This is a genomic window from Haloarcula terrestris (genome assembly GCF_031624315.1).
Taxonomy (GTDB): domain Archaea; phylum Halobacteriota; class Halobacteria; order Halobacteriales; family Haloarculaceae; genus Haloarcula; species Haloarcula terrestris.
In genome coordinates, this window is record NZ_JAMQOM010000002.1 from 276,452 (window position 1) to 331,538 (window position 55,087).

Here is a 55,087-nt window from a genome sequence, read left to right on the forward strand (position 1 = left end):
TGTCGAGGTAGCCCTGCATACAGGGGTACAGCGCCGCGGCGATTTCCGCCTCGTGGCCCTCGTAGGCCGTCCGGACGAGGAAGTTCGTGTACGCCAGACAGGTCGGGGCTTTCTCGGTCGACTCCAACTCACGCTCCGAGATGCCGTAGTCCGCCGCGAACTCCCGGTGGAGGTCCATCTCGGTGTTGAGCACCTCGTGGGCGACCCCGATCAGGTGCGTCATCGTCGACTCCTCGCGGGCCGTCGCGCCGGCGAGCGCGAACAGCCGCGCGTAGTCCTGCAGGTACCGGTAGTCCTGTGTCACCCAGTGTTCGAACGCCGCCTCATCGAGCGCCCCATCGGCCAGTTCGCGGACGAACGGGTGCTCCTTCTGTGCTGTCCAGATGTCCTCGCCGATGTCGAGCAGGTGGTCGCTGAACGCCATTAGTAATCGAGACAACACAGCCCGCCGCATTATATTCTGCTAATATAACTGAGTTGTAGCGCGCGAAACGGGGAGAACTCGGCCGGCAGGGTACTTGAGGCTGGGGCGTTTCACTCCCGGCAATGACACTGCAGTTGCCGAGCGAAATCGTGGTCGAGCGGTTCCTCCCGACCGCCCGGGCGATGCTCGCCACGGAACTCGACGAGAAGGGGTGGACCCAGCAGGAGATCGCCGACCAGCTCGGGGTGACACAGGCCGCGGTGAGCAAGTACGCCAGCGGGTCGGTCACGGTCGAGGAGCGGTTCCGCGAGGACGCCCGGATGCAACAGACCATCGAGCGGATCGCCGACGGGCTAGCGGCGGGCGAGATGGACGAGTACGCAGTGCTGGGCGAACTGCTCGCCCTGGTCCGGGAGTTCGAGGACCGGGGGCCGATCTGTGCGGTCCACGAGGAGGAGATGCCGGCGCTCCAGGGGATGGGGTGTGATCTCTGCGTTCGGGGGACCGACACCGCGGTGTTAGAGGAGCGGGCCGTGCTGTCGTCGGTCCGGCGAGCGACCAGACTGTTAGCCGATAGCACCGCCGTCGTCGCCGCCATCCCGAACGTGGGAATGAACGTCGGCATGGCGCTGCCCGACGCCGCGGACGCCCTCGACGTGGCGGCGGTTCCCGGCCGGATTCACGACCTGCGGGGCCGGGTCAACGTTCCGTCGAATCCCGAGTTCGGCGCGTCGGAACACGTCGCGCGGACCATACTGGCCGCGATGACCGTCGACCCCTCGCGCCGGGCGGCGCTCAATCTGTCTACTGACGAGGCGGTCCTCGACGCCGCCCACGAACGGGGAATCGAACCACTGGAGTTCGACGCCGACTACGAGGACCGGGACGCGCGGCTCGAAGCGGCCTTCCGCGAACGCGGCGAAGTCCCCCGCGTCATCTACCACGGCGGCGCGTTCGGTGTCGAACCGATAACCTACGTCTTCGGCGAATCGGCGGTCGAAGCCGCCGAACTCGCGGTCGAACTCCTCGACGCAGCCGCTACGTAGATTTCTCCGACGTAGCCGCCACGTAGGCCCCCCTCGACTGCCGAACCGGTCAGAACCAGCCGGTCTCGGGATCGATGGGGTTCTCCGGCTCCTCGCCGCGCAGTACCCGGATGACATCTTCGGCCACGGTCTGTGTCAGTTCGGTTCGTGACTCCTCGGAGTACCACGCGACGTGGGGGCTACAGACGACGCTGTCGAGGTCGTGTAGCGACGATTCTCCGGGTGGCTCCGACTCGCGCACGTCCAGTCCAGCCCCGCCGAGGTCGCCGTTGACGAGCGCGTCGTACAGCGCCGTCTCGTCGACGAGCCCGCCCCTGGCCGTGTTCACGAGCAGCGCGTCGTCAGCCATTCGGTCGAGCGCGTCCGCGTCGATCATCCCGCGCGTCTCGTCGGTCAGCGGCGCGTGCAGCGAGACGATATCGGAATCGGCCAGCAGCGTCTCGAACGTGACCGACTCGACGCCGAGGTCGCCCATCCGGTACTCGGGCACGTAGGGGTCGTAGGCGATGACATCGACATCGAAGCCCCGGAGCTTCGCGGCGAACCGGCTGGCGAGTTTGCCGAAGGCGACGAGACCGACGGTGCTGCCGGCGAGGCGACGGATCGGCTGCCCGACCGACCACTCCCACTCGCCGCTCTTGACCGACCGGTTGAGCGTGGGTATTTTCCGCACGCAGGCGAGCAGCAGCGCGAACGCGTGAGTTGACACCTCATCGACGGAGTAGTCGGGGACGTTGACGACCGTCACGCCGGCCTCAACCGCCGCCCGCACGTCGATGTTGTCCACGCCGATGCCGGCCCGACCCACCACTGCCAGCGAGTCAGCGGCGTCGATGACCTCGGCCGTGACCTGCGTGCCGGCGTCGACGATCAGCGCGTCCGCGCCTGCCACTGCGCGTGCGACGGCCGCTGGCTCTTTCGCCCCCGTCGTTTCGACGGTCGCATCGATCGCGTTCAGTACCGCTGTCCGCGTCTCCTCGTCCATCACTTTGGTGTCGGAGACGACGATTCTGTATGACATACCCTGTCTTGCCGCGGACTCGAAATAAAATCACCCGTCAGACCGGGTTTCGACCATCGAAACCGTCTTAGAGGGACGCCGCTGCGACACGGCGACCACTCCGGACCTGACAAAATATTAGCAAACGTTTATGATACATTCGTGTCGATATGGCAACAGTATGTCGACCAGTAACACGGACGAGACGGTTCTCGAACGTATCGGCTACCGACTTTCCGCGTGGGTGGAACGGTGGATGCCCAGCCCCTTCCTGTTCGCGCTCATCCTCAGCTACGTCGTGTTCCTGGCCGGCGTCGGGCTGACCGGGTCCGGCCCGGTCGAGATGGTCGGGTTCTGGTACGACGGCTTCTGGGCCTTCCTGACGTTCTCGATGCAGATGGTCCTCATTCTGATGACCGGCTTCGTAGTGGCGTATCACCCGCGGATCAACGCCGGCATCCGCCGGCTGACGCAGCTCCCCAACACCGGGAAACAGGCAGTCGTCCTCGTCGGACTGCTGACGATGCTGCTTGGCTGGATTCACTGGGGACTGAGCCTCATTCTCGGCGCTATCTTCGCTCGTGAGATGGGCAAGACTGCCCACCAAAACGGTATCGATGTCCACTATCCGGTTCTCTGTGTGGCTGGCTATCTCGGCCTCGGCCTCACCTGGCACTGGGGGCTGTCCGGGTCTGCACCGCTCTTGCTTGCGACCGAGGGCAACGAGTTCATCCAGCAGGGCGTCATCGACGTTGTCGTCTCCGCCTCGGAGACCATTTTCCATCCCTACGGTCTCATTCTGACCGGCGTGTCGATAGCGTACGCCCTCGTCGTCCTCTACGTCATCACGCCGACCGGCGACCGTGCGAGGGGTATCACCAACTACGTTCCCGAAGACGAACTGTTCGAGTCCGCGGGCGACGGCGGCGTCGAAGCGACCGACGAACGGTCCTCGCAGGTCCCGGCCGAGCGCATCAACCACAGCCGCGTCCTCGGCGGGATTATCGGCCTGACCGGTATCGCGATGGTCGTCGCCCAGTTCGTCCAGTCCGGCATCGATGCGCTCGGGCTGAACATCGTCAACTTCGGCTTCCTGACGATTGGCATCTTCATCTACATGGACCCACAGACCTACCGGGAGAAGTTCGGCGAGGCGGCCACCGCCGCGTCGGGCATCGTGTTGCTGTTCCCCTTCTTCGCCGGCATCCAGGGCATGATGGCGGCCTCCGGGCTGGCGCAGTTGATGGCCGGCGCCCTCATCTCGGTCTCGACCCCACAGACCTTCCCGGTCATCGCCTGGCTTTCCGGCGCGACGGTCAACATCTTCGCGCCCTCCGGCGGCGGCGAGTGGATAATCCTCGGCCCGCCGATCCTCGAAGCCGCCCAGGACCTCGGCGTCCCGGTCGGGCAGGCGACGATGGCCTACGCCGTCGGCGACGCCCACACGAACCTGCTGAACCCCTTCTGGGCGCTCCCGCTGCTCGCCATTACCCAGATCAAGGCCCGGGAAATGTTCGGCTACGCGATTGCGATGATGCTCGCGCTCACGCCGTTCCTGGCGGTCGTCCTGTTCGTCCTGCCGTACTGAGCAGGGCACCGACGGGACAGCGATAGCTGATTGCCCCTTCTTCGAGGATTAAGACCCTGCGCGAACTGCCATCCGACAATGGCAACGGAGACGGGAGCCGAGGAGGACGTGGACCTCCTCGACTCCTTCCGGCAGTTCTTCGCGCTGGAGCGAGATGTGCTGGTCCTGTCGCTGTCGATGCTGGCCTTTAGCCTCGCGTTCCAGATGACCAGCCGGTACATCCCCGAATACATGCGTCTTCTGGGTGCAAGCGCCGGTGTCATCGGCCTCTATGGCAGCGTCGGGAACCTCATCAGCGCGGTGTACCCCTATCCCGGCGGGGCGGTGTCGGACCGTATCGGCTCGCGCCTGGCGCTGACCGCCTTTGCGACGCTGGCGACGGTCGGTTTCGGCATCTGGTATCTCGCCTCAGTCGTCGGCGACATCACGCTCGGGACGACGACGCTGCCGGCCTGGACGCTCGTGTTCGTCGGCCTCTTTCTCGCACAGGCCTGGAAGTCCTTCGGGCTTGGTGCGACCTTCGCCATCGTCAAACAGAGCGTCCCGCCCGAGCGGCTGGCGATGGGGTTTGCCAGCACGGAGATGTTCCGCCGCATCGGCTTCCTGCTCGGGCCGCTCGCCGCCGCGGCACTGCTTGCGACGACCGCGACGTTCGTCGACGGCTTCCAGCGCGTGCTGCTGGTCGCGCTGGCCTGTGGACTCGTCGCCACCGTCGCCCAGCACGTCCTCTACGACGCCAGCGAGGACACGCTGGGGAAGTCCTTCGAAGGCATCGATCAGATACTCGAGGATCTGCGAACGATGCCGGCGACGCTCCGCCCGCTTTTGATCGCCGATACGTTCGTCCGCTTCGCCAACGGCATGGTGTACGTCTTCTTCGTCATCGTCGTCACGGAATTCCTCTCCGTTGGGTTCACCGGCTTCGGCGTCCAGCTGCGCCCCGACGCCTTCTTCGGCGTTTTACTGGGCGTCGAGATGGTCGTCGCCATCCTCTCGATGGCCCCTGTCGCAAAGCTCACCGAATGGGCTGGTCTCAAACCCGCCGTCGCGCTGGGCTTTCTCGTCTACGCCGTGTTCCCGCTCCTGCTCATCTTCGCGCCGGACGACCAGTGGGTGCTGGTGCTGCTGTTCGCGTTTTCAGGACTACGGTTTGCCGGCCTGCCAGCACACAAGGCGCTCATCGTCGGCCCGGCGGAGCAAGACGCCGGCGGCCGCGTCACCGGGACCTACTACCTGATCCGCAACACGCTGGTCATCCCCAGCGCTGCGCTGGGCGGCTGGCTCTACGGCAGCGAGTGGGCCGCCACTGTCGCTGACAGGACGATTCAGGCCGGGCCGAGACTCGCCTTCGGCGTCGCTACCGCCGTCGGTCTCGCCGGGGTCGCCTACTTCGCTGTCTTCGGCCGGGAGTTCGAGGCCTACGAATAGAGTTGCCGCGCTGTGCCTACCACTCCTCGCGGGGCGGGAACTCGTCGCCACAGCGCGGACAGTACCGCATCGGTGCGCGGGCCTCCTGACCGTCCCTGTCGAACGTTATCTCTCGTCCACAGCTCTCACATGCTAGCTTTGGCATCGTACTCTCCGGTCGCCAACACCGCCACGACCTAGTCACAGATAGAATGTGTGCTGTGATAACACTAGGTGCTGGGTGCGATCCGGGCCGATGGCGAGTCCGCAAACGCCAACCCTAAGCGCCGACCCGCAAACATCCAGTCAATGCGAGACGCCCACCCAATCGAGCAGGCGGTCGGCATGGAGTACTACGTCAGCGACGCCGACGGGGTGGGCGGCCGCCTCCGCGCCTCGCCCGCGGACTTCCGCGTGCGGGAACTGGAGGCGTTCGGCACCGAGCCGGTCGACGCCGATACCGGCGCGTACCCGCATCTCGTCTTCCGGGCGGAGCTTCGCAACTGGGAGACCAACGACTTCGCTAGCAAGCTCTCGGACCGGCTGGGCATCTCCCGCGAGCGGGTGTCGTGGGCAGGGACGAAGGACAAGCGTGCGGTCACGACGCAGTTGTTCTCGGTGAAGGGCGTCGGGGCTGCGGACCTGCCGGAGATCGGCGGTACGGACATCGAGGTCATCGGCCGCGCCGGCCGCCCGATCCTGTTTGGCGATCTGGCGGGCAACGCCTTCGAAATCGTCGTCAGAGACACCGAAAACACCGACAACGCCGCCAGTGTCGTCGCGGACCTCCAGGCCTTCGCCAACGGGGACAAGACGCTATCGGGCGGCAACCAGTCCGGTGACTCCACACCACTGGACGGCGAAGCGACGCTACCGGACGGCGAAACCACGGTCGGCGTCCCCAACTACTTCGGCCAGCAGCGGTTCGGGTCGCGCCGGCCGGTCACCCACGAAGTCGGGCTAGCTATCGCCCGCGGTGAGTGGCAGGACGCCGTCCTCGCCTACGTCGGGAACCCAAACGAGCGCGAACCGGAGTCGACGCAGGAGGCTCGCGGGTACGTCGACGAAACCCACGACTGGGCCGGCGCGCTCGATAAGCTGCCCGGCGCGCTGGGCTACGAACGCTCAATCTGTCACCGGCTGGTCGAGAACGGGGCTGACGAGCTGGCTGACTTCCGCGAGGCGCTGGAGGCGCTGCCGTCGAACCTCCAGTCGCTGTTCGTCAACGCCGCCCAGTCCTACGTGTTCAACCGCATCCTCTCGGAGCGGCTGGAACGGGGGCTCCCGTTCGACCGACCCGTCGAGGGCGACGTGGTCTGTTTCCGGGACAGCGATGCACCGGAGGACTTCCCGATTCCGGACGCCGACCGCACCCAGCAGGTCACCGCCAAGCGGTTGTCGACCGTCGAGCGCCACTGCGAGCGCGGCCGGGCCTTCGTCACCGCGCCGCTGGTCGGGACCGACACCGAACTCGGTAGCGGTGAGCCGGGCGACATCGCCCGCGAAGTCCTCGACGACGTTGGCCTCGAACAGAGCGATTTCGACCTCCCCGGTGCCTTCGACAGCGACGGGACGCGGCGTGCGATCCTGCTCCGGACGGCCCTCGGCGTTGAACGAAACGACGCCGACCTGACGTTCTCCTTCTCGCTCCCGAAAGGGAGCTACGCGACGGTCCTCCTCCGGGAGTTCCGGAAGGGCGACCCGGACACGTAGGGGCCACCCCTGGCTCGGTAAATGACGCGGAATATGCAACGGTTAAGTCCGGCCACACACGCCATTTCGTATGGGCGAGCTACCGGACGAGTTTTCGTGTACCATCACCGACTGGGAGTACATTTACGGCCTCTGCCGGGACGTGGCCGACGACGTGAAAGCCGCCGAGTTCGAGCCCGACGTGGTCGTCGCGCTGGCACGGGGCGGCTGGTTCGGCGGGCGCTGCCTCTGTGACTTCCTCGGGCTGGACGACCTGGCGAGCCTGAAAGTCGAACACTACGTCGGCACCGCGGCGAAAGGCGAGGAGGCACAGATCAAGTACCCGCTGGCCGACGGCGCTGTCGAGGGGAAGGACGTGCTGGTCGTCGACGACATCGCTGACACCGGCCAGTCAATCGAGACGGCCGCCGAGTGCGTGCGTGACCGAAACCCCAGTAGCGTCCGGACAGCGACGCTCCAGTTGCTCCAGACCAGCGAGCACGAACCGGAGTTCGTCGGGGAGCGCCTCGACGAGTGGACCTGGGTCGTCTACCCCTGGAACTTCGTCGAGGATATGGTCGAACTCGTCGCGGGCGTAATGGAAAAGAGCGACCAGCAGGCCCACACTGAAGCCGACATCCGCCACCTACTCCGGGAGTACCACGGCGTCAGCCGCACGGACCTGGAGATCGCACAGCCCGACCGACTGGACGAGGTCACCACGGAGATGGAACGGCGCGGCGTCGTCAACCCTGTCAGCGGCGGCTGGCAACTCACCGACGACTGAGAGACGCTGTCGGACTGTTCTGCGGTCGGCCACCGGTGCCCCTCGAACCCGCTAGTCGCTCCGCTCACTGCCGCTAGCACCCAGCCAGCTCTTCGCTAGCCTGAATAAAAACCCGGTCAGCGACGGCCGCGACCGTCGTCCCGGACGTACTCTAACGCACTGACGAACAGCTCCTTGTCGACTCGGTCCTCTGACTCTTCGAGTCGTTCACGAATTTTCGTTGGTGTCATGTGTATTGATAACATGGTACTAAGAAAGTATAACTCTTTCTCACCGACCGACATCTTCGCTTCGTCACAGCGGTTCTGAAATGAAATTGGAGGGGCGTCCGAAATGGATTCGTACGCGCCAGAAGCGACCCAAACCGCTGGACCGGGACAACAACCCCCGTCGAGGGAATATATTTAATACCCTGCTAACTCTATAGAAACTATGGCCGCTTACGGCCGGCCGTCACTTCGAGACCTGTTCGATGAATCACCGACGCCGCACATCGCGCATCCCCCGCGGAGTCACCATCGAGACTTCTACATCGCTACAGACGGGTCGTTCAGACCCCACAGCGGCACGACACCGACCGACAGCGAGTCGGACAGCCCGACAGGCGGGCTGGGTGTCGTCGTCGAAACCCTCGACGGTGAGCGCGTCGTCAGGCTGTCGGTTCCCGACACCTGTCCCGACAACAACGTCGCGGAGTACCGGGCGCTCCACCTCGGACTCGACGTGCTTGCGAGACGGGCCCCGCCCGACGCCCGCGTCGGACTGCTCATCGACCACGATCAGCTCGCCGAAAACGTGAACGCGGAAGTGCTGGCCTCTCATGGCTCCGCCTACGACCCGCCACACTCCGTCTCGGTCCCGCCGGCGACAGGGCTGCACTGGCGGGGGATTCAGGCCCGCATCAACGGGTTCGATGAGATCCGCGCCGCGCGGATCTCCGGCGACCGTAACCCCGCCCATCCACTGGCGAACGCGCCAGACCAGTACGCCCACGTCAACACCGAACCGGACCGGTGTGTCCTCCCTGACGCGCCGACCGTAAACGAACGCGTCCCGCCGCCGTCACGCGCGGAGCGTGGCGGCGCGTCCGACTGACGAAACGTAGCCGGCCCTGGCCGGCTACACCTCGTTTCTCCGCCGTCTTACCGGTGTGACTGTTATTGCGCTCTGTTTTGAGAGTCGGTCACTTGCAGCTATGAACCACTACGGATAGTTACATACATCGGCGCTTCCGTGAGAAAATGCGTTCACCGGCAGAAAACACCGTAACGACCAGTTCCGTGTTGTTGTACCAGTAACCCATCACGGATTATATTTCTCATAACTTATAGCGATTATCTACGACGTTCTCACGTACGTTCGAAGAACGTCACACCGACCAAATTTTAAGTGGTAGAATTAGAATAGTATGCAGTGGGAGGTTAGTTTCGTTGAGTACCAGAACTGACGGACCAGACGGTTTCGGCGGACAGTTCTTCGAGCAGCTGGTGCCGCGTCAGTCGCCGACGCGGCACGACCTCGTCCTCGCCGTCATCCCGGCGGTGTTCCTGCTCACGCTCGTCACTGCCGCTGTTCTGGATTTGTCCTTCCGGACGGCAATCACCGGTGCATCACTTGTTGGGGCTGTGGCCGTTGTCGACGCGCTTTTCCTCCACCCACCGACCCGCGGTTGACGGCGAGGCGACACGTGACATTGCGTTCCGGCGACGGGCCTGAACGCTGTGTCTTTTAAAGGGGCCACTTTGCGTACCTCGATAGAAACGACCCGTAGTGTCGTACAACTCCTCACAGCGTGGTGTTTTCAGTCAGAATCGTCTGAATAGACTGCACAGTAGGACTGCGAATAGAACTGTTTCGGCGTATATAGGCTGGTTTGTCTGTCCCGTCGTACTCAAAGCCTAACGCGCCGACCACAATCACTCAGCGACAAAACCGACCTAACCGGGAATCTCGTCCAGGAAGGAATTAGTAGCTGTACTTCAGTTATATAGACTGGTTCAGGGCAGAAGAGGTACTAGTCCTCCAGTTCGATTCCGTCGCGATACTCCTCAAAGGCCTCGTTAAGCTCTCGCTTGATTGCCGTCCGTTCCTCTTCGGAGAGTTCTCGATTTTCCTGTGCCGCGAGGATTCCCCGTGCGATGAGTTCGTTCTCCATCCGCATCGACGGTCCTGCGAAATTCGTCGAGAGGTCCTTTCGATCCCGTGCCATTTGGTTCCAGACCCCACCTTCTGTATAGAGGTATGTGAATGCGAGCACACCACAACTTACGAAACCAATAAGCGGCCACGCGTATTCACCGTGACCGTACTGCCTGAGCGTCAAGGTAGCCGTCGAGAGCCCGGTCAATCCAAGCATTGCCAATCGGATCATCCCTGAGACACCGTCAACGCGTGCCAGCCATCGGGCCGCGAGTTTGACCCACCATCTGTTCGCGGTCATCGTTCCCCTAGCTGGCATGTACCACACTCGCTCTTGCGGACGCTACCGTCACGCTCGCCACCAAAGGGGACCACTGTTCTAGAGGGCATGCACTAATCCGAGCGGCTGATACCCCAAAGTACATTTTGATTTCGGCCCGAGGACATCGAAGATATTAAGGCTTTCAGTAGCTCTCTACGGTGTATCTATCATGCTGGTTCTGGCAGACACTGATTGGTCCCAATAATCAGGCTGGATACGGCCAAAGACCTGTTCAGTAAACACTGTGTACTGACCGTTTCAGCTTGGGTGTAACAACTGTTCCATGCCACCCTCACAAACGGTAAGGTCCTAAGAAAAGACAGGTGGTCGCTTATTCCTGCTGTGCGTCGACGACGGCGACGCCGGCGAGGTTCACGATGTCTTTGACCTCGTCGCCGCGCTGGAGGACGTGGACCGGCTTGTCCATGCCGACGAGCATTGGCCCGATAGCTTCAGCGCCGCCCAGTCGCTGGAGCAGTTTGTAGCCGATGTTTCCGGCTTCGAGGTTGGGGAACACGAGGACGTTTGCGGCGTCGTCGAGTTCGGCGAAGTCGTACGTGTCGGTGAGGATGTCCTCGACGACGGCGGTGTCGGCCTGCATCTCCCCGTCGACCGGGAAGTCTACGCGGTCGTCATCCTGTAGGCGGGACACCGCGCGACGGATCTTCTTCGTCCCGGGGTTGTCGACGCTGCCGAAGTTCGAGTACGACAGCATCGCCGCTCGCGGTTCGACGTTGAACCGGCGGGCCAGTTCCCCGGTGTGGCGGGTGACCTCCTCCAGTACGTCCGTGTTGGGGTCCTGATTGACCGTGGTGTCGGCACAGAAGATGACGCGGTTCTTGAACGTCAGCATGTACACACCGGCCGCGTAGTCAGCGTCGTCGGCCGTGCCGATGACCTGCAGCGGCGGGCGCAGGGCCGAGGGGTAGTGGTGGGTCAATCCGGTCAGCATCGCGTCGGCGTCGCCCATCTCGACCATCACGCTGCCGAGGTAGTTCCCGTCCCGAATGAGTTCCTCGGCCTCGCGGCGCGTGACGCCCTTGCGCTGGCGGAGTTCGTACAGCCGGTCGGCGTAGTCGGCCACGTCGGCCGTTTCCGGGTCGACGACGACGGGATCGAACTCAAGGCCGAACTTCCGGCGCGTGGACTCGATGCGGTCGGCGTCGCCGATGAGGATCGGCTCGGCGATGCCCTGCTCGACGAGCTGGTAGGCCGCGCGGATCATCTTCTCATCGTGGCCCTCCGCGAGCACGACCCGCTGAGGGTTGCTCTTGGCCTTGTTGAGCACGACGCGCATCATCTCGCGGGACTTGCCGAGCCGGGCTTCGAGCTTCTCGACGTAGGCGTCAGTGTCGATTTCCTTCCGTGCGGCACCGCTCTCGATGGCTGCCTCAGCGACTGCGGGGGTGACTTCGAACAGGACCCGCGGGTCCAGCGGTTTCGGGATGATGTAGTCCGGGCCGAACTGCAGCGGCTGGTCGCCGTAGGCCTTGACGACCTCGTCGGGCACGTCCTGCTTTGCGAGGTCGGCGAGCGCGCGGGCCGCCGCGACCTTCATCTCCTCGTTGATTTCGGTTGCCCGCACGTCCAAGGCCCCGCGGAAGATGAACGGGAACCCGAGCACGTTGTTGACCTGGTTCGGGTAGTCCGACCGGCCGGTCGCCATGATGACCGTGTCGTCGCGGGCGGCTTTGGCGTCCTCGTAGGCGATTTCCGGGTCCGGGTTCGCCATCGCGAAGATGATCGGATCGCTGGCCATCGACTGCACCATCTCCTGATCGACGATACCGCCGACGGAGAGCCCGACGAACACGTCGGCTCCCGCCATCGCGTCGGCGAGGTCGCCCTCGGGGATGTCGCGGGCGAACTCCTGCTTGAACCGATTGAGGTCCTCGTGGGTGGCCCGCTCCTCGGTGATGATGCCCGAGGAGTCACACATCGTGATGTTGTCCTTCGAGACGCCAAGCGAGACGTAGAACTTCGCCGACGCGATTGCGGAGGCCCCAGCACCCGAGAAGACGACCTCCAGGTCTTCGAGTTCCTTGTCGGCGATGTCGGCCGCGTTGACCATCGCCGCGCCGGAGATGATCGCAGTGCCGTGTTGGTCATCGTGGAAAACAGGGATGTCCAGTTTGTCGCTGAGTCGGCGCTCGACTTCGAAACACTCCGGGGCGGCGATGTCTTCGAGGTTGATGCCCCCGAAAGTCGGCTCCATCGCTTCCACGGTCTGTATCATCGCCTCGGCGTTGTCCGTGTCCAGTTCTATGTCGAACACGTCGATGTCAGCGAAGCGCTTGAACAGCACGCCCTTCCCCTCCATGACCGGCTTGCCGGCTTCCGGGCCGATGTCACCGAGGCCGAGCACGGCCGACCCGTCGGAGACGACGCCGACGAGGTTCCCCTTCGCGGTGTACTCGAAGGCCTTCTCGGGGTCTTTATCGATCTCGTTACACGGCGCGGCCACGCCGGGCGAGTACGCCAGCGAGAGGTCCCGCTGGGTGTTCGTCGGTTTCGTCGTCGCAATCTCTATCTTCCCCGGCGGCTCACTCCGGTGGTACTCCAGTGCGTCCTCGTCAAGTCCCATACACGGAGGTCGAACCCAACTGTAAAAAAGACAAGTTTACCGTCAACGGACGAGCGGTACAACGACAGCTGTCGAATACCGATGGATTGCGGCGGGTTTCGCCCCGTCTCCGTTCCACCAATTGGAAAATCGGCACTCCTCGACAGGATCGTGATAACCGCTGTCCTGTGCTCAACGGGCGTTCGTGAGTTCGCCGACGCGGTCGGTCAGTTCGGTGACTGCGTCCTCCTGTCGGTCGGTCGCTTCGACGATTTCCTTGGTCGCCGTTTCGGCCTCCTGGGCGTGGTTCTGTGCGTCTTCGACCATCGAGGTCACGTCCTCGATAGCGCTCGCCTGGTCGTCGTTTGCGTCGGCGACCTCCTGAATGCCCCTGGTCGCTTCCTCGACGGCGTCGGAAATCTCGTCCAGCGCATCCAGCGCGTCCGCGATCTCGGACTCCGCGTGCTCGACCTGCTCGTGGGACGTTTCGACCATCTGGGCCGTCTCAGTCGCCTGGTCCTGAATGGTGTTGATACTCGTCGATATCTCGGAGGCGTACTCGCTCGTTTCGTTGGCGAGTGTCTTCACCTCGTCGGCCACGACGGCGAACCCGCTCCCGCTCTCGCCGGCCCGGGCCGCTTCGATGTTTGCGTTCAGCGCCAGCATGTTCGTCTGCTCCGCCACGTCGGCGATGATCTCGACGATCTCGCTGACTTCGTCCATCTGGTTGTCGAGAGCAGTGACGGTGTCGACGAGGTCCTCGCTCGTCTCAGTGAGTCCGTCGGTGACCTCCATGACCGCCTCACCGGCGTCTGAGCCGTCTTCGGCGGCGTCTTTCGCTCGTTTTGCCGCCGACGCCACCTCGCTCGATGTCGCGGCGACTTCTTCCATCCCGGCCCCGATGTTCTGGATGTTGTCAGCGGCCGTCGACAGGGAGTCGGTCTGTTCGGCCACCCGGCTTTCGACGGTTTCGGCGGATGAGTTCGCCTGTTGGATGGTCACTGCGAGTTGCTGGGCCTGTTCGTCCACTTGGTCCGCCAACTGCTCGACCTGCTCGGCCATGTCGTTGAGCGAGTCGACGACCTCGTACAGCTGGTCGTCGACGTACTCGCCGCCGTCGGTCCGGTCGAACGACGCCCGGGCGTCGAGCTGGCCGTTCTTGAGCGCGGCCATGGTCGATTTGACCTCTTCGACTAGGCCCGTCACGGCCTCGTGACGGTTGGCCTCGTCGGTCCGATCCTGGACCATTTCGACCACCGCGATGAGTTCACCGGCGTCGTCGTAGATCGGGGCGGCACTGAACGAGATGTTGCGTTCGTTCCCGTGCTGGTCGGCCATCACGCTCGTGTCTCGGTACAGCGTGAAGTCTTCGTCATCGACTTTCGGCACGTCGTACTCGGTGTGGGTGTTTTCGGGCGCGTCAAGGACCTTGTCGGCGAGGGTCTTCCCCCGCCGGCCGTCGGGGTAGAAGGCCATGCTTGCCATCTCCATCTCCTGTGCCTCGGACTCGGAGACGCCGGTGAGGTTCTCCAGCGAACTGTTCCAGGTGAGAATGTCGCCGTTCGTATCCAGAATAAAGAGTGGCGTCCCGATGTGGTGTAACACGTCGTGATAGTTGAGACCGCCGTCGGCGTCGCTGTCCGACGACGTGTCGGTGTCCGATGACCCGTCAGTGAACGCCTCGACACCTGTTCGGGAGACGTACTGGGCCGTGTCCAGCCCTTCCTTGAGTTCGGCCTCGACGGAGTCGATAGCCGCCTGTGCGTCCGGGCCGAGTTCGTCCCGGAGCTGGTCGAATGCGCCCTGAACGAGCGATTCGGTGACGAATCCCTGGGTGGCGACGAACTCGCTTCGGCTGATGCCGGCGGCTTCGTACTCCTCGATCAGCGCCCGTAGCTCGTCGGGTCCGAGTTCGAACTGTTGGTCGACGTGCTGGGACCCGATTGCGGCGCTCTCGGGGTTGTCGAAGCGGTCGCTGAGTCGCGGCGAGTCGGAGTCGATGGCGTCAGCCAGAAATCGAGTCTGCCCGTCGCCCGCGACGAGACCTCCGTCCGCCCGCTGGGCCGCAACATCGCCAGATTGGGATCCCTGGCCGTAGATGTAGGTGCGGATCTGGTCGAGCATAGGGTAACTACGTTCGATTCCATGAGACCCGTAAATAAAGGTAACTCCGGAAATATCAGCAAAGATAATGGCATCCAGCGAGCGGGAACGAAAAGAGAGCATAAGTACGTGCAACCGAAGGTGTAGGTATGACCACCCGTTTCCGCCGACTGGTGGCGACGACGACAGTGCTGACGTTCGCACTCATCCTGCTCGGCGTGTACACCGGTGCCATCGGTGCCGGGCTGACCTGTGAGGCGCGCTGGCCGTTCTGTGACGGCTGGATGGGGCTGTTCCCGGCGAACTGGGCGAGCTTCGTCGAGTGGTTCCACCGGCTTGTCGCGATGATTACCGGCTTCGGCATCCTCGGTTCGACGGTCGCCGCGTGGCGTGGTGACTACAGCCGACGGATCAAGCTCGCAACCGCCGTCGCAACGGTCGTGCTCCCCGTTCAGGTCCTTCTGGGCGCAAACACCATCTTCAACTTCGGGGCCACGGCACAGGTGCTTCACCACGGAGCCGCACAGCTTATTTTCGGTGCGATGGTCGCCGCGACGGCGTGGGCATACACCGACACGGCTGAGTCACCATCAGTACAGTCGGCCGACAGCCAGCACACCGCGCGTGCCGACGATTGAACATGTGTACCACTCCCGTGGTTAACACGTAAGATATATTCCGGTCTGTCGTGTGGTCGGGATTATGTCAGACGACGGCCTTTCACGACGCCAGTATCTCTCCACGGTCGGTGGAACCGCAGTAACCGTCTCGCTCGCCGGCTGCTTCGGCGGCGGTGGCGGCAACGGCGGCGACGGCTCCACCGAAGTCACCGCGGGCACTGCACCCGGCTTCCCACCGTTCGAGATGAAACAGGACGGCGAACTCGTCGGGTTCGACATCGACCTGCTGGAGGCGGTCATCGACGAGACAGACTACACCCTGGCCGGCTGGGAGGAGTACGAGTTCAAGTCCCTGATTCCGGCGCTGACGAACAACAACATCGACGTGGTCGCGGCAGGCATGACGATTAACGACGAGCGCGACGAGACCATCGACTTCACTGACCCCTACTACAGTTCGAACCAGGCTATTGTCGTCCGCGAGGACGGCGACTTCTCGCCGTCATCGCTCTCGGACCTCTCCGGACGACCCATCGGCGCACAGAAGGGGACCACCGGCGAGAGCACGATTCAGGACGAACTCATCGAACCGGGCAACCTCGACGAGTCGAACTACAACTCCTATGGCAACTACGTGCTGGCCGTCGAGGACCTCCAGAACGGCAACATCGACGCGGTCGTCATCGACGAACCGGTCGCCCAGACCTTCGCCGCCCAGCGGCCGGTCACCATCGCCTTCACGTACGAGACTGGGGAGAACTTCGGCTTTGGCGTCCGGGAGGGCGACGACGAGTTCACGCAGGCGCTCAACGACGGGCTGGCGACGGTGCAGGACGGAAGCACGTACCAGGATCTGACGAACAAGTGGTTCGGCCAGCAGTAACCGATGCTACCCCTCCCGCTGCAGAGTGACTGGGCGTTCGTCGTCGAGAACCTTGACCTGCTGATCGCCGGCACTGGTGTCACGGTCGCCCTGACAGCGGCGAGCATCCTGCTGGGCTTTTTGCTCGGGTTCCCGGCGGGAGCCGTCGAGGTGTACGGCCGCGGGCCGCTCAAACGCGCCGTCGAGACGGCCGGCGTCGTGCTCCGCGGCACGCCGCTGCTCGTCATCATCATCCTGCTGTTCTTCGGGCTCTCGGTGTCACGCAGCGCCTTTGTGACGGCGACCATCGCACTCGGCCTCCGGAGCGCCGCCTATCAGTCACAGATCTTCCGCGGGGCGCTCCAGAGCGTCGATGAGGGGCAACTGGAAGCCGCTCGCGCTGTCGGCATGGGCCGACTTCAGGCGATCCGCAGCGTGGTCGTCCCGCAGGCGCTCCGCCGGAGCGTTCCCGGCTTCCAAAACGAGTTCACCATCGTCCTGAAAGACACGAGTATCGCCATCGTCATCGGCCTCGGCGAACTACTGACCGTCGGTCAGAACCTCTATCAGGGCGGTCAGAGCACCGCCGCACTCGAAATTTTCCTGACTGTGAGCCTCATCTACTTCGTCCTCACGTTCGTGACGAACCGCTCGCTCGACTACGCCGACGACCGCTTCAGCATTCCCGGAGGTGAGCGAACGTGAGCGATCCGCTGTTGGAACTCGACGACGTGTACAAATCCTACGGCGAGGAACAGGTCCTCTCCGGCGTCAGCTTCGAAATGGACGCCGGCGACGTGGACGTGGTCATCGGCCCCAGTGGCAGCGGCAAGTCGACCATGCTACGGTGTGTCAACCGCCTCACCGAGATCGACAGCGGCGACATCTACCTCGACGGCGACTGCGTTACCGACGCCGACACCGACGTGAACGAACTCCGGAAGCAGGTCGGGATGGTGTTTCAGGACTTCAACCTCTTTGCCCACCTCACGGCGCTCGGCAACGTCACGCTCGGCCTGCGGAAGGTCCGCGGGATGGACAAAGCAGCGGCCCGCGAGCGGGGCTACGAACATCTCGAACAGGTCGGCCTGTCGGACCAGGCGGACTCCTACCCCGCCGAACTCTCCGGCGGGCAGAAACAGCGGGTCGGCATCGCCCGCGCGCTCGCGATGGACCCGAAGCTCCTGCTGTTCGACGAGCCGACGAGCGCACTGGATCCGGAACTCGTCGGCGAAGTGGTCGAGGTGATGCGGGACCTTGCCGCCGAGGGCATCACGATGCTCGTCGTCAGCCACGAGATGGGCTTTGCCCGGTCGGCCGCCTCGGACATCATCTTCCTCGACGAGGGGCGGATCGTCGAACACGGCCCGCCGGAACAGCTGTTCGAGAACCCGCAGGCGGCCCGGACCGGCGAGTTCCTCAGCCGCCTGGAGACGACCCACGAGGGGGAGTGACCCATGGGAACGCCGGAGGCCACGTCGACCAGCGGACGGACGATACGCGCTCGCGCCGCCGGACTGACCGACCAGCCGCTGACGCTGCTTACCGTCGCCGTCTTCTGGACGTGGCTCGTCGTCCGGTGGACGAACGACTTCCTGCTGGACGGCGCGCTCATCGAGCGCGATACATCGTTTTTCCCGACGGCCCCGTTCGAGGCGGCCGCGTCGACACTCAGCGCTGTCGCAACGAGTCTCGGTCCGGTCGGGTTCCCCGTCGGCTGGGTCGCCGGCTTCTTCGAGTTCCTGGCGGCGTCGATCCCCTACCTGCCCCAACTGGCGACCGGCGTGTGGGCGACGATACTCCTGACAGTGTTGGGCATCGCGTTCGGGTTCGTCATCGCCGTCCCGCTCAGTGTCGCCCGGGTGTACGGCGGGACCATCACCCGGTTGGTTGCGCTGGGGTACACCGAACTGTTCCGCGGGACGCCGCTGCTCGCCCAGCTATTCGTCCTCTACTTCGCGACGCCGCTAACGACAGTCATCCGTGAACTGCCCGCCGTGGGGACCGGTTTCATCCCCGCCCAGGCGTTCTGGGTGGCCATCATCGCGTTCACCCTCAACAGCGCCGCCTACCAGTCCGAGTACATCCGGTCGGCGCTGAACTCCGTCCCGGAGGGCCAACTCACCGCTGCGCGCTCGATCGGCCTTTCGAAGGTTGAGGGGATACGCCACGTCGTCCTGCCCCAGGGCCTTCGGTATGCGATTCCCGGCTGGTCGAACGAGCTGGTGTATCTCATCAAGTACTCGTCGCTGGCGAGTTTTATCACCGTCCGCGAGCTGTTCGAGCGGACCGACGCCATCGCCAGCGAAACCTACCGGTACACGGAGCTGTTCGTCCTCGCCGGGCTGTTTTACCTGGCGCTGGTCATCTCGGCGTCGCTCCTGATGGAGTACGTCGAAGGGCGAGTCGCGATTCCCGGCCTGGGCACGTCCGGCCGGTGACTACATGAAATCCGAGAGGCCGGACTGCTGGTCGTCGTCTTCGGCGGCCTCGCTGGCTGATTCGGTGTCGCTGTCAGCCGCTTCGCTCGCGCCGGCGTCATCGGACCCCGATTCGTCGTCGGCCGCGAGCGTCACCTGCTGGTCGCCGCTCTCGTCGCCAGCCTCGGCATCAGTCTCGCTGTCGGCACCGCTGTCCGCCCCAGCCGCACCGTCACCGCCTTCGACACTTGCTCCCTCGAAGGCCCCGCCGGAGTGTTCGACGGCGGCTTCCTCTCGGAGCGCTTCGGCGTCGGCGACGATGTCCTGGACCTTGTTCGTGTCCTTGCCCGACCCGGTGACGAACGCGACGTGGTCGGACTCAAGCTCGTAGGTTGCCGCCATCGCCACCGTCAGGTCACGGTTCCGGCAGTGGTGGGTCATCGTCGCGAGGAACGGCATGATTTCGCGGCGAGCGGTCCGCATCGAGACGCCGTCGATGGCCGCGATCTGCTGGGCGACGTAGTCCCGGGTGTTGCGGGTCCCCTTCGACCGCCCGAGCTTCGACCAGTAGCTCGGCGGGCCGTAACGGGTCCAGCCGCCCTTGGTTCCGTCCCGCGCTGCGGCGACGCCGGCGGTCATGTTGTCGCCGGCGTAGCGCCAAAAGGAGTAGTTCTGCGTCTCGCGCACGCGACCCAGCCACTGGTCGGCGTTCGAGAGGAACCCGTAGGCCCGGACCAGTTCGGCCCCCTCGTAGTCCTTGGGCATGTTGTCCTCGATCCAGTTGATGAGGTCATCGGGCGTCTCGTCCACGTCGTAGCTGGCCTCCAGGGCCTCCTGTGCGCCGGCCTCCTTGAGTACTACGTCGAGGTATTCGAAGATGCCCTCGGTCGTATCGCGCTCGCCGGTAACCACATCGTCAGCGGTCAGCCGTTCCGTCGTCTCGGCGATGGCCTGGAGGTCCTTGACCGCGCCCCGCAGGTCACCGCTGTTTTGCTCGGCGAGTTCCTGCAGCGCGTCGGACTCGTACTCGACGCCCTCTTGGCGACAGAGGTCACGGAGGACCGGGACGATAGACCGGGGCGACACGTCCCGGAACTCGATGTCCTGGCAGTTGTTCCGCAGGCCGTTTGACATTTCGTAGTACTCGTTGGCGATGAGAACCATCGGCTGGCTGGCCTCCTTCACGAGGGCGGTGATGGCCCGCGCCCCGCCGCGGTCGGCGTTGCCGTGGATGTTGTCCGCCTCGTCCATGATGACGAGTCGCCGGCCGCCACCGCCGGCGGTCAGCGTCCCGGATTTGGCAGCCTCGCCGGCAACCCGATTGATAACGTCCTTGGTCCGGGAGTCGCTGGCGTTGAGTTCGATGGTCGGCCACCCCATGTCGTTTGCCAGCGCGTGGGCGGCCGAGGTCTTCCCGATGCCCGGGGACCCGTGGATGATGACCGCCTCGCGGTGGTCATCCCACGTCTCCGCCCACTTCTTGAGTGCGTCGCGGGCCTTGTCGTTGCCCCGCACCTCCGACAGCGTCGTCGGGCGGTACTTCTCCGTCCAATCCATTGAATCCTGGTTGGCGCGACCGGCGTTTAGTGGTTGCGGAGCGTTACTCCTCGTCCGCCGTCTTGAGGTCGAGATGCGGCGCGACAGATTCGTACGTCTCGTCGCTGGAGACAATTGTATCGCCGTCGGATTCGACGAGATGCAGCGCATCAAAGGGCGTGAATCCGTGGTCCTCGACGTACGTCGCTGCTGCTACCACTGTGTCCACGTCACCGCGCACCTCTACAAGCGTCGCAGCGTTCGTGACGACTCGCTCGGTGTCTCGCTCCTCCCGATAGGCGACCATGAGGAGTTCGATCAGTGTGAACTGTGAGGTCCACAGTTCGTCCCGGTGGTCCCGGTACACCGCTTCGGCAGCCTCACCCAACCAATCTTCGTCCTTGATGAGGGCGAGCAAAAAATCAGTCTCAACGTACATTCAACGTCCAGCCTCATCTAGTGCCGTGTCACGTGCCCCTTGACGGAGTTCATCCGCTGTCTTTTCGACATCTGCGAACTCGTCTCGGAGTGCATCGAGCGGGTCCTCTGCAACGGGAACCAGTTTGATTCCGTCGTGGAGTTCGACGATATGGTAGCGGTCACCGTAGCGTTCGCGCAACTCTTTGGGGAGCGTCAGGCGACCGCGGTCGTCGAGCGTCGCCTCAGACATACGTAGTTAGATGGTGGGTAGGATAAAGAAAGTTCCCGTAGAATAGATTTGTACCCACAATTTTCGCACTGTCTCCCCACACGGCTACAGTCGCTGACAGTGAGTGGTGCAGTTCCCTTCCCAGCCAGAAGACATATCCCCGTCACTGGCCGCGGCCTAACCGTCATGAGCGATACAGCCCGTCGGAGCTACGCCGTCGGCGCCCTCGCGGGTGCCGCGGCGTTCGTTCTGACGTACGTCCTCGTCTACGCACTGAGTATCTCCACCGTGCAGGACGCTCTGCTGACGAACATCGCCGAGTCGTTCGGCGACGACCGGGCGGCCTGGAAAATCGTCGGCTGGGTGTTTTTCAACGCCCAGTTCGTGACGACGACGATTACTGTCAATATCCCGTTCCTCGGGGGCACGTCGGCGGTCAACTTCATCGCCGAGAACGAGTCGCTGTCGTCAATTCTGTACCTGCTTCCGCCGGCAGTGCTGACGGTAGCGGGCATCGCGACGGCTCGTCTCGACGGGGCGGCCGACATCGGCCGCGCGGTTCGTGTCGGTCCCGCTGTTGTGTTGGGCTACCTCCCGCTGGCGGTGCTTGGGGCAGTGCTGTTTACCGTCAGCGCCGGCGAATCGGGACAGGGCGCGCCGACGCTGTTGACGGCAGTTGTCCTCGCCGGTATCGTCTACCCGGCTGTCTTCGGAACTGTCGGGGCCGCAATCGCTACCGCGCTGGGCGACTCGTAGCGGGAACCCGCTGCTGAGGTTTTTGACAGAAGGCAGGGCATAGAGAGCGACAGCCGTGGACTTCCCTGTCCCCAGTCGAGACCGTCGCGGCGTCAGCCCCGTCATCGGCGTAGTCCTCATGCTCGCGATCACCGTCCTCCTGGCCGCGACAGTCGGCGGGTTTGTGCTGAGCGAGACTGCTGCCCTGGACGACCCGACGCCCACCGTCGCCCGGTCGACGGGGAGCTTCACGACTGGCCCCTCGGGCGGTTGCGGTGAGAACACGGTTGCGATTCGACACGCCGGCGGTGATTCGGTCCCGGCCGACGAGATAGAGATCGCGGTCCGGCTTCCGGACACCGACACCCGCGCCCGTCTCGTCGACCTGCCGGTTTCGGGAACGGCGCTTTCAGCAGCGAACACCGACGACCCGGACAACGTTGTCTACGACTACTGCGTCGGTGGCGTCATCGCCGACGGCGGCCAGCCCTGGTCGGCCGGCCGCATGATCGCCTTCCAACTGAACGCTGGCGGCGGCACCGTCGAGCCGGGCGACACTATCGACGTGCGCGTCGTTCACGCTCCCTCGAACGGCGTACTGGCCGCGGTCGAACTGACTGCCCGCCGGTAAGGGCTCGTGGTTCCGATACCCTTTTATTCGCGTCCGCCCACCGTGTGAACTAATGGCAGGGGGCGCACGCGAGGACCTCGCGGAGAAAATGGCGGGTGAGGTGGCACTGAGTGACGAACCAGGGGCGACCTTGCGGAAGTGGCGCACTGATTTCGACGTTGCACAGACGGAACTCGCGGACGAACTCGACGTGTCCCCGTCCGTGGTCTCGGACTACGAGAGCGGCCGCCGTGACAACCCCGGTATCGGCGTCGTCAGGCGGCTCGTCGTCGCGCTACTGGACATCGACGAGGGCCGCGGCGGCGACCACATCCGGCAACACGCCCGGGTGCTCTCGGCCGGGTTCGATAGCGATGTGGTCCATGACCTCCGAGAGTACTCGGCCAACGTCGGTGTCGAACGCGTCTACGACGCTATTGACGCCGAAGAACTGTTCCGGGGCAGCCAGGACACGGTGGCGGGCCATACCGTGATTAACTCTATCGCTGCCATCACGCGGCTCTCCTCGGACGAGTTCTACCAGCTATACGGCCAGTCGACCAACCGCGCGCTCGTGTTCACGAACGTGACCCGCGGCGAATCCCCACTGGTCGCGCTCCGTGTCGTCTCGCCGACGCCTAACGCGGTTATCCTCCACGGCCTCGACGACGACGCCGTCTGGGAGCACGCCCAGGATCTCGCCCGCATCGATGACTTCTCGCTGGCCATCACCGATATCGATCTGGAAGACCTGCTGGACGGTCTGCGAGAGCTTCCCTGAGCCCGCCGATTTGGCAAACAACTGTTGCCCGGGTACGGATTGCGGTATTCGTCAAACAGGGTGACACATCCGCGCCGTAGGACTGGAATCCAATGCCGAAGGCGGCGTCAGTTCCGCCGGACACAACAGAACCGCCGTCGGCCCCCTGAATGACGCGCCTGTGTTCACAGGCGGATCTGCTCTCCGTCTTCGGGAACGTGGACAGCCTCCGTCGCCGACCGAAGCTCGTCGCGGGTGAGCAAGCAGTGGTTAATCGCTTCCATATGAACGACGACGACCATGGCATCGGTCGCGTCACGGACAGCGGCGATGTCCTCGATGCCCATCGTGATGGGGGCGCCCTGCTCGAACTGCGCTTCGCCGCCATTGAGGACGACCAGCTCCGGGGCAAATCGGTCAAGCGTTTCCTGGACCGGCTCGTACCAGATCGTATCGCCCGCGACGTACACCGTTTCATCGGCCTCGAAGACGAACCCGGAGACCGGCCCCATGTCCTCGGCTAACTCTCCATGGCCGTGGCGACCGGGTGTCCGGTGGATGGTGACGCCCGCAAACGAGACCTCGTCTTCGACTGGGCGCACATCGACAAAGCCCTCCTCAGTGAAGGCGTCTGCCTCCGAGGGCTGACAGAACAGCGGTACGTCGTCGGCAAGCTCCTCCTGTGCCGCCTCGTCCCAGTGATCCGGGTGGCGATGCGTGACGACCACGGCGTCGTAGGACAGGTCGACATCGGGCATCGGGACGAGCGGGTTTCGGCGGTCGTTCGGCGAATTCGACACGGGCGGGTTCGCACCGGCTGGCGAGAATATCGGATCGACGAGGAACGTCGTGTCACCAACGGTCACGAGAACTGTGGCGTTGCGAATCAACTGCACGCTGGCTCCGGTCGTCGTTGACATACGGGACTACCTACGGGTGCCATCGGGATGGGGTTTCCTTCTCGCTCCGACCCTCGCCTACTCTCGCGGCTACGCCGCTCGACGTGTACGAGACCCCTCGCTTCGCTCGGGCTCTCGCTATTCTCCACGGCTCCCTGCGGTCGCCGCTCCGATTCGAGGCCTCTCCCTCCGGTCGAGTCCTCGCTACTCCACGTACCGATACTTCCGCTCACCCATCCGCCCCCAGCCGTCGAATGCGAACTCGTCTTCGGGTGCGGTGAACTCCTCGACATCGCTTTCCGCCTCGTGGTTGTGCACGTCGTGGATCTGTTCGTACTCCGCGAAGGACAGCTCGTAGCGGTTCCGGATCTGCTCGTCGATGCTGAGCGCGCCGATTTCCTCCTCCCAGCCGGGAACGATGGTCTCGGCGTGGACCTCCGCCTGTGCGCCGGAGCCGTAGGAGGCGACTAACAATCGGGCCTCGTCCAGATCCAGCCCGTTCTCGCGGGCGTGTTTCAGGCCGGCGGCGCGGGCGATGTGGACGGAACCGGTGTACCAGTTGCCGACTTCGCGGGAGATCTGGAGCGTCGGCTCGATGGTGTTTGCGTACCAGTCCTGGTAGCGTTCGGTTTCGGTGAGTGCGTCAGTGTACTCCTTGATGGCGGCGTGGAACTCGTCGTCAGTTTCGAAGTCCGCGCGCATGGGCTGGTGGCCGATCTCTTCGGCCATCAGATCGCCCACGTCGGTGCCGCGGATGATGTGTCGGTATCCAAGCGCCGCGGCCTTTCGGACCATCCCCGGGAACGGCGTGTGGAACGGAATCATCTCGTAGTCGCCCGGGTGGATATCGCCGGCCACCTCGGCGAAGTCCTCAAGCGCTTCGCGCATCCTGGCGAGGTAGACGTTCACCGACCGTTTCCCGTCGACGGACGGGAACTGCTGATTTGGTTTGAGGAAGTCGGTTTCGTCGGCGCTGCCGTACCCCTGCTCAGTCGAGAGTTCGACCAGATTGGGGTCCTCGTCGACGAGCATCGCCACCGCGCCGGCACCCTGCGTGGCCTCCCCGGGGTCGTCGCGGGCATACAGTGCGGTGTCCGTTGCGATGACGAGCGCGGCCCGGTCGCGGTTGCGCCCGGCGCGGATCCAGTTGTACGCGTCGTCGAGGCTCTGTGTCCCGGAGATACAGGCGAACTTCCGCTCGCCCTTGTTGGCGTGGTGGAAGTTCTCGTCGTACACCTGTTCGAGACAGCCTGCGATGTACGTCGAGACGGGCTTCGAGTTGTCGAAGGCGCTCTCGGTCGCCACGTCGATGCGGCCGATGTCTTCAGGCGTCAGTCCCTTGCGGTCCATCAGCCGGTAGGCCGCGTTGGCCCCCATCGTGACGATGTCCTCGTACACGTCCGGGAACGATGACGCGCGCAGGCCGAGCCCCTTCGTGTACTTGCCCGGATCGTCCCCCTGGGCCGGCGCGAACGTCTCCGCGAGGTCGAGTTTGAGCTTCCCGGTCCAGATTTCCATGGCGTCGATACCGACAGCAGTCATGGGTTCAACGTCAGCGCGGATGTATATGGCTTTGTCGACTGGTGTTTCGACGATTGTCTAGTATTGTGCCGACAGGACGCGAGCCAGCAGCACGCGGCAGACGGCTACTCGTCGGTTGCCGGTTCCGTCCTGAAGGAGAAATCGACGATGCATTCGCCTTCGATAGCATCGTACGGTTCGTCGGGTGACGGAATGGCACGTGGCCAGTCCGTGTTGTTAACCACAAGTCGATACGTTCCCGGCGCAATAGTGATCCGGTTGTCGCGGATGTTCGTCCGGTGGAACCGCGACACCTCGCTGGCGTATCGGGCCCGATAGCGACGCTGGAACGCTCGGTACTCTTCCTCGGGGAACAGGATAACGTCGACAGCCGGACCACGCCGCACGATGAGGTCGTAGCGCAGCGTGGTCTGCCCGGTCGCCTCAATCGTGTAGTCCTCGTACTCGTTTTCTTCCAGACGAAACGTCGTATCGACCGACCGGCCGTTCGGTTCGGGCGTTGCCGTCGGGGTCTCGGTTTCGACCTGGAGGCGCGCCGAGGTCTCCGTCGAGGTGTTTGCCTGGCCCGTCCCAGAGCGCTGTGCTGTCGACGTATTTGCGGACGGAGCGGCACTGTTTGCCGCTGGCGTGGAAACAGTATCAGCACGATCAGTCGTGACGGCCCGCTGTGACGCTGTCGGCTCCGGGGCCGGCGTCGTCTCGGACGCCTCGTCAGAACGACTTCCGAGACAGCCGGCAGAGAGCGCGACGAGCAACGATGCTCCGAAGCCGCGCCGCGACAGGTCACCCATACCTCAGCACACGCATCCAACGTAAAGATGTTTACGGGCGGGTTTTCGTCACTGGTAATCGGAGCTGTGATGCTGTCCAAACATATTTGTAGAGAGAAAGCTGATTCTACGCCGTTCGAACCTATTTCGAGAGAATGGTCGCCCAAGTATCATTTCTCGGAACGCCACACGAACCTTTCACATGAACAGATCGGGTATTTCACTCGGACTCGTGGTCCTGGCGGCGATCAGCGTTTCGTTACTCGCGGGGATGGCAGTCGCAGGGACTGTCGGGACATCTCCGTCCGAACCAGCGCCGGCGGTGACGACTGACAGGCCACCAGCAGCGACCCCCAGTATGGATAGTGCGTCACCGGCAACACCCAGTGCTGAGAGTGCGTCGCCAGCGATGCCACGTAGCAAGGGGACTGAGACCGGAGCGACGCAGCCACAGTCGGCGAACCCCGTTTCGACACCGGAGCGGGGCCAGACCACGCCGGAGGACACAGAACCGCCGCTCGATACGGACCGCCTCGAAGGCGCGCTCGTGGCGGCAATCAACGACCGACGCGGCGACCCGCTTGCCAACGATGCGGTCGATGAAACTCTCTCGACTGAGACAACGACCGGACAGACACTCTCGGCCATGGCCGGTAACCACAGCGAACGAATGGCCGCGCAGAGACTTGCCTCTCCGATAGCCAACGGGTCAGACACGCGGGACCGGTACGCGGCCGCTGGGCTGTCCGACCGGTGTCGGCTCCGCCACGTGGAGAACACCTACATCCGCCCGGTGACCGACCTTGAACTGGTCACGAGCATCAACCCTAACGGCGCGAACGCGACCCGGACGGCCGATGCCGTCGCCGACCACTGGTTCGACCTCTCCGGCCCCCGCGATACGTTGTACATGCCGAATGCGAACCACATCGGCGTCGGTGCGGCAACCGCTGATGGCGTCGTCTACATCACCGTGAATCTCTGCTGAGGTTTGGTGAGAAAGGCCGTTACGGAACTTCTTTGCGGACAGTGTCGGCATTCCCTTCCGAGTCAACGACGCGGAGCGAGACCGTCGTGCCGGAGTCCACCTTTCTGTTTTGTACCGTCTGGCCGGTCGCATCGTCGAAGATGCCGTCTCCGTCGAAGTCCCATTCGTAGGTCGCGATATCTTCTTGCGGGTCGCTGGACGGGCTAGCATCGAAGTCCCACTTTCCGTTCGACTCCGGGCCGTTGGAGGTGATAGTGAAATCGGCATCCGGTTGCTCGTTCGTGTTTGCACCACCTGGAGTGACCGTAAACATCTTTGAATCGGTGCCGCCGCTCGATAGTTCGTACGTCACGGTTATCGTGACGCTCTCGCCGTTCATGTCCGTCTGGCCCCCGAACCGTTCGAACTCGAACAAGTGAAACGTCGCAATCGAGCCGTCGGACATGACTGGATTCGGCCCGGATATAGGACGATCTGGATTGTCGACATCGATGACTCGTGGAATGTCTGTCCCGCCACCGAAATCAGTGTAGCCATCGGTGTCCGCTTCGATGTACAACTCGTTTTCTTGGGGCGCCGGGTCGCGGTCATTGCGGTAACTGTCACTAAGATAGTCTATATATTCGTCTACGGCGTCGACCGCAACCGTTGTTATAGTGATAGTCTCACCTAACTCATTTGTGACGCTGAACTGCACGCCCCCATCAATCCTCCCGTCACTGTCAAGCGCAAAGGCGTCTTCGTTGTAGATGAGACCGCTGTTGCCGGACCCGCCACCGGATCCTTGATTTACTTCTGTCACCGTCACCGGCACTGAAACGTCTTCTGGAGACTTGCCTTCGAACGAATCATTAATCTCATCGAGGCTGAACTGGACGGTGGCTGTTCCAGTTGCCGTCGACTCGCTTGTCTTGTAGACGAACCTGACGCGACCGTCGCTGTCGGATGATTCTGTGCCCGTGGTAAGCGACCCTGCGTTACTCCCCTCGACTGAGCCGTTGACTGAGACATCATTGCTTACGGGGTTGTTGTACGCGTCCCGGACCTCTAGGACAATTTCCTCGCTGTCGCCCTGCTGGACGCTGATATCATCGTCACCGACAGTCGTGAGGTACGCCTCGCTCTCGTCAGTGGCGCCTGTGCCGACGCCGGCTTTCGCCATCTGCAGGTGGTATGTGGAGCCACGCTCGAAGATGATCGTGACGTTGTAGAGCGAGCCAGGCCCCTCGGTGTGAGTAACGTTTGCGATGTACCGTTCGTTGCTTTTATTCCCCGGATTCGGGTCGATTTCGTCACTGAGCGTCTCGTTCCACGTCGAGTTCGGAAGTCTGCTGAGAAACGAGATCGACACGTTCGAGGTTTCAGTCGCATTCGTAATACGGATGGTTCGGGATGACTGTGATTTCGGCTCTACGTCGACCGCAACCGAACCGCTCGTGGACCGACTCATCGACCCGTTGAGCGCGACGAGCGAAATTTTGCGGCCGTCGACCATTGCTTGATCCGAGAGCGTGAGGTTCCCCTCCCGAAACTGGTTGTAGACGACCGAGTGCTCGTAGACGGTTTCCGGGGCCGCTCCGTAGACGTTGTACTCCGGCTTGTAGGCGATGGCTCCAGTGTTGTAGTGTCTCGGCGTTCCGTTCCAGTAGTCTACCGTCTCAGGTTCGAGTGCTTCGGCGTTGCGAACCGTGAGGTTCTGCGACTCGTTGTCGGTCCCGTCCGTGTACAACAGCCCCGACGGCGGCCCGGGGTTGGTTGCCACGAGTCGGGACGGGTATTGGGTCCCCAGCTGAATCGAGACGGCCTGCCGGCTCGGCTGTCCCGGCACGGAGACGATAGCGTTCCGCAGGTCCTGCATCTGTGTCTGGACCTGCTGGTTGTGGTTGAACTCCACCTCCCGGTTTTGCTCCGGCACGGCAAAGGCCTGATACGAGGAGAAGGCGATGATAAGCACGCCGAACAGCAGTACAGCCCCAACCTGGACTGACTGTGCGCGCTCATCGCCCGTGAAAGTCATGGCGGTGAGTTGCGGAGACGGCGGTAAAAACCTGACTGCCGAATTATCAACTCTCGTCTTCTTCGACGACTTCCGGGTCGCTCATCGCGGTCTGGAGACTGTCGAGTCCGTTGACCCACTCGGAGACGAGCCCGTATTCGAGGTCTTCGGCGACCTCCATCGGGAGCTCCGACCCGCCGATGATCTGCGTGCCGGCCTGGACACAGTAGCCAAGCGCCGCATCGAGGTCCTCCTCGGCTTCCGCCTCCGCGGCGGCCTCGATGTAGTCGGTGATGGTCGCGTCGTTCGCAGCGCCTTCCGCGACGAACTCCTCGGCCGCGTAGAAGACGCACAAAAGCGAGGTCTGGACGCCGTCGATCAGCATCACGGTCTCCTCGTCGTCGATCTCGATATCGTCGAGAACGATCTCACGGACACCAGCAAGCTCGTCGATGGTCGTCTCCTCGTCGAGGTCGCCGTCCTCGTAGTCGGTGAGAATCTTCGCGACCGCGATCGCGGCGTCGTCCTGGAGGTTCAACAGGAGCCGCGCCGAATCCTCGTCTTCGGGGTCGACATCTTCTTCCTCGATACGGTCTAGCCAGTTCTGCCAGCGTTCTTCGGTGTAATACTCCCCCGGCGGAGTGCTCATACCACTCCGTTCGTCCCGTTGGGGATAGTAGTTTCGACCGGCGGCCACTCCGCTGTCTACTCTCCGGCAATCGGATCGAGCTGGAAACTGAGCTTGCAGGCCCGAATACGGCTATTTTGGCGGCTTCTCGGTCGGCCTATGGAGTTCAACCGCATGTCACGGCCGCCGTCAGGGGACGCACTTTTATGTCATTCAAACATGTTATGAAATACCATGGCACAGCAGCAGCCGACCGAGACTTACGACGGCCCGCTCGACATCGCTGCAGTCGCCACGCTGGCCGAACGTGTCGGTCTCGCGTTGGTTGCCCTGGCGCTGCCGGTCGCTGTCGGCGCGTTCGCCGGCATGGCCCTCGACGCCGGATCGCTGGTGGCCGCGGGTGACGCCGCGGCCGCCGCGATGAGCGGGCCGTTGACGGCGGGGCAGGGGCTGTCCTGGTTGTTTTACGTCAGCGCACTCGGGACCGTACTCGGGTGCTGGGTGCTCGGACTGGGACTCGTTCTCGACGGCCTCGACCTGTGAGTCAGCTGTCGCCGTCCGAACGCATTTCCACGCCGTGTTCTTGTGCCGCCCCTTCGGCGGCATCCGCGCGATTCGAGAGCGTTCGCTGTGGGAACGGGATCGAGATGTCCTCCTCGTCGAAGGTGGCCTTCACGCCTCGGACCACCGCCGAGATGGCGCGCCACTTCCGTGGCGGCGTCGGGTGGTCGATCCAGAACCGGAGTTCCATCCCCACGGCGGAGTCCCCGAAGTTCTTCGGGACCACGTCCGGCGTCGGCGAGTCGACGACGTGTTCGATGTCGGTCATCGCCTCGCGGGCGAGTTCCATCGCCCGATCCACGTCGGCGTCGTAGTCCACGCCCACGTCGACTGTGAGGCGCAACAGCCCCTTGCGACTGCGGTTCGTCACCGCGCGGTCGCTCACGCTGTCGTTGGGGATGATGACGAACTCGCCGTCGAAGTTCTCAAGGCGCGTGTTGAAGATGGTGATGTCCGTCACGATCCCCTCCTGGTCGCCGATGAGCACCCAGTCACCGATGGTGAACGGCCGGGAGAACATCAGGACGAAGCCCGCGATGAGCGACCCGAGCGTCTGTCTGGCGGCCAGACCGACGACGATACCGAGGAACCCCGCCCCGACGAGCAGGCCGCTGAGGTCGATCCCCCAGACGGCGAAGATCGTCGCGCCGATAGTGACGAAGACGGTGACCTGCCCCAGTCGGAGGAGGATCTCCTCCTGGTGTTCGGTGAAGCCGGTGACGGCCTGGCTGAACCGGGCGATCCACCGCTGCATCTGGTCGGAGAGGACGAATGCCAGCATGACGAGGACGACCGTCTGTATCGTCGCCAGCACGGACTGGTCGCTTCCGTCGAGGTACGGCCCGACCGTGCCGACGACATCGAGAACGCCCCAGACGATGAGAAACGAGATGACGACGAGGACGATCATCGAGAACTGGGCGATCCGGAGGAACACGCCCCGTATCGTCGTCGGCGTGTAGTCGGCCATGACCTGCAGCCAGTCGCCGGTTCGGTCGGCTGTCGCGGCCCGGAGCCGGGAGAGCGCGGCCGGAATCACGACGACGCTGAGAAGGAGGACAACGAGCAGGATGAGCGTCGCAACGAGTCGCCCCTGCGTCGCAGCCAGTTGTTCGAGCGACCGCTGTAACGCGGTAAAGAGTTCCAGAAGCCCCTCACCGGTCTCGTTAGCCGCTGGTGTGGGCGTAGCCGTCTGCACAGCCACCTATCGCCACCGTAGGAACTTGTGTCTTCGTCTTTGCTCGAGTAGGCTGTCGCTACCGCCTGACAGCGAACAGAAAAGCTCCGACGCGGGCTGGCCCGGTTAGACGCCGCGGCCCTGCAACTGCTCTTCCTCGTCTAAGTCCGCGTTCGCCTGTCCCTTCATTCCCTTGCCGGGGTTCTTCGCGATCTCCTTGAGCTGTTCGGGGTCGTCGTAGTTGTTGACCGCCGCGACGATGGACTCGCCCATCGCCTGGGGGTTCTCCGCGCCGAAGATGCCCGAACCGACGAAGATGCCGTCGCAGCCGTGTTGCATCATCAGGGCAGCGTCGGCGGGCGTCGCGATGCCGCCGGCCGCGAAGTTGACGACCGGCAGCCGACCGCGATCAGCCGTCTCGTGGACGAGTCGCCGGGGTGCGCCGTGTTCGCGTGCCCACTCGTCGCGCTCCTCGTGGGCCATTCCCTCAAGCATCCCGATGGAGCGCTGGATGTTGCGCTGGTGAGTCACGGCCTGGTTCACGTCGCCAGTCCCTGCCTCGCCCTTCGTGCGGATCATCGCTGCACCCTCGTCGATGCGACGGAGCGCCTCGGCGAGGTTGCGCGCGCCACAGACAAAGGGCGCGGTGAACTCGCGCTTGTCGATGTGGTAGCGGTCGTCGGCCTGGGTCAGTACCTCGGACTCGTCGACCATGTCCGCGCCCGCGGCTTCCAGAATCTGTGCCTCGGCGGTGTGGCCGATGCGGGCCTTGCCCATCACCGGAATCGACACTTCCTCGATGACCTCTTCGAGCATGCCGGGGTCGGCCATGCGGGCGACGCCGCCGCGCTTGCGGATGTCGGCCGGCACCGACTCCAGGTGCATCACGGCGACCGCGCCGGCGTCCTCGGCGATGCGGGCCTGCTCTCGGTTGACAACGTCCATGATGACGCCGCCCTTCTGCATCTTCGCGAAGCCGCGTTTGACGAGGTCGGTCCCGCGGCGGAGGTCCTCTATATCGGTTTCGTCACTCATTATCCGGAATTGGGACTGGATTTACTTAACGCGTGTCCTTCCAACGGACGCCATCGACCACTACCGTTTTCATCGCGTCCCCCCACTGCATCGACATGGCTCCGGACGAGGGTGTCGGCGGGCGCATCGACGCGGCTGTCGCACGGGTGTTCAGCCGGCGGCTCCCCGACGCCGAAGGGTTACCGCGGTACGTCGCACCGCTGCCGGCGTGGCTGGAAAACGTCGGGCTCCGACTGGCCTGGCCTATCGCGCTGGTCAATCTGGTCGGGACACTGTTCGGTTTCTGGTACTACGCCGGCCGACCGCTGAACACGGCCCCGCCGCTCGTGGAGGGCCAACTCGGCGCGGCCCCGCTGGCTGCCTACCCCCTGATTCCGGACTCGCCCGTCGCGACGCTGTTCATCGGGCTTTCGCTGGTCGCGTGGCGGCTCGACTGGAACACGGAGTGGCTCCACATGCTCGGCTTCTTCGGCTGTATCAAGCTCGGCCTCTGGACGCCGTACGTCCAGCTGGTCCTCAACGGTCCCGGCGGGATCCCGATCTGGCTCTACTGGTTCCTGATTCTGAGCCACCTGGCGATGGCCGCCGAAGCATTCCTCATCCACCGCTACGCGAGCTTTTCGGTCGCGTCCGTCGCCGTCGCCGTCGGCTGGTACGGCTTCAACGATATCGTGGACTACTTCGTCCCGATTCTCGACGGGCCACACCACACCTGGCTACGGGCCGAGCCGCTGGTCGCAGCCGGCGGGTTCGACCACACGGTGCTCGCCCACGACCTTGCGGCCGGCTGGGCGGTCGTGCTGACGCTCATGGCGACGTTTCTGGCACTGGCGACGCGCGTAGAGAAGGTAAAGCGGCAGGCGTGAACGCTGGACCTGCACCCGCCGTTTCACTGGCCGCGCTCAGGTCGTGAAGCCGTCTTCGGCCTCGCGCTCATCGAGGACCCACTCCAGTTCCTCGATAGCACGCAAGATGGCGACCTCGGCTTCGTCCTCCATCTCGGTTGATGGCGGGTCGTGCCTGTCGTACTCGTCCTGCAGCGTCTCGATTCGGTCCCGAATAGCTTCCTCCGTTCGCATGGTCCAAATGACCGGACCGCAGGCCTTGATGCTACTGGTCGCGGCGATGGGTGCGAACGCGGTGATGCTGCGACAAGAAAACCGCGCCGCGCTTACCGAACCACGACGACGGCGCTCTCGGTTTCGGTCATCTCGCCCTCTCCGGAGTAGGTCCGTGACTCCTCGACGGCGAACATCTCGTCGGTGAGCGTGACGCCGGCCACGTGGAGTTCGTCGCCGTCGATCTCGTAGTCACCGTCCTCGATGGCGGCGTCGATAGCGCCGACCTCGCTCCCGAACTCGGGGCCGACGATGGAGTAGTCCAGATCGATGCCGCTGACTTCGGTCGTGATGTCCGGAGTCTCGTCGTAGGTGTCCAGTTGGGCGACGTGCATCGCCTCGGCGACGGCGTCCTCGAAGCCGCCGATGTGGCCGAACACCTCGACGTGGTCGAGGTCGGCGTTCAGCGGCAGGCCGTTCTCGGTCTTGTACCGCCGGAGCGCGGAGACGACTTCCATCGCCGTCTCGCCCGCTTCGAGGTCGGCGTCGTAACCGCCCGCCGTCGGCCAGTCCGTCGTGTGAATCGAGCTGTCCTCGTCGTAGAGACGGTCCCACAGCTCCTCCGTGATGTGCGGGAGGAACGGCGCGAACAGTTGCAGGAAGGTCCGGTGGGCCTGCAGCAGCGTGAACTCGGTCGAGGTGTCGCCTCCCTCGGACAACCGCTGCTTGGCGATTTCGAGGTAGTCGTCACAGAACGTGTTCCAGAAAAAGGACCGGAGTTCGTTCCGGGCCTTCGAGAACTCGTAGTCCTCGAACTTCGTCGTGATCGACTCGATAGTGGCGTCCAGCTCGGCCAGCAGCCACTCGTCGACCGCGGCCAGGTTCTCGGGCTCGTCGGGCTGACTCGCTGGCGTGAGCTGGTCGACCAGCCGCGAAGCGTTCCAGAGCTTCTGGAGGAGGCGCTCGCCGGCCTCCAGGTCGCCCTCCTTGTACGGGAAGTCGTCGCCGATGGAAGTGCCGGCGGCCCAGTAGCGCGTGGCGTCGACCGGGAACTTCTCTAAGACCTCGCTCGGCGGGATGACGTTGCCCTTGGATTTGGACATCGCCTCGCGGTTCTCGTCTAACACCATCCCGTTTATCATCACGTTCTCGAAGGGCACCTCGCCGGTGTGCTCGTAGCACTTGACGACGGTGTGGAACAGCCAGAACGAGATGATGTCGTGGCCCTGCGGGCGGAGATCGAAGGGGTAGAGTTCGGGGTTGTCCCAGGTAAACGCCTCGCTGTCGGCGTCCCAGTCCCACCCGGCATTCACGAGCGGCGTCAGGGATGAGGTCGCCCACGTATCGAACACGTCTTCCTCGGGCGTCAGCGAGTCGTGGCCGCAGTGGGGGCAGGCATCGACCGGCGGATCGTCCGACAGCGGGTCGACCGGGAGCTGCTCGCGCTCGGCCATCACGGGTTCGCCGCAGTCGTCGCAGTACCACACCGGAATCGGGATGCCCGAGTCGCGCTGGCGGGAGATACACCAGTCCCATTCGAGCCCTTCGATCCAGTGCTCGTAGCGGGTCGCCATCTTCTCGGGGAACCACTCCATCTGGCGGCCGGCTTCGATGTACTCTTCTTTCTTATCGAGCAGTTCGATGTACCACTGCTCGGTGACGAGGTACTCGACTTCCTCTTCACAGCGCTCGTGGACCTGGACGGTGTGGTCGTGGTCGCGGCTTTCGAGCAGTGACCCCTCCTCGCGCAGGTCCTCGATGATGGCCTCGCGGGCCTCGGTGGTGTGCATCCCCTCGTACTCGCCGGCGAGGTCGGTCATCGTCGCGGACTCGTCGATGGCCAGGCGGAGCGGCAGGTCGTGGGCCTGATACCACTCGATGTCGTTCTGGTCGCCGAACGTACAGCACATCACGATGCCGCTGCCGGTCTCCATGTCGACGCGCTCGTCGGCGATGATGGGCACCTCTTGTTCGAAGATGGGCACCCGCGCACTGCCGCCGACGAGGTGCTGGTTCGCGTCGTCGTCGGGGTGGACGAAGACGGCGACACACGCCGGCAGCAGTTCCGGACGGGTCGTCGAGATGGTGAACGTCGCGTCCTCGTCGGCCGCCCCCTCGCCGGTCTCGACGAGGTCGAAGGCGATGTCGTTGAACAGCGTCGACTTGTCCTTGTCTTCCTGTTCGACCTGCGAGATGGCGGTCTCACAGTCCGGACACCAGATGGTCGGTGCGCGCTGGCGGTACTCCCGGCCCTGCTCGTAGAGGTCGAGGAAGGATAGTTGCGAGACCCGCTGGACATCCGGCGCGATGGTCTTGTAGGTGTTGTCCCAGTCGATGGAAATCGCCAGCGACTGCACGTCCTCAGTGAACTCGTCCTCGAACGCCGTACACACATCGCGGCACTTCTCCTGGAACTCCCGTCGCGGATACTCCTGATGTCGAATGTCGAGTTCGCGCTCGGTGAGCCGTTCCGAGGCGATGCCGTTGTCGTCGTAGCCGAAGGGGAAGTAGACGGTGTCATCGCGCATCCGGTGGAAGCGGGCCACGAAGTCCTGTAGCGTGAACTGATAGAGGTGGCCCATGTGGAGATTGCCGGACACCGTCGGCGGTGGCGTATCGATAGTGAAGCGGGTGTCAGCGTCCTCGTCGTAGGCGTAGGTCTTGTCCGCGACCCACTGGTCCTGCCACTCCGGCTCTATCTCGCGGGGGTCGTACTCCCCGTCGAGGGCGTTCTCCGATTCGTCTGTGGTCGATTCGTCCTGCGGTGGGTCCTGTGTGTCACTCATATTCAAACGGTGGGTGTAACACCCGGATAGCAGCGGACTGCGGCGTGGTTATCAGCGGTGCGTGCGTCGATAGGTGGGGGTGGTGTGGGGCGTGGGGACCCCTACACCGACGGGCGCGAGAACCAGCGTTCGGGAGAGTCGACGCACCATCTGTCTAGTAGTCTGCCAACGGCAGGATTAACGACTTCGGTTTTCGCCGGCGTTCCGTGGATGGTTGTCCCATATTATCGGATGGGAGCGAGGCCGTATCTCTGTGGGACATCCGACACCGTACTCAGACTGTCACTTCGTCGGAGCCGGTGTCCGGTGACACGAGCGGGAGGTCGATATCGATGGCCTCGTACCAGACCGACGGCCGTTTCGACTGCCCGTCGTCGAGGAGTTCTACGAGGTGAAGCTCTTCGAGTTCCTTCAGGTTCCGGTGTACCTGGCTGACATCCCGGTCCACGAGTCGTGCCGTCTCGCGGATACTCCCGGGGTCGTGCTGGACGATTGCTCGCAGGAGTTCGAGAGACTTTGGCCGCGTCACGCGATGAACGTCGGCTGGATCGTTGTACACGACCTCGAAGTACGGCTCCGGCGCTTCGTCCCGGTCGAGCGCAGCGAGGGCGTCTTCGATGCGGTCGTCTCGTCCCTCGCGGAACCGGATGTGCAGTGTCCTGTCTGTCGTATCGGAGTTACCAGTCGTGGCCATGTTCGTTCACCTCGGATTTGAACCGCTGAAAGAGGGGCCGAAGCCCATCGAAATCGATGCCCGTCACTGTCCCGTCAGCGTGGTGCTTGTGATGGTGCGGCGCGTCGGGATGGTCAGGGAAATTGTCGTAGCGAACGATGGTCTCGCCCGCGGCGTTCCCGTACTGCATCGAGTACTTGATGCCCTCCGGATAGCGGTCTGACTCGGGGACGCGGTAGGCGCTGATTTCGGCGTAGCGGTCACCGAAGTCTTTCGTGACTTCGAGGACACGCTGTGCCTCGTCGCCCCCGGACATAGGTGTTGGTATGACCTCCAACACGAAAAGTGTTGGTACGAATCACAACGGTCTCACGGCAGGTCGGGCTCGCGATGCTCGCGGTCCTCGGCGGAGTGGGCACGGACCCACAGTTGCCCGATGCGTGAGAGCGTCGTCCGGTAGGACTTCCCGTGGTCTTCCTGCTCGATGTAGCCCTTCCCGCCGGGGCCAAGCCGGTCGACGTTGTAGATGACCTTCGAGCGGAAGGAGTCGGTGTACTCCTCGCCCATGTCCCGGGCCAGTTGCTGGGCCAGTTCCGAGACGGACTCGAACTCGCCGTGTTCGCCGAGCGTAAAGAGAATCACTTCTTCGAAGGGCTTGACGTTCGAGAAGGAAGCGACCGGAAGTTCGACGATGTGGGAGCCGTCGATCTCCTTCGCGCCGATGGTCGTCCCGCGCTCGTCGAACTCCGCCAGCAGGTCCCGGGCGGTTTCGAGCCGCTCGTCGACGCGCTCGTCCACGTCCTCGCCGGTACGCATGTCTTCCAGCATGTCGATCTGTTTGCGTAGCTCCTCGGCGAGTTCGGTTTCGAGGTACTTCTCGGGAACCGTGTAGTAGGTGTGGATGCGGTCCCGGTCGCCCTCGCGTTCGACCATGATCGAGTGGGCCGCGGTCGCGAAGGCAAAGGAGACGGTCCGGGGCATCGCGGAGACGTTGACCCACACCTCGCTGCCCGCGTCGAGTTCGGCGTTGATGAGTTCGAAGGCCTGCTCGAAGGCCTCGTCGTAGTCGTACACGTCGGCGACGACGAACCGCTCGGTTTCGGCCCCGAGCAGGTTCTGGTAGTCTTTCTCCAACTTTTCGGCGAGGTTGCGCGAGTACTCGACGTTGGCCTCGCTGCCGACCGCGCCCTCCAGCAGGACGACGCGGTCCACGTCGAGTTGCTCGCGCACGAGCGGCGCGATGAGCCGGTCGTAGTCGAACCCGACCGGGACGATGTGGGTCTGCATACCTGAAACGCTGGGGCGGCGGTTATAAAAAGAACCAGACTCACTCCGTCCAGCGCGCCGTTCGACAGCGCGTTACTCGCAGGTCTCGTGAACGGTGTCGCCTTGGTCGTTCGGACCGCGACGCTCGCCGGGAACGATGGGATCCTCGCAGACGGCGCAGGTCAGCGTGCCGTTGGCGTGGACCTTCGAGGTCTCAGTGTTGTCGGAGGAACTGAAATCCACGCTCACGTCCGCCGACTCGTCGGTCGCCGGTTCGTCGTCCGGCGCGAACACGTCATCGTTGTCACCGGCCGTCGTGTCGATGTCGAGCGTGTCGTTGAGGCCACAGTAGCCCGTCGAGGCGTTGAATCCCAGGCCGAGCGCGCCGATGCCGGCGAGCAGGCCGCGCTTGCGCTTCCCGCTGCGAAGCCAGCGCAGGGAGACGATTGTCAGGAGGACAGCCAGTCCGGCTCGGATCAGGCGGTCGCGACCGCCGACGTTCTTATCGGAGTCCATATCGGTACATTGGTCTGGACGCTTTTGTAGGTTTACATGTCCGGCGGCTGCTGTCCGGTGATTGTCCCGCCGAGCGTCGGCACTCGGTCCCAGAGCGCCTCAGTCGCTTTCGATGCCGGAAACGGCGTAGGCGGTGCGGTTCTCGGTCGCGGCGGGGGCGGTCACTAGCGAGACAGCGACCGTCAGCACGAGGCCGACCAGGATGCCCACGACGCCGGGCGTCCAGCCCAGGTACGCCGTCGGCAGTGCGACATTGAGGCCGAGCAGTCCCGCAATCGTCCCGATCACCGGGAAGACGTGCAGGCCGTAGAACACCTGGCTACCGATCACGCCGGCGTACATCCCCGAGCGAGTGGTCCGCTGCCAGTACAGCGCGAGCGCGACGGGGACGGTTAGCTGGGCGAAGCCGCTGAAGGCGGTGTCGCCGATCTGGACCAGCGTCCCCGGCGTGTAGAGGCTCGCGACGAACGAGAGGGTCGCGAAGGCGACCACGCCGATACGGGCGACGAGTGCCTCGCGTCGGTCGGTCTGTTCGGCGCTCGCGTCGCCGCGGCCGGTCAGCGGCCGGTAGAGGTCCCGCGTCAAGTACGACGATCCCGACAGCAGCATCGAGTCGCTGGAGGACATCATCGCGGCCATCGCGCCGGCGATGACCAGCGCGGTGAACCACGTCGGCGTGTACTCGCCCAGTAGCGCGGGGATGACGTTGCCGCCCTCCGGCACCGTCACGCCGAGTCCCGCTGCCCACGTGCCCAGCATGAACGCCGGGACGAACAGGAGGAGAACGAGCACCGGCCAGAGCGCGAACGTTCGCTTGAGCACTTTCTTCGACCCGGCGGCGAAGAAGCGCTGGTTTATCTGGGGGAACATCGTCACGCCGAAGGCGATGCTGACCGCGGTCGAGATGATGTACTGTGGCGTGTAGAGGCCGCCGCCCAGCGAGAGGAACTCGGGGTTCGAGTCGGCGACCAGTGCGGTCGCTGCGCCCGCGCCGCCGACCGCCGAGAGGACCCAGGCGACGGCGACCCAGACGAGCGAGAGCATGAACAGCCCCTGGAGCGTGTCCGTCCAGGCGACGCCGCGCATCCCCGAGAGCGCGACGTAGGCGATCATGAACAGGGTGATGCCGCCGGCCCCGACCCAGAACGGAACCGCGCCGTTCGTGAGGCCGACGATGGCCTGTCCGGCTCCCTTCTGCTGGAGCATCACGTACGGGAACAGCCAGAACAGGCTCACGGCGGCGACGACGACCCGCAGCGCCGTCGAGCCGAACCGGTCGCCCAGCATCTCCCCCAGCGTGACGTACCCGTGGCGCTTGCCGACCAGCCACTGCTTGTACCCCAGCACGTACCAGAGGACGGCGAAGATGATGCCGTCCATCAGCCCCATCACCAGAATCCACTCGGGGCCGGCGCTGAACGCGAGGTTCGGGCCGCCGAAGAAGGTAAACGCTGACAGCAGCGTCGCAAACGTCGTGAACAGCAGGACGACTGTGCCAAGCGTCCGGCTCGCCAGGTAGTAGTCCTCGGCGGTGCGCTCGGTGAGTCGGTAGGCGACAGCGCCCACCGCGAGCGCGACCACCATGTACGCGGCGACGATGCCTAACCGGAGCGCGGTGTCGGCCATCTCAGTTCACCTCCTCGACGCCAAGTCCCCAGTCGGTGCGCGCGAAGACGGCGAAGACGACGCTCGCCAGCGCCATCCAGCCGACGTGCCACCACAGCCACACCGGCAGCCCCGCAGCGAGTGCGCTGCTGTCCCAGAGGAACCACGGCACTGCCAGCGCCATCAACACGAGCGCGACGACTGTCCACCCAACAGCCCTGACCGTACTCATATTACGACTGACTAGCCACTGCCGGTACTAATGGGTAACGAACCTTCACTCACTCTCGTTGAAGAACAATCGTCTTCAATGCGTTCGCGTCACAGAATCGTGTTCAATACACCCGTGTCCCGGGTTCGACCTCCCGCTCGGGTGTCAGGTGGACGACGCCTTCCTCGCTGTCGACGCCGGTGACCAGACACTCGCTCTCGAAGCCGGCGATAGAGACCGTCCCGAGGTTGACGACGGCGACGACCTGTGACCCCAGCAGGTCCTCCGGGTCGTACACGTCGGTCAGTCCCGCGGCGGACTGACGGGTCTCGTCGCCGAACTCCACGTCGAGTTTGTACACGTCCTTGCGCGCTTCGGGGAACGGCTCGACAGCGACGATCTCGCCGATACGCATCTCTACGTCTTCGAGAAACCGTGCGGGATCGATCTCGGTTTCAGTAAATCCCATATCCCCCGGTAGTATGTCCAGTTATTTTACGACAGCGCTCTCAGCGATGGTATGCAAACAGCGATCCAGCTCTGGACGCTCCGTGACCTCGAAACGCCGCTATCGGCCGTACTCGACCGCATTGCGGCCGCTGGCTACGACGGCGTCGAGTTCGCCGGCATCGGTGACCCGGGCGCGTCCCGGCGCGCGCTCGACGAAACGGGACTCGGCATCGCCGGCGTCCACGTGCAACTAGAGGACCTGCAGTCCGACGCTCGAACGGTCCGCAATGAGGTTCGCACGCTCGATGCCCCGTACGTCGTCCTCCCATATCTCGATGAGGACCACTTCGCCAGCGAAAGCACCGTCGAGTCGACGGCGACGCTGCTTGGGATGCTCGCCGAAGATGTGGACCGCCCGCTACTGTATCACAACCACGACCACGAGTTCGTCCCGCTCGGCGACGGCACCGCCTTCGATGCGCTCGTCGACCAGACGGATATCGGCTTCGAGTTCGACGCCGGCTGGGCGCACGCGGCGGGTCAGGACCCGGTCGCACTGCTCGGGCGGCTCGACGGGCGCGTTCCCGTCGTCCATCTCAAAGACATGACTGAAGATGGGGAGCCGACCGCCCTCGGTGAGGGGGTCGTGCCGCTGCAGGCCGTGGTCGACGCGGCCCGCGAGGCCGGCACCGAATGGCTCGTCTTCGAACACGACAACCCCGAGGACCCGCTCGACGCTATCCAGGCCGGTATCGACGGGATGCGCCCGCTGCTGGAGTAACAGCCGACCGCTCGGCCGGCCCAGTCTGCGGGAGAGCGTCGTCCGCGGTTCACCGAGACGGTGTAGATTGCCGCTCCACTACAACACCGTCGGCCGTCGGCTCGCGTGCGCAAGGTTATTCCGCTGTACTATCCAACATCAGTATAGTGACAGCAGTCCGTCGGAACACCGTTCGACGGGCTGGAAAACAGGACAATCATGCAAGACACGGCGAAATATCTGATACATGCCGACATCACCGCGGCGGGGGTCGTCGAGCGCAGCGATGTCGTCGGCGCGGTGTTCGGCCAGACGGAAGGGCTGCTCGGGGACGAACTGGACCTGCGGGACCTGCAGGACTCGAAGAAGGTCGGCCGCATCGACGTGGAGATCCACTCCGAAGGGGGACAGTCCTTCGGCGAGATCACCGTCGCGAGCGGCCTCGATCGGGTTGAAACGGCGATCCTCGCGGCCGCGTTAGAGACAATCGAACAAGTGGGACCGTGCCGTGCCCAGATCGAGGTCGCGGAGATCGAGGACGTACGGAGCGCCAAGCGACGCGAAGTCGTCGAGCGCGCGACGGAACTGCTGAACGACTTCGAGGAGAAATCGATCCGGACCGAGGACATCGTCGAGACGGTCAGACAGCAGGTCCGGGTCGCCGACGTGACCGACTACGAGGGACTCCCGGCCGGGCCGCGGGTGGCCGACTCCGACGCGATTGTTATCGTTGAAGGCCGCTCTGACGTGTTGCAACTGCTCAAATACGGGATCAAGAACGCCGTCGCGGTCGAGGGAACGGACGTTCCCGACGCCATCGCGGACCTGACGGCCGGCCGCACGGTGACCTCGTTCCTTGACGGCGACCGCGGCGGGGATCTCATTCTGAAGGAACTCGCCCAGGTCGGCGACGTTGACTACGTCGCCGTCACACCTGGCGGCAAGTCCGTCGAGGACCTCTCCCGCAGCGAGGTGATGTCCGCACTGCGAGATAAGGTCCCCTACGAGACGGTCGCAAGCGCCAAGAGCCTCGATAGCATCCGCGAGGAGATGACCCACTCCGGTGAGTCGACAACTGCCGACGGCGGTGCCGTGACGGCCACGCCGTCGGAGGACACCGCTGACAGCCAGTCCGCGCCCGATGCGCAAGCCGGGACGGTCCAGACTGAGACGGCGCAGGCCGAGACGAGTGACGGGACTGTGGCCGAGGACGCGGAGACAGTCGCCGTAACGGACGCCGCTCCAGACGAGGACACGGACGCGGGTGGCGACGAACCAGCTATCCCTTCGCTTTCGGACCACATCGAAGCCGTTATCCAGGCCCACAGCGGGACCGCCAGGTTGGTCGACGAGGACGCGACGCTGCTCGCGGAGGGCGACGCCGACGATGTCGTCTCGCTGCTGGAATCCGCCGACGAGGTCCCCCGGACTGTCGTCATCGATGGCGACTGCACGCAGAAACTCCTCGATGTTGCCGCCCAGCGCAGCGTCGGAGTCGTCGTCGCCGCCGGTCACGGCGAGTACGTCAAACAGCCGACGGCCGTGCAAGTTCGCATCGAAGGTTAGAGGTCCCGAACGAGCAACACGCCGTCGCCGTCGTCGTAGTGATCTGGTAGGTCGTCAGCCATCGAGAACTCGAACCCATTATAAAAAGAGCGTGCCCGCTCGTCGTCTGCGCGGGCCGTGAGTCTGACCGTCTCGAACCCACCGACCCGGAGTCGGTCGAGTAAGCCGTCCATCAGTGTCGTCCCGAGGCCCTGCCCCTGTTTTCCGGGCGTGATCGCGAACTCCGCCAGGTACGCGACCGGGTGGTCCGGAACCACCAGCGCGTAGCCGAGTGGCTCACCGATGTCGAGCACTAGCACGAGCGGCGGGCCATCGATTCCGACCCCGAGGAGTTCCGGCCACGGCTCGTCGAGCGCGTTCGTCTGGATGGCCCGGATCCGGGCCTCGTCTTCGGGACGGGCTTCGCGAATCATAGCAGGCCGACGGCGAGGACGAGGCCGGCACCGGCCAGCGCGGCCGCCAGCGTCGCGAGCATGTTGACGCCCTGGTTGCCGACGACCGACCCCTCCACGGTCGCGCCCAGCAGGCTGTCGACAGTCATGCCGACCAGCCCACACAGGAGGATGACGCCGCCGCCGACCGTGCCGATGTCCTGCGTGAGCGCGGCGATGCCGGCAATGATGCCCGCGCCGACGGCTCCGGCGGCGACGCCCTGCCAGGTGACGCCGCCGTCAGTGCCCGGCTCGACGGGTTTCAGCGTGGTAATAAGTCGCGGGTTGTCGTAGAGCCCGCCGAACTCGCTGGAGAAGGTGTCGGTCATCGCGGCGGCGACGGCTCCGGCGAAGGCATAGAAGAACAGCAGCGGGTCGACGGCGATGTGGCTCGGGCTCGCCGCCGCGGCGACGACGGCGAACAGCGCGACGATGGAGTTTGCGAGCACGTTCCCACTCCCGCGTGCGCCCTCGTTCTCCTCGGCGATGCCGCGGTCAAGTTTCTCCTCGTAGCGGTACTTCGTCGAGAGGCCACCGAGTCCGAAAAAGGAGATCAGCATGGCGAACCAGCCGAAGCCGCCGAGCACGATGGTCAAAAAGGAGAGGAGGACGCCGGTGAGCATCCCCGGAAGCGATGCGGTGTCGAGCGCATAGGAGAGATAGCCAAGCAGTACTGTCACGGCGAGTGCGATGACGACGCGCTGGGCCGTCACCGACGGGTCGAGTTCGAAAAACAGCCACAGCAGCAGTCCCACCGTGAGCATCACGAGCGGGTCGTCGCGCTCGAACAGCACCGAGCGAAGCAGTGCGGCGACGAACGCGCCGCTGGCGGCGAGAAACAGTACTAACGGGAGGTCGATGGCGGCCGTCCCCTCACCGACGGCGGCCTGGATCTGCGTTCCGAGCACCTGCCCCGTGACGCCGGCGACGAAGCCGACGAGGACGAAGCCCGCGGTCGCGACCACCTCGTCGGAGCGGACGGTGTAGGCGAGCCGCTGGCCGAGGTTCCCGTAGGCGACGATGACGACGACGCCGACGAACAACGGCACCGGTAAGCTGAACCGAACGGCCAGCAGCGCGAGCCCGGCGGCGGCAAGCGAGAAGGCCGCCAGGCCGTACAGTTTCCCGTCCTCGTAGTCACCGGGGCGCGCGAACAGGTCGAACAGCCGCGAGTCCTGTCCGATGGCGGTCACTGCGAGCGCGGCGACGAGGACGAAGGGTGCGATAGCGGCGACAGTCGCGAATTCGAGCGAGCGAAGGCCCGTTGCGGCCGGGACGGCGACCGCGAGGGTCCCCACGGCGGCGAACGCGCCTGCCCGACGGACTGTGCCAGTCACGTGCCACCGGTATCCCCGAGAGGCACTTACCCTTTCCGAACTGTGGGGACGGTACCGTTGGATTTACTGGGGCTGTCAGCATACCGGCGGGCGTGGGACTATACGACCGATATCTCGCTACGCGCGTGCGGATGAGCGACGCCGCCCTCCCCGAGACGGTCGCGCTGGTCATCACGGAGCGGGACCTGCTCGGCGACGGTGCCTATGCCACGCTCGAACGCTTCTTCGACTGGACCGTCCAGTACGGGACCGACACCGTCGTCGTCTACGTGAGCGTTCTCGACGAGGAGGCGATTCCGACGCTCCAGCGCGAACTCGAAAACGTCACCGCGCCCCGGGAGATAGCGGTCAGAGTGCCGGACGACGAGACGACCGCCGACGCCCCGATCCAGATCTCTATCGGCCTGGGCGGGCAATCGGAGTTCGCGACGGCCGTCCAGAAACTCGCCGAAAGCGTCGACGACGGCAGCCTCGACCCGGACGACATCGACGAGGCCGCGGTCGAGGAGCATCTCGTCTTCCCGACTAACCCGGACCTCGTCATCAAGACCGGGGCCGAACGGCTCTCGGATTTCATGATCTGGCAGTCCGTGTATTCGGAACTGTACTTCACGGACGTGAACTGGCAGAACTTCAGATTGCGGGATTACTTGCGGGCGCTGCGGGATTATCAGGAACGCCAGCGTCGGTTCGGTCGGTAGCTAGTCCACGAGGTCGTATTCTTCGTCCAGTTGTTCGCGCTCGGCACTGGGGAGCGTGTCGCGGAACCGCCCGAGCATCCGTTTGGCCGTCGGTAGTTCCGACTGCTCGATGGCACGAACCAGTGCAAGCGACCGCTCGGCACGGGTCGTCCGCCAGGATTGCTCGCGGTTCTGGTACGTGCGGATCGCCCGCAGGAAATCGACCTTCCGGAACTCCGGCCAGAAGGGAGCACAGAAGAACGTGGCGGCCTCGTTGCCGTTTGCGTGCCACGGCAGGAAATTCGAGGTGCGCTCGTCGCCGCCGGTCCGGACGATGAGGTCGACATCGCGGGTGGGTCCCTCGTAGAGCCGCTCTTCGATGGTTTCGGCGGAAACCTCCGCCGGGTCGAGGGTCTCGTTTTCGACGGCAGTGGCAACGTCGCGGGCCGCGCCGAGCAGTTCGGCTCGGCCGCCGTAGGCCAGCGCGACGTTGAGGTTGAGCTGGTCGTACTGGGCCGTTCGCCCCTCGGCGTAATCGATGGCATCCCGGACCCGCTCGGGGAGCATCTCCGTCTCGCCGATGGCACGGATGCAGACGCCGGCCTCGTGGACCCGGTCTGCGTCGGCAAACGTCCGGAGTTTCCGCTCCACGAGGTCGAAGATGTGCTCGCGCTCGTCGGGGTCGCGGTCGAAGTTCTCAGTCGAGAACGCATACAGCGTCACTTCGCGGATGTCGAGTTCGTCACACCAGTTCAGGAGCGCTTCCGTCGTCTCGGCTCCCTCTGTGTGGCCCTGCTGTTTCTCGGTCCCCTGTTTCCGCGCGTAACGCCGGTTGCCGTCCTGAATGACGGCGACGTGGTCCGGTGTTCCCGACAGTTCCCACTGGAGCAATCGCTCGTAGGCCGCATAGCCCAGTCGCTTCCCCCTCGATAGCATCATTGAATACATTTCAACCACTCAATAAGGGCTTTGTGGAAGCGCCCGCTTACAGTTATTTCCTCCCTAATCTATCGAAATATATGCGCATAGTTTTAATACACCCCGGCTTAACGTTCGAATTGCAATGGCGACCGGTACGGTAGACTTCTTCAACGACACAGGCGGTTACGGTTTCATCGATACCGAGGACTCCGACGAGGACGTCTTCTTCCACATGGAGGACATCGAAGGTCCTGACCTCGAAGAGGGGCAAGAAGTGGAATTCGAGATCGAGCAGGCCGATAAAGGCCCGCGCGCGAAAAACCTCACGCGGCTGTAACCATGGCGACAGGCACTGTCGACTTCTTCAACGATACGGGTGGCTACGGTTTCATCGAAACCGACGATGCCGACGAAGACGTGTTCTTCCACATGGAAGACGTCGGCGGCCCGGACTTAGAAGAAGGGCAAGAAGTTGAATTCGACATCGAACAGGCAGACAAAGGCCCGCGAGCGACGAACCTCACTCGACTGTAGACGAGGCGACTCGCTTTTCGGTGCAGTTCGCAGTTCGAGCGGCGCGGCCGGGTAGCGCGTGCTTGCACCGCTACTCGTTCGGACCGCTCTCAAACCGAATATCTTCGGATAGAGCCGACCAGCGCTCGGAATCCGAAGCGTCTTAGGGACAGCAACGCCGACCGCATGGTATGAGCGAGGCCGAGGCACTCGACGAGGAGCTTTACCGCCGGACCAAACAGCTGCTTGAGCCGGGCGAGATCCAGCTCAACGGGGCCGTCGTCCACACGGAGTACGACGGCAGCGACGAGATCGAGATGATGCAGGCCACCATTGAGGTCGGTGAACTCATCGCCGAGGGTGCAGGTCTTGACCCGACGGACACGTACGTCTACTCCGGGAGCGACGACGCCGAGTTCGCGTCGAACCAGCATCAGGGTCTCACGCTGGACAGCGAGGAGTTCGTCTGGGAGTGCCAGCAGCTCCTGCGCAACGGCTCCTTTGATCTGGTGTTTTACTACGAGGCCACCGCCGACCACGACGGGATTCTTGCGTCCATCGAGGACGCCGGCTACGCGGTCACGGGTGTCGAAGGGGAGTAGCTGCGTCAGTTGCGAGGTGACAGCCGTTCCTGGCAGTTGTGACAGTACGTGTAGTCCGGACCGTTGGCCGCGCCACAGAACTGACACGTCGTCGCCTCGACCGCGGCCTGCTCGAAGTAAGCGTTGAGTTGGCCGGTGTCTGGCCCGGTCTGCTGGCCGCTGAACTGCTCGACCAGGGTGTCGTGGGCGGCGTAATCGAGGAGCCGGAACATGAGCACGAACGACAGCGGTGCGCCTATCAGGACGAACAGGTAGACCAGCAGCCGGACCGCCAGTTCGGCTGTCGAGATTGCCACGCGCGAGGTAGGGGCGCAAGGGGGTAAAACACTCCGCCGAACCGGATACTGGTACCGACTGTCCCGGACTGTTTTTATTCGCAGGACCCCCAGATTTCAGCATGAGCGAAGACCTCGGGACAGTAGACCGGGCAGTGTTGAACGCCTTCCAGGGCGGCTTCCCGGTCGTCGAGCGGCCGTTCGAACCGGCCGCGGCGGCCCTCGCCGACCACGGCGTCGATATCGACGCCGATGAACTGTTACAGCGCGTCCAGGAACTCGACGACGCGGGTGTGCTCACGCGCTTTGGCGCACTCATCAACGCCGAAGCCATCGGTGGCACCGCGACGCTCGTCGCGACCCACGCCCCCGAGGACAGCTACGACGAACACGCCGAGCTAATCAACGCCCACCCGGAGGTCGCGCACAACTACGAGCGCGAGCACCCACATCTGAACATGTGGTTCGTCCTCTCGGTGGCCGACGAGGCCCGCGTCGATGAGGTGCTGGCCGAAATCGAGGCCGAAACCGGCGAGGAGACGTACAACCTCCCGAAACAGCAGGAGTTCCACGTCGGCGCGAAATTCCCCGTCGAGGGGCCACAGACCCAGGCCGTCGACTGCTCGGACCTGGGACCGGACGTGACGCCGACCGAGCAGCGGTCGCTCACCGCCGACGAACTGGACCTCGTCCTGGCGATTCAGGACGGCCTGCCGATTACCGCCACACCGTATGCCGACGTGGCTGACGAGATCGACGCCGATGTCGAGTGGGTGCTGGAGACGATACAGCGGTTCAACAGGGAGGGGAAGGTCCGTCGCGTCGGCGTCATCCCGAACCACTACGCGCTTGGTTACAGCGAGAACGGCATGACCGTCTGGGACGTGCCCGACGAGAAAATCGACGCGGTCGGCCAGGCCATCGCCGAGTTCGATTTTGTGACCCACTGCTACGAGCGGCCCCGCCACGACGGCGTCTGGCCGTACAACTTCTTCGCCATGACCCACGGGCGAAGCGAAGCAGAGAGCCAGGAGCGTATCCAGCAGGTCCGCGACCGGATGGCCGACCACTGGGACGTGGCCGACGAAGACTGGGACACGCTGTTCTCGACGCGCATCCTGAAGAAGACGGGGATCAGGCTGGACGAACGAGCGCGGCAGAACGCAGAGACGGCGTGACCGAACCGATGCAGCGGCTCCCAGCGGGAGGTGGTCGCCGGTGATCCCGCTCATGCACGACTTCGAGGGCGAGACGGTGCTGGTCGTCGGCGGCGGCCCGGTCGGCGCGCGCAAGGCCCGAACGTTCGCCACGGAGGCGAGCGTTGTCGTGCTCAGTCCCGAGTTCGCCGACAGAGCGTTCGCGGACGCGGAGACGGTCCGGGCCGCACCGGCCCCAGAGGATGCCGCCGACTGGGTCGAGCGGACCGACCCGGTGCTGGTCGTCGTTGCGACGGACGACCCAGACCTGAACGACGCCTTTGAGGCGGCCGCGGCGGACCACGGCGCGCTCGTCAACCGCGCCGACGACCACGGCGAGCAGTCCTTTGGCAACGTCGTCGTTCCGGCGACGGTGCGGGACGACCCCGTGACATTGGCGATTGCCACCGGCGGGCGCGCACCGGCGCTGTCGAAATACCTGCGAGAGCGGTTCGAGGACGAGTTCGGCACCGCTGGACTGATGGCGGAGCTGGTGGGCGACCTCCGGGAGGACCTCCGCGACCGAGGGGTCCCACCGGCCCAACGGCGCGACGCCGTCAGGCTCGTTGTCAGATCACGGGAAGTTTGGAAGGCTTTAGATAGTGGCAGGTCCAATGGGGAGCAAGTAGCTAGAGACGTGATCGGAGAGTTACCTGGTGATCAAACGTGAGAGGGGATACTGGTGCAATCGTCGGGGTCTGTATTTCCCACGAGCGCGCGAGTGTCGACCAATTAGAGACCGCTGCGGCGGACAGCGAGCGCCACGCCATCGAATCGCTGCTCGCAAACCCCGAGGTCGAAGAGGCAATCGCCCTCCAGACGTGCAACCGAACTGAAGGGTACGTCGTCGTTTCGGATCACGAGGACGGGCTCGAGGCCCTCGAACTGTTTACCCGCGCGGTGCCCGACGATGTCGTCGTCGAGATGGGTCACGAGGAGAGCCTCCGCCACCTGCTGCGGGTCGCGGCCGGCCTCGAATCGATTGTGCTGGGCGAAGACCAGATTCTCGGCCAGCTCCGGGCCGCCTACGAGACCGCCCGCGGCGTCGGCGGCATCGGGCCGATGCTAGAGGATGGCGTCACGAAAGCCATCCACGTCGGCGAGCGCGCCCGCACGGAGACGGAAATCAACGAAGGCGTCGTCTCGCTGGCTTCCGCCGCGGTTCGCCTGCTCGATCAGGAGTGTTCGCTTTCGGGCGAAACGGCCCTCGTCGTCGGGGCGGGCGAGATGGGGCAACTCGCCGCGAAGGCGCTCAGCGAGGAGGTAGACCGCCTGCTGGTCGCCAACCGAACGGTACCACACGCCGAGCACGTCGCCGAAACGGTCGATGTCGATGCAAGCGCGGTCGCGCTCGACGGTATCGAAGCGGCAGTCGCCGAGTCTCGCGTCGTCGTCTCGGCGACGGGGAGCGGCGATCAGGTGTTCGAGATCGGGACGTTCAGCGACGCCGGCGAGGTGTCTATCGTCGATATCGCACAGCCGCGTGACGTTCCGGCCGGTGCGGACCGCCTTCCGTCGGTGTCGGTGTACGACCTCGACGCACTGGAGTCGGTGACCGCCGAAACGCGGAACAAGCGACAGCGAGCCGCGGAGGCGGTCGAGCGGATCGTCGACGAGGAGTTCGACCGACTGCTCACGCAGTACAAGCGCAAGCGCGCCGACAAGGTCATCTCGACGATGTACGAGAGCGCCGAGCAGGTCAAGGCCGCAGAGATAAACAGCGCGCTCTCGGCGGCCGACTTCGACGAAGAGCAGGCGGAAGTCGTCGAATCGATGGCCGACGCCATCGTCTCGCAGATCCTCGCCGCGCCGACCAAGAGCCTGCGCGACGCCGCGGAGGACGACGACTGGTCGACGATCCACACGGCGCTTCAGCTGTTCGATCCGGATTTCGGCGGCCCAGACCAGGCCGAGATGCCGGCCTTCGCCAAGGACATGGCCGTCGAGGACATCCCCGACGGGATGCGTGAGGAGATCCCAAACGCGATGCTCGACCAGCTCTCCGACGACTGACCACGCCCACCTTTTTGCCCGCGCCGCTCGATGTCTCTGGTATGGCAGACCTGCTCTCTGATACGGAGATTAGTGACCAGCTACCCGACGAGTGGAGCCGTGACGGCGACGAGATCGTCCGTGTCTTCGAGTTCGACGGCTACCTGGACGCGTCGGGCTTTCTGAGCGCCGCGGCCGGCCTCGCGGAGGACGCCTGGCATCACCCGGAGATGACCATCACCTGGGGCGAAGTCGAAGTCCGACTCACAACCCACGATGCCGGCGGTATCACCCAAAACGATATCGACCTCGCCGAGCGGCTCAACGGCATCCACGACTGACGGTGTGCGCGTGGACACGACCGATGGCCTCACGTCGCTTCAGCCGACTGACCCCGACGGCGCGACCGCGCGGTACGTCTTCCGTATCGAGGTCGGGCTGGAGCCGGATGCGGACGGGCTGTGGACCGACCCCGACCGGGTCGAGACGACGCTGTACCGGGCGGCTGACGACCCGGGGACGGCCGGATGGCTGTTTTTCAGGGACACCCTCTGGCGGGGCGAGCTAGCCGATGAACCACACTTTCGCCGGCTCGTCGAAGACGAACTCGGTTGTCCGGTCGTCTCGGCCTCGTTCAGTGAACTTCGGACCGACGAGTCGTATCTGGATGCACTGAAAGCCGAAATCGCCGACGACCTGGCCCCGTTCAACGCCGACTCGGTCCGTGAGGTGCTCGGCAAATACCTCGGCAGTTCGGTTCATGTCGAGTGACGCGGGCCGCCGTAGTCAGTCTCTAACGGCGTCGTAGCTGTCGCAAAACTGACCGTAGGCGCAGAAAGACTTTATTTGAGAACCGCCAATAAATCTACCCCTCATGACCACCGACTACGACTTCTGGCTGTTTGACCTCGACGGGACGCTCGTCGACATCGAGACAGCGTATCCCCGGAAAGTGATGGGCGCCGTCGGTGACCGCCTCGGCGTCGAATTCACGGACCGGGAGCGGGACGCGCTCTGGTACGGATTCGGTGGGACACGGTCACAGACCCTCAGACAGCGCGGCATCGACCAGCAGGAGTTCTGGCGGCTGTTCCACGAGGAGGAAGACCCCATCGCGCGGGCCGAGGCGACGTACCTCTACGACGACGCCGAGCAGTTCCTCGCAACCCTCGATGCCCCGATCGGGCTGGTTACCCACTGCCAGCAGTATCTCACCGACCCGGTGCTCGACCGCCTCGACATCGCCGACTGGTTCGACACGGTCGTCTGCTGTGACGACGACATCGGCTGGAAGCCCGACCCGAAGCCGGTGGAACTGGCGATGCGGGAGATGAACGTCGGGCACAACGGTCACCGCGGCGTGCTCGCGGGCGACAACCCCTCGGATATCGGCGCGGCGTGGAACGCGGGCCTCGACGGCGTTCACGTCGGCCGTCGGTCACCGGCAGAAACGGGCCGATGTGTGCGGGGCGACAGGCGAGTCGCCTCATTACTCGATCTGGCGTCGTCTCAGGGCAGGTAGTCCCAGTTCTCGATGGCGACAGTCGTTCCGGCGTCGTAGCCTGTCTCGTCTGCGGACACGGATACCCAGCCGTCGGCTCGGGTCGCCGTTGCCAGATCAGCACCCGGCAGTGGCGTCGCTGCGCCGTCGCTCATGGTGACCGGCACGAACGAGCGAACGGATTCGGCGCTGTCGATTCCGTCGGTCAGTAGGGCTGATCGGTGCGGGTGGTCCGACAGCGGCGCATCGGCAAACGCCTTCAGGAGCGGTCGGAGGAGTTGTACCGCCCCGACGCGGGCCGCTATCGGCGACTCCGGCAACAGCAGGACGGGGCGCTTCTCGACGATGGCCACCCCGGTCCGCTGGCCCGGGTCGATGTCGACGGAGTCGGTGAACACCTCGCCGAGGTCCGCGACCACCTCGCGCAGCGTATCCCCCGGCTCGGTCCCGGTGATAACGATGGCGTCGCGCGTGAGATCGCGCTGGACGGCCATCCGGAGCGCCGGCGCGTCGTCAGCGATGGGGTCCCGATAGGTCACTTTTCCGCCCCAGCGGTCGACGTACTGCGCCAGCGTGAACCCCGCCGTCTCGATTTGCTGGTCCTCACCGGTATCTCGTCGAGCCAGTTCGTCGCCCGTCGGCACAATCCCGATCTGGGGTCGCTGGCGGACGAGCAGTTCGGAGACACCGGCCGCTTTCAGCAGCCCCACGTCGCCGGGCCGCACCTGCTGGCCCTGTTCGAAAACGGTGTCACCGGCCGAGATGTCTGCCGCCTCGACTGGGCTGTTCGCCGTCGCATCCGTCGCCAGGATCCGTCCGACAGCGACCGAAAGCGGAATCCTGTCTGTGCGGTCGACGGGGACCGCGAAGCTTCCGAGCTGTCTGCGTGCAGTCTCCAGCGTGACCGAATCCATGTCCGACGGCGAAGGGCCAGCCATACTCCCGCTAGTGGATACGGTGGCAAAAACGCCCCGAGTGGTCACGCTCCGTCCCTCACCAGTCTCCGTGGACTGGGAACCCTTTTGTTCGGTCCGGATTGGAGTGGCCATATGGTCCTCGCGCAACTGATCGCTGTCGTGTTCCTGGCTATCGGCGGGTTCCTCCTCGTTCGTGGCGGCCGGGAACTCCGGACAGTGGTTCACATCCTCCGTAACGATCCGGTCCCGGTGCGCTCGCTCGACGGGCACACTGGACCGGTCGAAATCACCGGAACGGCCGTCGCTGACGAAGCGGCCGGCACGGTCACGGCCCCGTTTACCGGCAGCGAGTGTCTGGCCTACACCTACGAGGTCGAGGAGTACCGGTCGTCGGGGAAACACTCAAGCTGGGAGACGCTGGACGAGGGGCAGGCCGGCGTCGACTTCGTCGTCGACGACGGTGGCGCTCGCGTCCGCGTGAATCCCGACGGGGCGGACGTGCGCTTCGAACCGCAGTCGGTGACGGTGTCCCCCGGAACCGAACTCCCGGACAGACTGGCCGACTACGTCGAGCGAACGGAGGCCGTCGAGGCACAGGACGGCTCCGTGAACCTGCTCGTGACCGAGATCAGTTTGGGGAACAAACAGCGCTTTACCGAGCGCCGACTGGACGTTGGCGAGGACGTGTACGTCTACGGCCAGGCGATGCGCGGCCCCGCAACGGAGTGGGGAAGCAATCTGGTTGACGCCGTTGTCGGGGACGGCGACGGGACACCGGTGTTCGTCATCTCCGACACCAGCGAGCGAGGTACTGCCCGGCGGATCGCACGGGGCGCTATCGCCGAAACCGTTGGCGGGCTTCTGGCTATCGTCGTCGGGGGTGCCGTCTTTCTGTCCGGCTTCCTGTAGTAGCCGGGACCGTCGGGTTTACCACAGCGTACCACTTAGACGGGCGTATGTCAGCCCTGCGTG

The 55,087-nt window shown here is 64.2% G+C and carries 62 protein-coding genes (2 of these 62 cut by a window edge); 32 read left to right on the forward strand and 30 right to left on the reverse strand.

Translation table 11 applies throughout. The features are described from left to right. Positions 1–424 carry the 5' portion of a thiaminase II gene (gene tenA / locus NDI54_RS05220; protein WP_310895415.1) on the reverse strand. 236 nt of this gene lie to the left of the window's left edge, so only the first 424 of its 660 coding nucleotides appear in the window; the start codon lies at positions 422–424; the stop codon falls past the left edge of the window. A gap of 122 nt (positions 425–546) precedes the next feature. Here tenA and NDI54_RS05225 point away from each other — a divergent pair, with 122 nt between their 5' ends. Beyond that, positions 547–1,470: a thiamine-phosphate synthase family protein gene (locus NDI54_RS05225; protein WP_310895416.1), complete on the forward strand. Its 924-nt coding sequence runs from the start codon at positions 547–549 to the stop codon at positions 1,468–1,470. A 49-nt stretch (positions 1,471–1,519) separates the two neighbouring features. On the opposite strand, the gene NDI54_RS05230 is transcribed toward NDI54_RS05225, so the two are convergent. Further along, the gene (locus NDI54_RS05230; protein ID WP_310895417.1) at positions 1,520–2,491 is read right to left on the reverse strand and encodes a C-terminal binding protein; all 972 of its coding nucleotides are present in this window, start codon (positions 2,489–2,491) and stop codon (positions 1,520–1,522) included. 160 nt (positions 2,492–2,651) lie between these two features. Between NDI54_RS05230 and NDI54_RS05235 the strand changes: the two genes are divergently transcribed. Next, positions 2,652–4,058 carry a short-chain fatty acid transporter gene (locus NDI54_RS05235; RefSeq protein WP_310895418.1) on the forward strand — a complete coding sequence of 469 codons (1,407 nt, stop codon included), beginning with the start codon at positions 2,652–2,654 and terminating at the stop codon, positions 4,056–4,058. Positions 4,059–4,136: 78 nt separating this feature from the next. Next, the gene (locus NDI54_RS05240; RefSeq protein ID WP_310895419.1) at positions 4,137–5,486 is read left to right on the forward strand and encodes an MFS transporter; all 1,350 of its coding nucleotides are present in this window, start codon (positions 4,137–4,139) and stop codon (positions 5,484–5,486) included. Between the two features lie 16 nt (positions 5,487–5,502). Here the strand turns inward: NDI54_RS05240 and NDI54_RS05245 are convergent, their stop codons facing one another. Next, positions 5,503–5,631: a hypothetical protein gene (locus NDI54_RS05245; protein ID WP_310895420.1), complete on the reverse strand. Its 129-nt coding sequence runs from the start codon at positions 5,629–5,631 to the stop codon at positions 5,503–5,505. Positions 5,632–5,774: 143 nt separating this feature from the next. On the opposite strand from NDI54_RS05245, the gene truD reads away from it, so the two are divergent. The 4 genes from truD to NDI54_RS05265 all read left to right on the forward strand — a co-directional run bounded on the left by truD (position 5,775) and on the right by NDI54_RS05265 (position 9,617). Next, the gene (gene truD / locus NDI54_RS05250) at positions 5,775–7,178 is read left to right on the forward strand and encodes a tRNA pseudouridine(13) synthase TruD (RefSeq protein ID WP_310895421.1); all 1,404 of its coding nucleotides are present in this window, start codon (positions 5,775–5,777) and stop codon (positions 7,176–7,178) included. A 70-nt stretch (positions 7,179–7,248) separates the two neighbouring features. Continuing rightward, on the forward strand, positions 7,249–7,944 hold the full coding sequence (locus NDI54_RS05255; RefSeq protein ID WP_310895422.1) for a phosphoribosyltransferase: 696 nt from the start codon (positions 7,249–7,251) through the stop codon (positions 7,942–7,944). A gap of 432 nt (positions 7,945–8,376) precedes the next feature. Continuing rightward, positions 8,377–9,039 (forward strand): ribonuclease H, encoded by a 663-nt coding sequence (locus NDI54_RS05260; protein WP_310895423.1) that lies wholly within the window; start codon positions 8,377–8,379, stop codon positions 9,037–9,039. Between the two features lie 335 nt (positions 9,040–9,374). Then, positions 9,375–9,617: a hypothetical protein gene (locus NDI54_RS05265; RefSeq protein ID WP_310895424.1), complete on the forward strand. Its 243-nt coding sequence runs from the start codon at positions 9,375–9,377 to the stop codon at positions 9,615–9,617. 341 nt (positions 9,618–9,958) lie between these two features. Here NDI54_RS05265 and NDI54_RS05270 read toward each other — a convergent pair whose 3' ends face one another. The 3 genes from NDI54_RS05270 to NDI54_RS05280 all read right to left on the reverse strand — a co-directional run bounded on the left by NDI54_RS05270 (position 9,959) and on the right by NDI54_RS05280 (position 15,092). After that, positions 9,959–10,153 carry a hypothetical protein gene (locus tag NDI54_RS05270; RefSeq protein WP_310895425.1) on the reverse strand — a complete coding sequence of 65 codons (195 nt, stop codon included), beginning with the start codon at positions 10,151–10,153 and terminating at the stop codon, positions 9,959–9,961. 583 nt (positions 10,154–10,736) lie between these two features. Then, positions 10,737–12,989 (reverse strand): NADP-dependent malic enzyme, encoded by a 2,253-nt coding sequence (locus NDI54_RS05275; protein WP_310895426.1) that lies wholly within the window; start codon positions 12,987–12,989, stop codon positions 10,737–10,739. A gap of 171 nt (positions 12,990–13,160) precedes the next feature. Next, complete coding sequence (locus NDI54_RS05280) at positions 13,161–15,092, reverse strand: methyl-accepting chemotaxis protein (protein WP_310895427.1); 1,932 nt, start codon at positions 15,090–15,092, stop codon at positions 13,161–13,163. Between the two features lie 128 nt (positions 15,093–15,220). Here NDI54_RS05280 and NDI54_RS05285 point away from each other — a divergent pair, with 128 nt between their 5' ends. From NDI54_RS05285 to NDI54_RS05305, 5 genes are all read left to right on the forward strand, one after another. After that, entirely contained in the window at positions 15,221–15,709 is a 489-nt protein-coding gene (locus NDI54_RS05285) for a COX15/CtaA family protein (protein ID WP_310895428.1), read from the forward strand. Positions 15,710–15,773: 64 nt separating this feature from the next. After that, positions 15,774–16,574: a basic amino acid ABC transporter substrate-binding protein gene (locus NDI54_RS05290; protein WP_310895429.1), complete on the forward strand. Its 801-nt coding sequence runs from the start codon at positions 15,774–15,776 to the stop codon at positions 16,572–16,574. A gap of 3 nt (positions 16,575–16,577) precedes the next feature. Then, positions 16,578–17,258, forward strand: a complete 681-nt coding sequence (locus NDI54_RS05295; RefSeq protein WP_310895430.1) for an amino acid ABC transporter permease — start codon at positions 16,578–16,580, stop codon at positions 17,256–17,258. Then, a complete protein-coding gene (locus tag NDI54_RS05300) occupies positions 17,255–18,007 on the forward strand; it encodes an amino acid ABC transporter ATP-binding protein (protein WP_310895431.1) in 753 nt (250 codons plus the stop codon). Before NDI54_RS05295 ends, NDI54_RS05300 begins: the two co-directional genes overlap by 4 nt. Before the next feature lie 3 nt (positions 18,008–18,010). Continuing rightward, entirely contained in the window at positions 18,011–18,994 is a 984-nt protein-coding gene (locus NDI54_RS05305; RefSeq protein ID WP_310895432.1) for an amino acid ABC transporter permease, read from the forward strand. On the opposite strand, the gene NDI54_RS05310 is transcribed toward NDI54_RS05305, so the two are convergent. The 3 genes from NDI54_RS05310 to NDI54_RS05320 are packed head-to-tail and all read right to left on the reverse strand — an operon-like array spanning position 18,995 to position 21,179. After that, the gene (locus NDI54_RS05310; protein ID WP_310895433.1) at positions 18,995–20,530 is read right to left on the reverse strand and encodes a replication factor C large subunit; all 1,536 of its coding nucleotides are present in this window, start codon (positions 20,528–20,530) and stop codon (positions 18,995–18,997) included. A 43-nt stretch (positions 20,531–20,573) separates the two neighbouring features. Then, a complete protein-coding gene (locus tag NDI54_RS05315) occupies positions 20,574–20,948 on the reverse strand; it encodes a type II toxin-antitoxin system VapC family toxin (protein WP_310895434.1) in 375 nt (124 codons plus the stop codon). Next, positions 20,949–21,179, reverse strand: coding sequence for an AbrB/MazE/SpoVT family DNA-binding domain-containing protein (locus NDI54_RS05320; protein ID WP_310895435.1), 231 nt, complete (start codon positions 21,177–21,179; stop codon positions 20,949–20,951). It lies immediately after the preceding gene. A gap of 165 nt (positions 21,180–21,344) precedes the next feature. Between NDI54_RS05320 and NDI54_RS05325 the strand changes: the two genes are divergently transcribed. Genes NDI54_RS05325 through NDI54_RS05335 form a run of 3 tightly spaced genes read left to right on the forward strand, consistent with a single transcriptional unit; the run spans position 21,345 to position 23,284 of the window. Further along, positions 21,345–21,914 (forward strand): hypothetical protein, encoded by a 570-nt coding sequence (locus NDI54_RS05325; RefSeq protein WP_310895436.1) that lies wholly within the window; start codon positions 21,345–21,347, stop codon positions 21,912–21,914. Positions 21,915–21,969: 55 nt separating this feature from the next. Continuing rightward, positions 21,970–22,524, forward strand: a complete 555-nt coding sequence (locus NDI54_RS05330; protein WP_310895437.1) for a type IV pilin N-terminal domain-containing protein — start codon at positions 21,970–21,972, stop codon at positions 22,522–22,524. 52 nt (positions 22,525–22,576) lie between these two features. Continuing rightward, on the forward strand, positions 22,577–23,284 hold the full coding sequence (locus NDI54_RS05335; protein ID WP_310895438.1) for a helix-turn-helix domain-containing protein: 708 nt from the start codon (positions 22,577–22,579) through the stop codon (positions 23,282–23,284). A gap of 164 nt (positions 23,285–23,448) precedes the next feature. Here NDI54_RS05335 and NDI54_RS05340 read toward each other — a convergent pair whose 3' ends face one another. From NDI54_RS05340 to NDI54_RS05350, 3 genes are all read right to left on the reverse strand, one after another. Beyond that, the gene (locus NDI54_RS05340; RefSeq protein WP_310895439.1) at positions 23,449–24,183 is read right to left on the reverse strand and encodes an MBL fold metallo-hydrolase; all 735 of its coding nucleotides are present in this window, start codon (positions 24,181–24,183) and stop codon (positions 23,449–23,451) included. 183 nt (positions 24,184–24,366) lie between these two features. Beyond that, positions 24,367–25,704, reverse strand: a complete 1,338-nt coding sequence (gene hmgB, locus NDI54_RS05345) for a hydroxymethylglutaryl-CoA synthase (RefSeq protein WP_310895440.1) — start codon at positions 25,702–25,704, stop codon at positions 24,367–24,369. 104 nt (positions 25,705–25,808) lie between these two features. Beyond that, positions 25,809–26,495, reverse strand: a complete 687-nt coding sequence (locus NDI54_RS05350) for a hypothetical protein (protein ID WP_310895441.1) — start codon at positions 26,493–26,495, stop codon at positions 25,809–25,811. Positions 26,496–26,676: 181 nt separating this feature from the next. Here NDI54_RS05350 and NDI54_RS05355 point away from each other — a divergent pair, with 181 nt between their 5' ends. Beyond that, complete coding sequence (locus NDI54_RS05355) at positions 26,677–27,462, forward strand: CAP domain-containing protein (protein WP_310895442.1); 786 nt, start codon at positions 26,677–26,679, stop codon at positions 27,460–27,462. A 19-nt stretch (positions 27,463–27,481) separates the two neighbouring features. Here the strand turns inward: NDI54_RS05355 and NDI54_RS05360 are convergent, their stop codons facing one another. Both NDI54_RS05360 and NDI54_RS05365 read right to left on the reverse strand, forming a co-directional pair. Beyond that, on the reverse strand, positions 27,482–29,479 hold the full coding sequence (locus NDI54_RS05360; protein ID WP_310895443.1) for an Ig-like domain-containing protein: 1,998 nt from the start codon (positions 29,477–29,479) through the stop codon (positions 27,482–27,484). Positions 29,480–29,525: 46 nt separating this feature from the next. Then, the gene (locus NDI54_RS05365) at positions 29,526–30,107 is read right to left on the reverse strand and encodes a DUF2150 family protein (RefSeq protein WP_310895444.1); all 582 of its coding nucleotides are present in this window, start codon (positions 30,105–30,107) and stop codon (positions 29,526–29,528) included. A gap of 213 nt (positions 30,108–30,320) precedes the next feature. On the opposite strand from NDI54_RS05365, the gene NDI54_RS05370 reads away from it, so the two are divergent. Beyond that, positions 30,321–30,629, forward strand: a complete 309-nt coding sequence (locus tag NDI54_RS05370; protein WP_310895445.1) for a hypothetical protein — start codon at positions 30,321–30,323, stop codon at positions 30,627–30,629. Position 30,630: 1 nt separating this feature from the next. Here NDI54_RS05370 and NDI54_RS05375 read toward each other — a convergent pair whose 3' ends face one another. Both NDI54_RS05375 and pdxS read right to left on the reverse strand, forming a co-directional pair. Continuing rightward, positions 30,631–31,851, reverse strand: a complete 1,221-nt coding sequence (locus NDI54_RS05375) for a mechanosensitive ion channel family protein (RefSeq protein WP_310895446.1) — start codon at positions 31,849–31,851, stop codon at positions 30,631–30,633. Positions 31,852–31,950: 99 nt separating this feature from the next. Further along, complete coding sequence (gene pdxS / locus NDI54_RS05380) at positions 31,951–32,859, reverse strand: pyridoxal 5'-phosphate synthase lyase subunit PdxS (protein ID WP_310895447.1); 909 nt, start codon at positions 32,857–32,859, stop codon at positions 31,951–31,953. 95 nt (positions 32,860–32,954) lie between these two features. Between pdxS and NDI54_RS05385 the strand changes: the two genes are divergently transcribed. Then, on the forward strand, positions 32,955–33,725 hold the full coding sequence (locus NDI54_RS05385) for a DUF1405 domain-containing protein (RefSeq protein ID WP_310895448.1): 771 nt from the start codon (positions 32,955–32,957) through the stop codon (positions 33,723–33,725). A 36-nt stretch (positions 33,726–33,761) separates the two neighbouring features. Here the strand turns inward: NDI54_RS05385 and NDI54_RS05390 are convergent, their stop codons facing one another. The 9 genes from NDI54_RS05390 to NDI54_RS05430 all read right to left on the reverse strand — a co-directional run bounded on the left by NDI54_RS05390 (position 33,762) and on the right by NDI54_RS05430 (position 41,443). Further along, a complete protein-coding gene (locus NDI54_RS05390) occupies positions 33,762–33,938 on the reverse strand; it encodes a hypothetical protein (RefSeq protein WP_310895449.1) in 177 nt (58 codons plus the stop codon). 92 nt (positions 33,939–34,030) lie between these two features. Then, the gene (locus tag NDI54_RS05395) at positions 34,031–36,703 is read right to left on the reverse strand and encodes a valine--tRNA ligase (protein ID WP_310895450.1); all 2,673 of its coding nucleotides are present in this window, start codon (positions 36,701–36,703) and stop codon (positions 34,031–34,033) included. Positions 36,704–36,977: 274 nt separating this feature from the next. Next, a complete protein-coding gene (locus NDI54_RS05400) occupies positions 36,978–37,397 on the reverse strand; it encodes an HVO_A0114 family putative DNA-binding protein (RefSeq protein ID WP_310895451.1) in 420 nt (139 codons plus the stop codon). Beyond that, entirely contained in the window at positions 37,381–37,692 is a 312-nt protein-coding gene (locus tag NDI54_RS05405; RefSeq protein WP_310895452.1) for a toxin-antitoxin system TumE family protein, read from the reverse strand. Before NDI54_RS05405 ends, NDI54_RS05400 begins: the two co-directional genes overlap by 17 nt. 53 nt (positions 37,693–37,745) lie before the next feature. Further along, complete coding sequence (locus tag NDI54_RS05410; protein WP_310895453.1) at positions 37,746–38,663, reverse strand: HFX_2341 family transcriptional regulator; 918 nt, start codon at positions 38,661–38,663, stop codon at positions 37,746–37,748. A gap of 72 nt (positions 38,664–38,735) precedes the next feature. Beyond that, entirely contained in the window at positions 38,736–39,158 is a 423-nt protein-coding gene (locus NDI54_RS05415; protein ID WP_310895454.1) for a YgaP family membrane protein, read from the reverse strand. Positions 39,159–39,257: 99 nt separating this feature from the next. Further along, positions 39,258–40,784, reverse strand: coding sequence for a sodium:solute symporter family protein (locus tag NDI54_RS05420; RefSeq protein ID WP_310895455.1), 1,527 nt, complete (start codon positions 40,782–40,784; stop codon positions 39,258–39,260). A gap of 1 nt (position 40,785) precedes the next feature. Then, positions 40,786–40,995: a DUF3311 domain-containing protein gene (locus NDI54_RS05425; protein ID WP_310895456.1), complete on the reverse strand. Its 210-nt coding sequence runs from the start codon at positions 40,993–40,995 to the stop codon at positions 40,786–40,788. Positions 40,996–41,098: 103 nt separating this feature from the next. After that, positions 41,099–41,443: a tRNA-binding protein gene (locus tag NDI54_RS05430; RefSeq protein ID WP_310895457.1), complete on the reverse strand. Its 345-nt coding sequence runs from the start codon at positions 41,441–41,443 to the stop codon at positions 41,099–41,101. A gap of 51 nt (positions 41,444–41,494) precedes the next feature. Between NDI54_RS05430 and NDI54_RS05435 the strand changes: the two genes are divergently transcribed. Continuing rightward, on the forward strand, positions 41,495–42,205 hold the full coding sequence (locus tag NDI54_RS05435) for a sugar phosphate isomerase/epimerase family protein (RefSeq protein ID WP_310895458.1): 711 nt from the start codon (positions 41,495–41,497) through the stop codon (positions 42,203–42,205). 198 nt (positions 42,206–42,403) lie between these two features. Further along, a complete protein-coding gene (gene dnaG, locus NDI54_RS05440; protein ID WP_310895459.1) occupies positions 42,404–43,750 on the forward strand; it encodes a DNA primase DnaG in 1,347 nt (448 codons plus the stop codon). Here dnaG and NDI54_RS05445 read toward each other — a convergent pair. Both NDI54_RS05445 and NDI54_RS05450 read right to left on the reverse strand, forming a co-directional pair. Continuing rightward, on the reverse strand, positions 43,747–44,163 hold the full coding sequence (locus tag NDI54_RS05445) for a GNAT family N-acetyltransferase (protein ID WP_310895460.1): 417 nt from the start codon (positions 44,161–44,163) through the stop codon (positions 43,747–43,749). The genes dnaG and NDI54_RS05445 overlap by 4 nt on opposite strands. Next, on the reverse strand, positions 44,160–45,518 hold the full coding sequence (locus NDI54_RS05450; protein WP_310895461.1) for a DUF92 domain-containing protein: 1,359 nt from the start codon (positions 45,516–45,518) through the stop codon (positions 44,160–44,162). The genes NDI54_RS05445 and NDI54_RS05450 overlap by 4 nt, the downstream gene beginning before the upstream one ends. A gap of 92 nt (positions 45,519–45,610) precedes the next feature. On the opposite strand from NDI54_RS05450, the gene NDI54_RS05455 reads away from it, so the two are divergent. Then, positions 45,611–46,219 carry an undecaprenyl diphosphate synthase family protein gene (locus NDI54_RS05455; protein WP_310895462.1) on the forward strand — a complete coding sequence of 203 codons (609 nt, stop codon included), beginning with the start codon at positions 45,611–45,613 and terminating at the stop codon, positions 46,217–46,219. Here NDI54_RS05455 and uppS read toward each other — a convergent pair whose 3' ends face one another. Then, entirely contained in the window at positions 46,220–47,146 is a 927-nt protein-coding gene (gene uppS / locus NDI54_RS05460; protein ID WP_310895463.1) for a polyprenyl diphosphate synthase, read from the reverse strand. A gap of 115 nt (positions 47,147–47,261) precedes the next feature. Here uppS and NDI54_RS05465 point away from each other — a divergent pair, with 115 nt between their 5' ends. From NDI54_RS05465 to NDI54_RS05475, 3 genes are all read left to right on the forward strand, one after another. After that, on the forward strand, positions 47,262–47,456 hold the full coding sequence (locus NDI54_RS05465) for a cold-shock protein (protein WP_008312646.1): 195 nt from the start codon (positions 47,262–47,264) through the stop codon (positions 47,454–47,456). A gap of 2 nt (positions 47,457–47,458) precedes the next feature. Further along, entirely contained in the window at positions 47,459–47,653 is a 195-nt protein-coding gene (locus NDI54_RS05470) for a cold-shock protein (RefSeq protein WP_053967073.1), read from the forward strand. 170 nt (positions 47,654–47,823) lie between these two features. Further along, positions 47,824–48,234 carry a DUF5778 family protein gene (locus NDI54_RS05475; protein ID WP_310895464.1) on the forward strand — a complete coding sequence of 137 codons (411 nt, stop codon included), beginning with the start codon at positions 47,824–47,826 and terminating at the stop codon, positions 48,232–48,234. Between the two features lie 5 nt (positions 48,235–48,239). Here the strand turns inward: NDI54_RS05475 and NDI54_RS05480 are convergent, their stop codons facing one another. Next, on the reverse strand, positions 48,240–48,530 hold the full coding sequence (locus tag NDI54_RS05480; protein ID WP_310895465.1) for a DUF7577 domain-containing protein: 291 nt from the start codon (positions 48,528–48,530) through the stop codon (positions 48,240–48,242). Between the two features lie 101 nt (positions 48,531–48,631). Between NDI54_RS05480 and ahbB the strand changes: the two genes are divergently transcribed. The 6 genes from ahbB to NDI54_RS05510 all read left to right on the forward strand — a co-directional run bounded on the left by ahbB (position 48,632) and on the right by NDI54_RS05510 (position 53,219). Next, positions 48,632–49,687, forward strand: a complete 1,056-nt coding sequence (gene ahbB, locus NDI54_RS05485) for a siroheme decarboxylase subunit beta (RefSeq protein WP_310895466.1) — start codon at positions 48,632–48,634, stop codon at positions 49,685–49,687. Between the two features lie 40 nt (positions 49,688–49,727). Next, entirely contained in the window at positions 49,728–50,375 is a 648-nt protein-coding gene (locus NDI54_RS05490; RefSeq protein WP_310895467.1) for a precorrin-2 dehydrogenase/sirohydrochlorin ferrochelatase family protein, read from the forward strand. Continuing rightward, the gene (hemA, locus tag NDI54_RS05495; RefSeq protein ID WP_310895468.1) at positions 50,372–51,718 is read left to right on the forward strand and encodes a glutamyl-tRNA reductase; all 1,347 of its coding nucleotides are present in this window, start codon (positions 50,372–50,374) and stop codon (positions 51,716–51,718) included. Before NDI54_RS05490 ends, hemA begins: the two co-directional genes overlap by 4 nt. Positions 51,719–51,759: 41 nt before the next feature. Next, entirely contained in the window at positions 51,760–52,038 is a 279-nt protein-coding gene (locus NDI54_RS05500; protein WP_310895469.1) for a 4a-hydroxytetrahydrobiopterin dehydratase, read from the forward strand. Between the two features lie 10 nt (positions 52,039–52,048). Further along, positions 52,049–52,468 carry an LWR-salt protein gene (gene lwrS, locus NDI54_RS05505; protein WP_310895470.1) on the forward strand — a complete coding sequence of 140 codons (420 nt, stop codon included), beginning with the start codon at positions 52,049–52,051 and terminating at the stop codon, positions 52,466–52,468. A gap of 103 nt (positions 52,469–52,571) precedes the next feature. Continuing rightward, entirely contained in the window at positions 52,572–53,219 is a 648-nt protein-coding gene (locus NDI54_RS05510; RefSeq protein ID WP_310895471.1) for an HAD family hydrolase, read from the forward strand. On the opposite strand, the gene NDI54_RS05515 is transcribed toward NDI54_RS05510, so the two are convergent. Beyond that, positions 53,207–54,136: a molybdopterin-binding protein gene (locus tag NDI54_RS05515; RefSeq protein ID WP_310895472.1), complete on the reverse strand. Its 930-nt coding sequence runs from the start codon at positions 54,134–54,136 to the stop codon at positions 53,207–53,209. The genes NDI54_RS05510 and NDI54_RS05515 overlap by 13 nt on opposite strands. A 111-nt stretch (positions 54,137–54,247) precedes the next feature. Here NDI54_RS05515 and NDI54_RS05520 point away from each other — a divergent pair, with 111 nt between their 5' ends. Both NDI54_RS05520 and NDI54_RS05525 read left to right on the forward strand, forming a co-directional pair. Continuing rightward, positions 54,248–55,024: a GIDE domain-containing protein gene (locus tag NDI54_RS05520; protein WP_310895473.1), complete on the forward strand. Its 777-nt coding sequence runs from the start codon at positions 54,248–54,250 to the stop codon at positions 55,022–55,024. A gap of 47 nt (positions 55,025–55,071) precedes the next feature. Beyond that, positions 55,072–55,087, forward strand: partial view of an Hsp20/alpha crystallin family protein gene (locus NDI54_RS05525; RefSeq protein ID WP_310895474.1) — the 5' portion only. The gene runs 341 nt beyond the window's last position; 16 of the gene's 357 nt are visible here — the first part of the coding sequence; its start codon is at positions 55,072–55,074; the stop codon falls past the right edge of the window.

Coding starts and splice junctions, on each gene's coding strand:
- NDI54_RS05225 (WP_310895416.1), top strand. CDS start 547: ATGACACTGCAGTTGCCGAGCGAAATCGTGGTCGAGCGGTTCCTCCCG.
- NDI54_RS05230 (WP_310895417.1), bottom strand. CDS start 2,491: ATGTCATACAGAATCGTCGTCTCCGACACCAAAGTGATGGACGAGGAG.
- NDI54_RS05235 (WP_310895418.1), top strand. CDS start 2,652: ATGTCGACCAGTAACACGGACGAGACGGTTCTCGAACGTATCGGCTAC.
- NDI54_RS05240 (WP_310895419.1), top strand. CDS start 4,137: ATGGCAACGGAGACGGGAGCCGAGGAGGACGTGGACCTCCTCGACTCC.
- NDI54_RS05245 (WP_310895420.1), bottom strand. CDS start 5,631: ATGCCAAAGCTAGCATGTGAGAGCTGTGGACGAGAGATAACGTTCGAC.
- truD (WP_310895421.1), top strand. CDS start 5,775: ATGCGAGACGCCCACCCAATCGAGCAGGCGGTCGGCATGGAGTACTAC.
- NDI54_RS05255 (WP_310895422.1), top strand. CDS start 7,249: ATGGGCGAGCTACCGGACGAGTTTTCGTGTACCATCACCGACTGGGAG.
- NDI54_RS05260 (WP_310895423.1), top strand. CDS start 8,377: ATGGCCGCTTACGGCCGGCCGTCACTTCGAGACCTGTTCGATGAATCA.
- NDI54_RS05270 (WP_310895425.1), bottom strand. CDS start 10,153: ATGGCACGGGATCGAAAGGACCTCTCGACGAATTTCGCAGGACCGTCG.
- NDI54_RS05275 (WP_310895426.1), bottom strand. CDS start 12,989: ATGGGACTTGACGAGGACGCACTGGAGTACCACCGGAGTGAGCCGCCG.
- NDI54_RS05280 (WP_310895427.1), bottom strand. CDS start 15,092: ATGCTCGACCAGATCCGCACCTACATCTACGGCCAGGGATCCCAATCT.
- NDI54_RS05285 (WP_310895428.1), top strand. CDS start 15,221: ATGACCACCCGTTTCCGCCGACTGGTGGCGACGACGACAGTGCTGACG.
- NDI54_RS05290 (WP_310895429.1), top strand. CDS start 15,774: ATGTCAGACGACGGCCTTTCACGACGCCAGTATCTCTCCACGGTCGGT.
- NDI54_RS05295 (WP_310895430.1), top strand. CDS start 16,578: ATGCTACCCCTCCCGCTGCAGAGTGACTGGGCGTTCGTCGTCGAGAAC.
- NDI54_RS05305 (WP_310895432.1), top strand. CDS start 18,011: ATGGGAACGCCGGAGGCCACGTCGACCAGCGGACGGACGATACGCGCT.
- NDI54_RS05310 (WP_310895433.1), bottom strand. CDS start 20,530: ATGGATTGGACGGAGAAGTACCGCCCGACGACGCTGTCGGAGGTGCGG.
- NDI54_RS05315 (WP_310895434.1), bottom strand. CDS start 20,948: ATGTACGTTGAGACTGATTTTTTGCTCGCCCTCATCAAGGACGAAGAT.
- NDI54_RS05320 (WP_310895435.1), bottom strand. CDS start 21,179: ATGTCTGAGGCGACGCTCGACGACCGCGGTCGCCTGACGCTCCCCAAA.
- NDI54_RS05325 (WP_310895436.1), top strand. CDS start 21,345: ATGAGCGATACAGCCCGTCGGAGCTACGCCGTCGGCGCCCTCGCGGGT.
- NDI54_RS05335 (WP_310895438.1), top strand. CDS start 22,577: ATGGCAGGGGGCGCACGCGAGGACCTCGCGGAGAAAATGGCGGGTGAG.
- NDI54_RS05340 (WP_310895439.1), bottom strand. CDS start 24,183: ATGTCAACGACGACCGGAGCCAGCGTGCAGTTGATTCGCAACGCCACA.
- hmgB (WP_310895440.1), bottom strand. CDS start 25,704: ATGACTGCTGTCGGTATCGACGCCATGGAAATCTGGACCGGGAAGCTC.
- NDI54_RS05350 (WP_310895441.1), bottom strand. CDS start 26,495: ATGGGTGACCTGTCGCGGCGCGGCTTCGGAGCATCGTTGCTCGTCGCG.
- NDI54_RS05355 (WP_310895442.1), top strand. CDS start 26,677: ATGAACAGATCGGGTATTTCACTCGGACTCGTGGTCCTGGCGGCGATC.
- NDI54_RS05360 (WP_310895443.1), bottom strand. CDS start 29,479: ATGACTTTCACGGGCGATGAGCGCGCACAGTCAGTCCAGGTTGGGGCT.
- NDI54_RS05365 (WP_310895444.1), bottom strand. CDS start 30,107: ATGAGCACTCCGCCGGGGGAGTATTACACCGAAGAACGCTGGCAGAAC.
- NDI54_RS05370 (WP_310895445.1), top strand. CDS start 30,321: ATGGCACAGCAGCAGCCGACCGAGACTTACGACGGCCCGCTCGACATC.
- pdxS (WP_310895447.1), bottom strand. CDS start 32,859: ATGAGTGACGAAACCGATATAGAGGACCTCCGCCGCGGGACCGACCTC.
- NDI54_RS05385 (WP_310895448.1), top strand. CDS start 32,955: ATGGCTCCGGACGAGGGTGTCGGCGGGCGCATCGACGCGGCTGTCGCA.
- NDI54_RS05390 (WP_310895449.1), bottom strand. CDS start 33,938: ATGCGAACGGAGGAAGCTATTCGGGACCGAATCGAGACGCTGCAGGAC.
- NDI54_RS05395 (WP_310895450.1), bottom strand. CDS start 36,703: ATGAGTGACACACAGGACCCACCGCAGGACGAATCGACCACAGACGAA.
- NDI54_RS05400 (WP_310895451.1), bottom strand. CDS start 37,397: ATGGCCACGACTGGTAACTCCGATACGACAGACAGGACACTGCACATC.
- NDI54_RS05405 (WP_310895452.1), bottom strand. CDS start 37,692: ATGTCCGGGGGCGACGAGGCACAGCGTGTCCTCGAAGTCACGAAAGAC.
- NDI54_RS05410 (WP_310895453.1), bottom strand. CDS start 38,663: ATGCAGACCCACATCGTCCCGGTCGGGTTCGACTACGACCGGCTCATC.
- NDI54_RS05415 (WP_310895454.1), bottom strand. CDS start 39,158: ATGGACTCCGATAAGAACGTCGGCGGTCGCGACCGCCTGATCCGAGCC.
- NDI54_RS05420 (WP_310895455.1), bottom strand. CDS start 40,784: ATGGCCGACACCGCGCTCCGGTTAGGCATCGTCGCCGCGTACATGGTG.
- NDI54_RS05425 (WP_310895456.1), bottom strand. CDS start 40,995: ATGAGTACGGTCAGGGCTGTTGGGTGGACAGTCGTCGCGCTCGTGTTG.
- NDI54_RS05430 (WP_310895457.1), bottom strand. CDS start 41,443: ATGGGATTTACTGAAACCGAGATCGATCCCGCACGGTTTCTCGAAGAC.
- NDI54_RS05435 (WP_310895458.1), top strand. CDS start 41,495: ATGCAAACAGCGATCCAGCTCTGGACGCTCCGTGACCTCGAAACGCCG.
- dnaG (WP_310895459.1), top strand. CDS start 42,404: ATGCAAGACACGGCGAAATATCTGATACATGCCGACATCACCGCGGCG.
- NDI54_RS05445 (WP_310895460.1), bottom strand. CDS start 44,163: ATGATTCGCGAAGCCCGTCCCGAAGACGAGGCCCGGATCCGGGCCATC.
- uppS (WP_310895463.1), bottom strand. CDS start 47,146: ATGTATTCAATGATGCTATCGAGGGGGAAGCGACTGGGCTATGCGGCC.
- NDI54_RS05465 (WP_008312646.1), top strand. CDS start 47,262: ATGGCGACCGGTACGGTAGACTTCTTCAACGACACAGGCGGTTACGGT.
- NDI54_RS05470 (WP_053967073.1), top strand. CDS start 47,459: ATGGCGACAGGCACTGTCGACTTCTTCAACGATACGGGTGGCTACGGT.
- NDI54_RS05475 (WP_310895464.1), top strand. CDS start 47,824: ATGAGCGAGGCCGAGGCACTCGACGAGGAGCTTTACCGCCGGACCAAA.
- ahbB (WP_310895466.1), top strand. CDS start 48,632: ATGAGCGAAGACCTCGGGACAGTAGACCGGGCAGTGTTGAACGCCTTC.
- NDI54_RS05500 (WP_310895469.1), top strand. CDS start 51,760: ATGGCAGACCTGCTCTCTGATACGGAGATTAGTGACCAGCTACCCGAC.
- NDI54_RS05510 (WP_310895471.1), top strand. CDS start 52,572: ATGACCACCGACTACGACTTCTGGCTGTTTGACCTCGACGGGACGCTC.
- NDI54_RS05515 (WP_310895472.1), bottom strand. CDS start 54,136: ATGGCTGGCCCTTCGCCGTCGGACATGGATTCGGTCACGCTGGAGACT.
- NDI54_RS05520 (WP_310895473.1), top strand. CDS start 54,248: ATGGTCCTCGCGCAACTGATCGCTGTCGTGTTCCTGGCTATCGGCGGG.